General features: G+C 60.3%; 44 protein-coding genes and 2 pseudogenes (2 of these 46 cut by a window edge). 22 read left to right on the plus strand and 24 right to left on the minus strand.

Annotated elements, in window-relative coordinates:
* Both DHV10_RS07120 and DHV10_RS07125 read left to right on the plus strand, forming a co-directional pair.
* Positions 1–387, plus strand: the end of a protein-coding gene (locus tag DHV10_RS07120; RefSeq protein ID WP_109485544.1) for a carboxypeptidase regulatory-like domain-containing protein. 1,239 nt of this gene lie to the left of the window's left edge; 387 of the gene's 1,626 nt are visible here — the last part of the coding sequence; its start codon lies off the left edge, out of view; it ends in the stop codon at positions 385–387.
* Positions 388–542: 155 nt separating this feature from the next.
* On the plus strand, positions 543–1,139 hold the full coding sequence (locus tag DHV10_RS07125; RefSeq protein ID WP_109485545.1) for a hypothetical protein: 597 nt from the start codon (positions 543–545) through the stop codon (positions 1,137–1,139).
* A gap of 59 nt (positions 1,140–1,198) precedes the next feature.
* Here the strand turns inward: DHV10_RS07125 and DHV10_RS07130 are convergent, their stop codons facing one another.
* The 8 genes from DHV10_RS07130 to galE all read right to left on the minus strand — a co-directional run bounded on the left by DHV10_RS07130 (position 1,199) and on the right by galE (position 11,097).
* Positions 1,199–1,726, minus strand: a complete 528-nt coding sequence (locus DHV10_RS07130) for a dihydrofolate reductase family protein (protein ID WP_109485546.1) — start codon at positions 1,724–1,726, stop codon at positions 1,199–1,201.
* Positions 1,727–1,843: 117 nt separating this feature from the next.
* Complete coding sequence (locus DHV10_RS07135) at positions 1,844–3,523, minus strand: PilZ domain-containing protein (protein WP_109485547.1); 1,680 nt, start codon at positions 3,521–3,523, stop codon at positions 1,844–1,846.
* A 207-nt stretch (positions 3,524–3,730) separates the two neighbouring features.
* Positions 3,731–5,008 carry a glycosyltransferase family 87 protein gene (locus DHV10_RS07140; protein ID WP_162601281.1) on the minus strand — a complete coding sequence of 426 codons (1,278 nt, stop codon included), beginning with the start codon at positions 5,006–5,008 and terminating at the stop codon, positions 3,731–3,733.
* A 109-nt stretch (positions 5,009–5,117) separates the two neighbouring features.
* On the minus strand, positions 5,118–7,130 hold the full coding sequence (acs, locus tag DHV10_RS07145) for an acetate--CoA ligase (protein WP_109485549.1): 2,013 nt from the start codon (positions 7,128–7,130) through the stop codon (positions 5,118–5,120).
* A 148-nt stretch (positions 7,131–7,278) separates the two neighbouring features.
* Positions 7,279–8,769, minus strand: coding sequence for an MFS transporter (locus DHV10_RS07150; RefSeq protein WP_109485751.1), 1,491 nt, complete (start codon positions 8,767–8,769; stop codon positions 7,279–7,281).
* A gap of 138 nt (positions 8,770–8,907) precedes the next feature.
* Complete coding sequence (locus tag DHV10_RS07155) at positions 8,908–9,744, minus strand: phytanoyl-CoA dioxygenase family protein (protein ID WP_204101341.1); 837 nt, start codon at positions 9,742–9,744, stop codon at positions 8,908–8,910.
* Between the two features lie 19 nt (positions 9,745–9,763).
* Positions 9,764–9,991, minus strand: coding sequence for a hypothetical protein (locus tag DHV10_RS07160; protein ID WP_204101342.1), 228 nt, complete (start codon positions 9,989–9,991; stop codon positions 9,764–9,766).
* A 92-nt stretch (positions 9,992–10,083) separates the two neighbouring features.
* Positions 10,084–11,097 carry a UDP-glucose 4-epimerase GalE gene (gene galE / locus DHV10_RS07165; RefSeq protein WP_109485552.1) on the minus strand — a complete coding sequence of 338 codons (1,014 nt, stop codon included), beginning with the start codon at positions 11,095–11,097 and terminating at the stop codon, positions 10,084–10,086.
* A gap of 694 nt (positions 11,098–11,791) precedes the next feature.
* On the opposite strand from galE, the gene DHV10_RS07170 reads away from it, so the two are divergent.
* The 7 genes and pseudogenes from DHV10_RS07170 to DHV10_RS07200 all read left to right on the plus strand — a co-directional run bounded on the left by DHV10_RS07170 (position 11,792) and on the right by DHV10_RS07200 (position 17,765).
* Positions 11,792–12,841, plus strand: a complete 1,050-nt coding sequence (locus DHV10_RS07170; RefSeq protein ID WP_162601282.1) for an energy transducer TonB — start codon at positions 11,792–11,794, stop codon at positions 12,839–12,841.
* A gap of 104 nt (positions 12,842–12,945) precedes the next feature.
* Positions 12,946–14,853: a M48 family metalloprotease gene (locus DHV10_RS07175; protein ID WP_109485554.1), complete on the plus strand. Its 1,908-nt coding sequence runs from the start codon at positions 12,946–12,948 to the stop codon at positions 14,851–14,853.
* A gap of 142 nt (positions 14,854–14,995) precedes the next feature.
* Positions 14,996–15,565, plus strand: coding sequence for an outer membrane beta-barrel protein (locus tag DHV10_RS07180; RefSeq protein ID WP_109485555.1), 570 nt, complete (start codon positions 14,996–14,998; stop codon positions 15,563–15,565).
* A 56-nt stretch (positions 15,566–15,621) separates the two neighbouring features.
* Entirely contained in the window at positions 15,622–16,323 is a 702-nt protein-coding gene (locus tag DHV10_RS07185) for a methyltransferase family protein (RefSeq protein ID WP_109485556.1), read from the plus strand.
* A 51-nt stretch (positions 16,324–16,374) separates the two neighbouring features.
* Positions 16,375–16,953 (plus strand): TMEM175 family protein, encoded by a 579-nt coding sequence (locus DHV10_RS07190; protein WP_109485557.1) that lies wholly within the window; start codon positions 16,375–16,377, stop codon positions 16,951–16,953.
* A 136-nt stretch (positions 16,954–17,089) separates the two neighbouring features.
* A pseudogene (locus DHV10_RS28180) lies at positions 17,090–17,218 on the plus strand (winged helix-turn-helix domain-containing protein); the annotation flags it as partial.
* A 157-nt stretch (positions 17,219–17,375) separates the two neighbouring features.
* Entirely contained in the window at positions 17,376–17,765 is a 390-nt protein-coding gene (locus DHV10_RS07200; RefSeq protein WP_239461317.1) for a VOC family protein, read from the plus strand.
* Between the two features lie 150 nt (positions 17,766–17,915).
* On the opposite strand, the gene DHV10_RS07205 is transcribed toward DHV10_RS07200, so the two are convergent.
* From DHV10_RS07205 to tilS, 3 genes are all read right to left on the minus strand, one after another.
* Positions 17,916–20,189 carry a choice-of-anchor D domain-containing protein gene (locus DHV10_RS07205; protein WP_109485558.1) on the minus strand — a complete coding sequence of 758 codons (2,274 nt, stop codon included), beginning with the start codon at positions 20,187–20,189 and terminating at the stop codon, positions 17,916–17,918.
* A 573-nt stretch (positions 20,190–20,762) separates the two neighbouring features.
* Entirely contained in the window at positions 20,763–22,685 is a 1,923-nt protein-coding gene (gene ftsH, locus DHV10_RS07210; RefSeq protein ID WP_109485753.1) for an ATP-dependent zinc metalloprotease FtsH, read from the minus strand.
* A gap of 251 nt (positions 22,686–22,936) precedes the next feature.
* Entirely contained in the window at positions 22,937–24,331 is a 1,395-nt protein-coding gene (tilS, locus tag DHV10_RS07215) for a tRNA lysidine(34) synthetase TilS (RefSeq protein WP_109485559.1), read from the minus strand.
* A 274-nt stretch (positions 24,332–24,605) separates the two neighbouring features.
* On the opposite strand from tilS, the gene DHV10_RS07220 reads away from it, so the two are divergent.
* Entirely contained in the window at positions 24,606–25,076 is a 471-nt protein-coding gene (locus DHV10_RS07220; protein ID WP_109485560.1) for a GNAT family N-acetyltransferase, read from the plus strand.
* Positions 25,077–25,097: 21 nt separating this feature from the next.
* Here DHV10_RS07220 and DHV10_RS07225 read toward each other — a convergent pair whose 3' ends face one another.
* Entirely contained in the window at positions 25,098–26,717 is a 1,620-nt protein-coding gene (locus DHV10_RS07225; RefSeq protein WP_109485561.1) for a tannase/feruloyl esterase family alpha/beta hydrolase, read from the minus strand.
* Positions 26,718–26,828: 111 nt separating this feature from the next.
* Here DHV10_RS07225 and ispD point away from each other — a divergent pair, with 111 nt between their 5' ends.
* The 5 genes from ispD (at position 26,829) to gltX (ending at position 32,506) form a co-directional block, all read left to right on the plus strand.
* Positions 26,829–27,530: a 2-C-methyl-D-erythritol 4-phosphate cytidylyltransferase gene (gene ispD / locus DHV10_RS07230; RefSeq protein WP_109485562.1), complete on the plus strand. Its 702-nt coding sequence runs from the start codon at positions 26,829–26,831 to the stop codon at positions 27,528–27,530.
* A 68-nt stretch (positions 27,531–27,598) separates the two neighbouring features.
* Positions 27,599–28,216: a 2-C-methyl-D-erythritol 2,4-cyclodiphosphate synthase gene (gene ispF, locus DHV10_RS07235; RefSeq protein WP_109485563.1), complete on the plus strand. Its 618-nt coding sequence runs from the start codon at positions 27,599–27,601 to the stop codon at positions 28,214–28,216.
* Between the two features lie 155 nt (positions 28,217–28,371).
* On the plus strand, positions 28,372–30,510 hold the full coding sequence (locus DHV10_RS07240) for a PP2C family protein-serine/threonine phosphatase (RefSeq protein WP_162601283.1): 2,139 nt from the start codon (positions 28,372–28,374) through the stop codon (positions 30,508–30,510).
* Between the two features lie 143 nt (positions 30,511–30,653).
* Positions 30,654–30,977, plus strand: coding sequence for a hypothetical protein (locus DHV10_RS07245; protein ID WP_109485565.1), 324 nt, complete (start codon positions 30,654–30,656; stop codon positions 30,975–30,977).
* 62 nt (positions 30,978–31,039) lie between these two features.
* The gene (gene gltX / locus DHV10_RS07250; RefSeq protein WP_109485566.1) at positions 31,040–32,506 is read left to right on the plus strand and encodes a glutamate--tRNA ligase; all 1,467 of its coding nucleotides are present in this window, start codon (positions 31,040–31,042) and stop codon (positions 32,504–32,506) included.
* Between the two features lie 333 nt (positions 32,507–32,839).
* On the opposite strand, the gene DHV10_RS07255 is transcribed toward gltX, so the two are convergent.
* Entirely contained in the window at positions 32,840–33,214 is a 375-nt protein-coding gene (locus DHV10_RS07255) for a transposase (RefSeq protein WP_109485567.1), read from the minus strand.
* 278 nt (positions 33,215–33,492) lie between these two features.
* Here DHV10_RS07255 and DHV10_RS07260 point away from each other — a divergent pair, with 278 nt between their 5' ends.
* A complete protein-coding gene (locus DHV10_RS07260) occupies positions 33,493–35,205 on the plus strand; it encodes a glutamine--tRNA ligase/YqeY domain fusion protein (protein WP_109485754.1) in 1,713 nt (570 codons plus the stop codon).
* 142 nt (positions 35,206–35,347) lie between these two features.
* Here DHV10_RS07260 and DHV10_RS07265 read toward each other — a convergent pair whose 3' ends face one another.
* Both DHV10_RS07265 and DHV10_RS07270 read right to left on the minus strand, forming a co-directional pair.
* Positions 35,348–35,794 (minus strand): protein-disulfide reductase DsbD domain-containing protein, encoded by a 447-nt coding sequence (locus DHV10_RS07265; RefSeq protein ID WP_109485568.1) that lies wholly within the window; start codon positions 35,792–35,794, stop codon positions 35,348–35,350.
* A 353-nt stretch (positions 35,795–36,147) separates the two neighbouring features.
* A complete protein-coding gene (locus DHV10_RS07270) occupies positions 36,148–36,789 on the minus strand; it encodes a redoxin family protein (RefSeq protein ID WP_162601285.1) in 642 nt (213 codons plus the stop codon).
* A 246-nt stretch (positions 36,790–37,035) separates the two neighbouring features.
* Here DHV10_RS07270 and DHV10_RS07275 point away from each other — a divergent pair, with 246 nt between their 5' ends.
* The gene (locus DHV10_RS07275) at positions 37,036–38,031 is read left to right on the plus strand and encodes a KpsF/GutQ family sugar-phosphate isomerase (protein WP_109485570.1); all 996 of its coding nucleotides are present in this window, start codon (positions 37,036–37,038) and stop codon (positions 38,029–38,031) included.
* A 252-nt stretch (positions 38,032–38,283) separates the two neighbouring features.
* Positions 38,284–39,132, plus strand: coding sequence for an SDR family oxidoreductase (locus DHV10_RS07280; protein WP_109485571.1), 849 nt, complete (start codon positions 38,284–38,286; stop codon positions 39,130–39,132).
* 4 nt (positions 39,133–39,136) lie between these two features.
* Here the strand turns inward: DHV10_RS07280 and DHV10_RS07285 are convergent, their stop codons facing one another.
* Positions 39,137–39,886: a DUF4259 domain-containing protein gene (locus DHV10_RS07285; protein WP_109485572.1), complete on the minus strand. Its 750-nt coding sequence runs from the start codon at positions 39,884–39,886 to the stop codon at positions 39,137–39,139.
* Positions 39,887–39,895: 9 nt separating this feature from the next.
* Entirely contained in the window at positions 39,896–40,054 is a 159-nt protein-coding gene (locus DHV10_RS26975; RefSeq protein WP_162601286.1) for a hypothetical protein, read from the minus strand.
* 237 nt (positions 40,055–40,291) lie between these two features.
* Between DHV10_RS26975 and DHV10_RS07290 the strand changes: the two genes are divergently transcribed.
* The 3 genes from DHV10_RS07290 to DHV10_RS07300 all read left to right on the plus strand — a co-directional run bounded on the left by DHV10_RS07290 (position 40,292) and on the right by DHV10_RS07300 (position 45,128).
* A complete protein-coding gene (locus tag DHV10_RS07290) occupies positions 40,292–42,082 on the plus strand; it encodes a proline--tRNA ligase (RefSeq protein ID WP_109485573.1) in 1,791 nt (596 codons plus the stop codon).
* 50 nt (positions 42,083–42,132) lie between these two features.
* Positions 42,133–44,583: a transglycosylase domain-containing protein gene (locus DHV10_RS07295; RefSeq protein ID WP_109485574.1), complete on the plus strand. Its 2,451-nt coding sequence runs from the start codon at positions 42,133–42,135 to the stop codon at positions 44,581–44,583.
* 95 nt (positions 44,584–44,678) lie between these two features.
* Entirely contained in the window at positions 44,679–45,128 is a 450-nt protein-coding gene (locus DHV10_RS07300; RefSeq protein ID WP_109485575.1) for an OsmC family protein, read from the plus strand.
* Here DHV10_RS07300 and DHV10_RS07305 read toward each other — a convergent pair whose 3' ends face one another.
* The 6 genes and pseudogenes from DHV10_RS07305 to DHV10_RS07335 form a co-directional block, all read right to left on the minus strand.
* Entirely contained in the window at positions 45,129–45,989 is an 861-nt protein-coding gene (locus tag DHV10_RS07305; RefSeq protein WP_109485576.1) for a DNA-formamidopyrimidine glycosylase family protein, read from the minus strand. It abuts the gene before it with no gap.
* A 126-nt stretch (positions 45,990–46,115) separates the two neighbouring features.
* A pseudogene (locus tag DHV10_RS07315) lies at positions 46,116–51,193 on the minus strand (Lhr family helicase).
* 151 nt (positions 51,194–51,344) lie between these two features.
* Entirely contained in the window at positions 51,345–52,070 is a 726-nt protein-coding gene (locus DHV10_RS07320; protein ID WP_109485579.1) for a dTMP kinase, read from the minus strand.
* A gap of 36 nt (positions 52,071–52,106) precedes the next feature.
* A complete protein-coding gene (locus tag DHV10_RS07325; RefSeq protein WP_109485580.1) occupies positions 52,107–52,640 on the minus strand; it encodes a hypothetical protein in 534 nt (177 codons plus the stop codon).
* Positions 52,637–53,035 carry an STAS domain-containing protein gene (locus DHV10_RS07330; protein WP_109485581.1) on the minus strand — a complete coding sequence of 133 codons (399 nt, stop codon included), beginning with the start codon at positions 53,033–53,035 and terminating at the stop codon, positions 52,637–52,639. The genes DHV10_RS07325 and DHV10_RS07330 overlap by 4 nt, the downstream gene beginning before the upstream one ends.
* 73 nt (positions 53,036–53,108) lie before the next feature.
* The gene (locus DHV10_RS07335) at positions 53,109–55,067 is read right to left on the minus strand and encodes a lipopolysaccharide biosynthesis protein (RefSeq protein ID WP_239461319.1); all 1,959 of its coding nucleotides are present in this window, start codon (positions 55,065–55,067) and stop codon (positions 53,109–53,111) included.
* Positions 55,068–55,333: 266 nt separating this feature from the next.
* Between DHV10_RS07335 and DHV10_RS07340 the strand changes: the two genes are divergently transcribed.
* A complete protein-coding gene (locus tag DHV10_RS07340; RefSeq protein ID WP_162601287.1) occupies positions 55,334–56,263 on the plus strand; it encodes a glycoside hydrolase family 71/99 protein in 930 nt (309 codons plus the stop codon).
* A 506-nt stretch (positions 56,264–56,769) separates the two neighbouring features.
* On the opposite strand, the gene DHV10_RS07345 is transcribed toward DHV10_RS07340, so the two are convergent.
* Positions 56,770–57,671, minus strand: partial view of a glycosyltransferase family 2 protein gene (locus tag DHV10_RS07345; RefSeq protein ID WP_109485584.1) — the 3' portion only. It continues 124 nt past the right edge of the window; only the last 902 of its 1,026 coding nucleotides appear in the window; the start codon falls outside the window, past its right edge; its stop codon occupies positions 56,770–56,772.

Consider the following 57,671-nt stretch of genomic DNA (forward strand, 5'->3'; position numbering starts at 1 on the left):
CAGCAAGCCGGCAACACGCTGACGTTGCGCGAGGGCGGTCCCGCGCTGACCATCACCGTGAGCGCCGCCGACACCCGCATCGACGGCTTCGCAAAGAAGGACGGAAAAGGCATCGCCGGCGTCATGATGGTTCTGCTGCCCCGCGATCCGGCGCAGTGGAAGAGCCTGACCCGCCGCGACCAGTCAGACTCCGACGGAAGCTTTGCCTTCCGCGACGTTGCACCCGGAGCCTACACCGCAGTGGCCATTCAGGATGGATGGCCGCTCGATTGGGCCAGCTATCCAGTGATGCAGCGCTATCTTCGCGCGGGGACAAACGTCACAGTGTCAGGAAACTCAGGCAAGGTGATCAAATTGCCCGCGCCTGTCGCGGTCCAGCAGCGGTGAGCGGGCTTCGTGGAACCGGGGTGGAGCAATTAGTCTAGACAGGTACCGAACTGATTGCGGACCTCTATGGGCGAGAGCGGCAACCGCTGCTCTGACGGCATCGAGTGTCCCTTACCCTGCGCGATGCGCAGGGTGGATGTGAAGGAGATTTTGCATTGAAGAGCAAGTTGCTGCTTTCGATTCTGGCCGTGGCTTCGGCCCTCGTTGTACCGATGGCTGCCGTAGGCCAGATCGCGCCGGAGAAGCCGCCGAAGGATGTCACGGGCCCGGTTTACAAGTACGAGGCTTATGTCGGATACGGGTACACGAGCTTGAACCAGGTGAACCTGTCGCGTAGCGGTCTGCAGGGCGTCAGCGCCTCGGTCACCCGCTACTTCGGCGACCACTTCGGCATCAAGGCCGACGGCGGCTACTACGCGTACAACGTGACGTCGAAAAACCCGGGCAGCCCCAAGGTCGACATGGTGATGGTGGGGCCGGTGATTCGCGGCAACCTCTTCGAGAAGTGGAGCGGGTACGCAGAGGGCCTGTTCGGAGGCGAGCACACCGGAGGCGTTTCCATTCAGCCCGACATCTCGTTCGCGGGCGGCTTTGGCATTGGCGTCGATTACAACCGCAGTGCGCGCTGGTCGGTCCGGGCGTTTGGCGACGACATCGGCTCATCCTTCACGCTTCAGCCCTATCAACCCGGCTTCTCATCGCACATGCGCTGGAATGCGCGCGCGGGCATCGGACTGGTCTATCACTTCTAACTTCTTTCCAGAGATCACTCATCAGGCGGAGCCAACACGCTCCGCCTTTTGTTTTGCGCTCAGATTTGCGGCTGCGTAGCAACGCAGTAGTTGAGGCAGATGATGCCGCTCGGAAAAGTCCGCGAATCTTTGAAGATGAGAGGCGAGCGGCGGCCAGGAGGAACGAGAGGCACTCCGCCGCCGAGCAGGATGGGGATAACTGAGACCTCCACGCGATCCACCAGTCCCGAGTCGAGCAGGCTTCGGAACGTGATGCCTCCGCCGAAAAGCCAGATGGCCTTGCCGGATGTGCGCTTAAGTTCAGAGACAGTTCCAGCCAGGTCTGCTGAAACAACAGTCACGTCAGGATGCTGCGCCGGATCGAGCGTGGTGGAAGCTACGAAGACCTTCATGCCGAGGTCTTTCGGAGACCGGCCCAGCCGCAGCATCTCTTCGAAGCAGACGCGCCCCATCACTGCGGTGTCGAACTGGCGAAAAACCTCTCCAAAGTCGATCGTGGGGTCTTGAACAATCCAGTCGAATTCTCCATTTGGTCCGGCGATGTATCCATCCAGACTGGCTGCGACGCTGTAAACGAGATCGCGCATGCACTCTCCGAAGCTGCCCTGTTGCGTAGCTGAAGTGTACGCCGGGATTTCGAAACCGCGGTACCAAGGTCAATCGTTTGTAAGAAGCGGACCAGCAGCAATGAATCGCAGCGAAGTCTACTTTGAGCTCGCCAGAAACCTGTCCAGTTCCTTACGATTCGTTCCCTGCGACGGCAGGAAGTCCCGCGCGTTCAACCGCGCCAGCACCTCGGTGGTGACGAACTCATGCCCGATACCGCCCTCGTCCACGCGGACAACCCGCGCCAGCACGCTGATCGATCTCTTCTCGGCGCCTGCGGCATCCTCGCGCTCCAGTGTCATGCGCACCAGAGTATTGGGCGACCACAGCTCTTTGCTGCGAAGGTAGAGACCGCTGCTGCTGATGTTCACAATCTCGTGTGGCTTGGGCGCGCCGCCGGTGAAGTAGAACGCTACCAGCCCGGACATGGCCACCCGCTGGCCACGCCGCCGGTTGCCATTCAGCGAGACAGACTCACCCGATAGCCAGCGTTGAACACGAGCAGCAAATGGCAGCTTCTCTTTTGCGGGGATGCCAACCACGCGCGCCGGCTCAGGGGCGGCCGCCGGAGCTGGTTCCACAGGAAGCGTCGTGTTTACCCCAGCTTCAGCGGCCGCGGGCGGTGGAGCAAATGGCGCAGGCGGCGGGACGAGCTCTGGCGCAGCCGGCGTCAGAGGCGGCGGTTCAATCGGCGGAGACTCCACGATCGGCCTCGTCTCGGCCCTTGTCTTTAACGGGGCAGGGGTCGTCGTCATCTCCGCTGCTTCGGAACGCTGCTGCGCGGATTGTTCGTTCGCTGACACGCCAAAATGAGGCAACGGTTCCCGGGCAGCTTCATTCGGCTCCCGAATGTGCGACGCCGCTTCCTCCTCCTGCCGCTGCTCCCGGCGAAGCTGCTCGTCGACCAGTTCGATCACAGCCCGGAGATTGAACGGCAGTTGGGAAGGAGCTGGGGTTTGCGTTTGCCGGGCTTCCTCCTGGTTCGCCGCTTCAGAGGGCGCCGGAGATAAAGCACTCTCGGAAAAGCGTGCGGCCGGCGGAGTCTCTTGCGGAGATGGCCCAGCTTGCAAAATCGTGATGGGCTCCATTGCTACGGACGCGTCGTCGACCTCGTCACTTAGGACCGTTTGCTCGAGAGCCTGCTCGATTGGAATTTCCACCTCTCCGACTGAAGCGAACGGGTCGGGGAGCAATGGCTTGCTCTGCATCCTGTCGACGAGCTCCGGCGATCGCGCCGCCGGTGAAACAAACATCTCGCGGACCTGCGGCGTTCCCGAAGTTGGCAGATAGATCAGCGAACCATCGAAAGGATCGGGCGTCGCTTGCGGCATAGCCGACTCGAACCGGTGCGGAGGCGAGTCAATCGCCTGAAACTGGGCTGCTGCTCTCAGGAGTGCGGCGAGCTCGGCCCCGGTGCAGATGCGGATGATGTCCCCCGGTTCGCTGTTGGAGTTGGGGAGGAGCTGGTCCGACAGGAACAGAATCGTGGTGACCTCCTCGCTGATCGGCGGGAACGGCGTGCCCGGACCCACGTCGGCAATCGCCAGGATCCTCTGCTCCGAATCGAGATAGGCGACGTCAAACGCGAACAGGCGCGGTATCTCTGGCGCAACCGCAACATTGTTCAGGCGGATACAAAAGTGCGGGTCGCGACCGGGCCCGTTCATCACGAGAGCAAGCAATTGGGCAGGCGTCTGCGGCTCGGAAACGGAGATGACACGCTCGCTGAGCAGAGCGTTCCGGGTCGCGTTATAGACGCAATAGCTTGCGGGGTCCATGGCTCCTCTTGGGGTGAGCGGAGACGGAAGGACATTGTGGCGAGAATGATGCGCCCTCGCATGCGGACCCAAGGCAATAAAGCAAAAAGTTGACCAATGGTTTGATGCGGATGCGAAACGCTGCGGCTGAGATCGTCGGCAGAAACGTAACCTTTTATGTCAAGGCCGGCTTGGCGAATCTGAACAGCCGCCTGTGAGGATTACTTTTTAGTCTGTAGCTTCGATGGGCCGGTCAGAAACGAGCGTTGCGCACGCAAGCCCATGGAGTTGCCGGGCGAGAACTGCAAAAAAGAAGACGATGACGCAAGCGTAGAGCGGGGCCGCAGCAAGAGAAAGAAAAGAACCGAACAGCAGCAGCATGGTGGAAATGGTCAGAAGCCCGCGATCCCGGCTATTTTGGTCCTTCTGGTAAAGCGAATCCCAAGTCAGCAAGACGGGCAGATACAGCAACGCCAGGTCATAGGCGTACTCCTGATATCCGACGAGGACTGATGCGGCCACAAACAACGAAAACACAAGTGGGTGTGCCTCTGGTCTGTTTTTGATCTTCTTCACAGCCCAGACTGACAGGACCAAGACCGCCATCGAAAGCACTGCAACCACAACGAAGATCACTCGTTCGGAGAGGAGGTGCTGCAATGCAAGTGTTGCCAGACCGCGCACGTTCGGCATATCGGCAAGGTGGTAGTGCCCTTCCTCGTAGGTTGAAAACCGGCTCAAAAGAGAGGGATAACCTGCGACACAAGCCCAGCCGAGTTTGAGGATCGCAACACAGACCAGAAAACTGAAGGTTCCCAAGAAGCCGGTCACAAGCTTCCAGCGTTCTTTAGAAACGATGGCCAGCAGGAGAATCATGGGCAGAGCAAGGGGCGGTTTGTACATTGCGACTGCAAGGGCGCATCCCGCCAACGTGTAACGACCCCGCACCAGACTTCGATAGCAGATCGCGAATAGCAGCAGCGTGACAATTGTGTCTTGCCCCTGGAACAACGTGGAGATAGTTGGGATGAAGAAAGTAACGCTTACAAGGCCCAGCTCAATCCGCTCCTTGATGGATGCAATAAAGGGAAGCAGAACGAAGAGCGTGAGAAAGGCACAAAGCAGACTGAACGTCCACCAAACCCAGGCCGCTGTGACGAACGGGAGACGTGCGAGTGGAAGAAAGAATATAGCCTCAAAAGGAGCGTGGATATAGTAATGCCGTACGATGATCCCGGGTACTTTTAGGATGTTCTTCAGCCGTGGTTGATCATAGAGGGAAAGATCATAGAGACGCGCCCCATCACCTGAATCAATGATCGTCGCGGCATCATAGAAGCCCTGAAAATCGGAAAACCCGTTTTCGACTGCCACTCGAAGTTGGAATGCGAGCGAAGCCGGAATCGCCAGCGCAACAAGTGCGGCAAGCAAAATGGTCAGAACTCTGCGAGGAGAGAGACCTGCGCTGGCGGAAGATTCTGTCGAGTTGATGCTGTCGGTGAGCAAGACGCTTTTTGACTTTGGTTTCGAAGAGATTACCACCTCGCCACACACGATCGAAGCTCGCGATCGTCACTCCAGGACACCAAAGTGATACTGCTCAAAACACGATCAGTTATCCTTCTTCGGCCTCGCGCAGTTTGGCGATCACCGTGAAGTCTTCAAGCGTGGTCACGTCGCCCTTGATCTCGCCGTGCGTCGCCAGTTCGCGCAGCAGGCGGCGCATGATCTTGCCGCTGCGCGTCTTCGGGAGTGCTTCGGTAAAGCGGATGTCGTCGGGACGAGCGAGCGCGCCGATCTCTTTGGCCACCCACTGGCGAAGCTCGTCCTTAAGCTGATCTGACGGCTGATTGCCGGACTCAAGCGTGACAAAGGCTGCGATTGCCTGGCCTTTCAGGTCGTCCGGGCGTCCCACCACGGCCGCTTCAGCCACCTTGTTATGCGCGACCAGGGCCGACTCCACCTCCATCGTCCCAAGCCGATGCCCGCTCACATTGATCACGTCGTCAACGCGGCCCATGAGCCAGAAATAGCCATCTGCATCCTGGCGCGCTCCGTCGCCGGTGAAATAGCACCCCGGAACATCCGACCAATACGTCCTCTTGAACCGCTCAGGATCGCCCCAGACCGTTCGCGCCATCGATGGCCACGGCTTGCGTACAATCAGCAGGCCGCCGCTCCCGGCAGGAACAGCGTGGAAGTTCCCGTCCGCGTCAGGACGCGTAACAACCTCCGGCTGAATTCCGAAAAACGGTCGCGTCGCCGACCCCGGCTTGGCCGGAACCGCACCGGGCAGAGGCGAGATCATGATCGACCCGGTCTCCGTCTGCCACCAGGTATCCACAATGGGGCAGCGGTTGTGCCCGATCTTCTCGCGATACCACATCCACGCTTCAGGATTGATCGGCTCGCCTACCGTGCCCAGCAGTCGCAGCGAATCGAGCTTGTATTTATCGACATACTGATCGCCCCACTTGATGAATGCGCGGATCGCCGTGGGCGCAGTGTAGAAAATCGTGACCTTGTGGTCGTCGATGATCTTCCAGAAGCGCGAAAAATCTGGATGGTTCGGCGCGCCCTCATACATCAGCACGGTAGCGCCGTTCTGCATTGGCCCGTACACGACATACGAATGCCCGGTCACCCAGCCGATATCGGCCGTGCACCAGTAGATGTCATCGTCCCGCAGGTCGAAGACATACTTCGACGTGATGTACGTCTGCACCGCGTAGCCGCCCGTCGTGTGAACCAGACCCTTGGGTTTGCCGGTAGTGCCCGACGTGTAAAGGATGTAGAGCGGGTCTTCGGAGTCGAGTTGCTCTGCGGCGCAATGCGTCGGCGCATCGGCGATGATGTCGTGCCACCACCAGTCGCGGCCCTCGACCATGTTCACCGGCGACCCGGAACGCTTGTACACGATGACATGTTCAACCGTGGGACATGCATGCATTGCCTCGTCAACCGTGCGCTTGAGCGGAACTTCGTTGCCCCGCCGATAGCTGGTGTCCTGCGTAATAACGGCCACGCAGCCGCAGTCGTTCACGCGATCCGCAATCGCATTCGCCGCGAATCCTCCAAAAATCACAGTATGAATCGCGCCAATGCGCGCGCACGCCAGGATCGCGACCGCAAGCTCCGGCGTCATCCCCATATACACCGCCACACGATCGCCCTTCTTGATACCCAGGGCCTTCATCGCGTTCGCGAACCGCTGCACCTCGGTGTGGAGTTCTGCATAGCTCAGCCGCCGAATCTCTCCCGGCTCGCCCTCCCAGATGATGGCAGTCTTATCGCCGCGCCCGCTTTCAACGTGACGATCGAGGCAGTTGTAGCTCAGGTTCATCCTTCCGCCCACAAACCACTTGGCTGCCGGCAGGTTCCACTCCAGAACCTTGTCCCACGGCTTGAACCAGTGCAGTTCCTTTGCGATCCCGGCCCAGAAAGCCTCAGGATCTTCAATCGACTGCTTGTACAACTGCTCGTACTGCTCAAGGCTCTTGATGTGCGCTTTCGCCGAGAACTCCGGTGGCGGCGGAAAGACGCGGGCTTCGCGAAGGAGAGAATCGAGATCCTGGCTGGAAAGAGATGAAACCGATTTTGGATCAGCGGGAACGTGCGGCGAGGACATGAATGGGATCCTTCAGGGAAGTCGATGGAGTGGGAGTCTCAAGCAGGAGACATAAGTTCGCTTCAGCGCAACGGCGCCAACTGCTGACGCTGCAACTCTATCGGGGCAGGGGTGGGAGGGGCAAGAGCGGCAGTGGTCAGACGCCAGCTCAGTCCGTGGTGGCGGGAAGCGGCGCCGCGGTCAAGACAAGCTGACTGACTGCAGGCGATTCGATCTCCGACCAGATCAGCGTTCCAGAGCTTTCTTTCAGAAACAGACTGCCAACCACCAGCGAGAGCATGCAGACCGACATAGGAAACAGCAGCCCGGCATACAGGTTTCCTGTCGCAGCACACAGACCGACGCCGATCACAGGCAGCAGCCCGCCAAAGATGCCGTTGCCGAGATGGTATGGAAGGGAGACAGAGGTGTAGCGGATCTTCGCAGGGAAGGCCTCGACCAGGTACGCGGCGATTGGCCCATAGACCATGCAGGAGAACAGATTCTGCAGGCAGATCAGCAGAATCAGCAGGGGCATGTTGGGATGGCTGGCTTGCCGAGCCGCAACCAGAGACGAGCCTTCCCGGGTAAGAGGCGTAAGCCGCGTTTCGTTGGTGACTGGGTCTTTCGTCGACGTGACGCCGACAACGTTGTTGCCGGCCGCCTGCTGCATCGCGCGATAGATCGGATAAATACACACCAGGCACAGCAGCATTCCCGCGAGCATCACCTTCTTGCGCCCGATGCGGTCGGACAGCGCTCCGAAAAGGATGAACGTAGGCGTGGCCATGGCGAGACCGATCAGCGCGATCACGTTCGTCGTATGCGTGTTGATGCGCAGAATGTTCTGCATGTAGAAGAGCGCGTAGAACAGTCCCGTGTACGACACAACCGCCTGCCCCGCCGCCGCGCCGAAAAGCGATACAAGCACCTGCCTGAGATTTGCCCAGTTCCCAAACGCTTCTTTCAGCGGACGCGCGCATTGCGTTCCGCTCGCCTTCACATGCGCAAAGATCGGCGACTCCTTCATGCGAATGCGAATGACAAGGGAGATGCCCACAAAGATGAGCGAGAGCAAAAACGGCAGACGCCATCCCCAGCGCTGGAACGACGGTCCATTCATCGAGTGCTCGGTAGCCAGAATTACCGAGAGCGAAGCGATCATGCCCAGTCCGGCAGTGGTCTGCAGAAAGCTCGTGTAAAAGCCGCGCCTGCCGTCGGGAACATGTTCGGCCAGATACACCGCGGCTCCGCCATACTCCCCGCCCAGCGCGAGTCCCTGCAACAGCCGGATAAGAATCAGACCGATGGGCGCGATCCACCCCGCGGTTTGAAATGTCGGCAACATGCCAACCGCCGCAGTCGCTCCGCCCATGATCGACAGGGTGAAGATGAATGCGATGCGGCGTCCCACCAGGTCGCCGACGCACCCGAAGAAAAGCGCCCCGAAAGGCCGGACAAGAAAACCCGCGGCAAACGTCGCAAGATACGCGATGAGCGCGAACGTCTGGTTCTCAGGCGGGTAGAACTTGACCGAGAGAACCGAGGTGAGCGCGCCGAAGATGTAGAAATCGTACCACTCGATCAGCGTTCCTGTCGCAGAACCGAGCACAACGCGAACCAGAGAGCCGGAAGAGTGAGGCTTCGCCGGGGAAGACATGCGCTGATCGACCTCGCACAGAGTCCCGTCAACCAGCGGGGGCACAGCAGGGACTGAGATTCACTGTGCGGGTGCTCAGACGCGGTCGTCAAGCGAATTCGGGACGCCCGTCAGCATCCTGCAACCTGCAACATCGGATCAGTTCAAGCTCAGCGCGAGCCGGATGGCCTGCTCAACCGGAGAGTAGTTGCCGTCGGCGCGAGACAGCTGGAATGGAACTCGTGGTGCAAGGGGCGGTTGCGCCATGAACCGCGGTGTCTTCCCGCGATGCGGTTGAGCTGCATGCAGAATGAATGGGTGGCAGAGATAAACGGTCCCCGCGGCGCCGGTGGCCGACACCTCTTCCCCACCCTGAGTCGCGGATGCAGCTGCCTGCGAGATCTCCATCATCGGCATCCCCGCTTCTCCTGCGGGAGCGAGCAGGCGCGCCATGGTCTGATGCGAGCCGACGCGGATGCGTGTGGGCGCGTCGTCCTCCCCAACATCGGAGAACAGGAACAGCATCAGTAGTGCCCTGCCCTTTGAGTTGATGTTGATCCGCCACTGAAGGTAGTTGTCCGTCGGCGGATCGGGCGGGAAGCTTGCGTCCACGTGCCAGCCCGTATCTCCCGGATCATTCGGGTGCGGGAAGCGAAGTGGAAAAGTCCCGAGGCTCTCCCGCGGAACCCAGCGGCCCTCTCCCACGAGTGCGTCGAAGGCACGGTGAAGGACGGGCATGTTTGCAGCCTCTCGAAAGGGTTGCTGCGGATAATCCCATAGCCGAATAACCGGTTTCGTCCATGTGGAGCGGTCGTTTGGATCGCAGCTTGAATCGCGCCACAGAATCTCTCGTGCGGCGGCCGCTGTTTCAGGCGAGAAGGCGCCGTCGATGCGCAAGAAACCGTCCCGGATAAAGCCCTCGATTTGGTCCCGGTTGAGGAAGTGCAAGGATTCGTCGCCTTTGTCGTGAGCCGCATCCATTCGAAGTGGAGACATATCAGATCCTCACGCAGACCTAATTTTCGATTCTCACGCACTTCCCATAAATCGCATTCGGACCGATCCAGCCGTTGATCCGCCCTCGGTTGTTTCCGATCTGGAAACGGGATCCGCTGATTGCTTTTACGAGGTGCAGGTACTCGTTGCCGTGAACCTTGCAAAGAACGATGTCGTTCACCTGGATTTCAGAAACATCAATCGGAATGACCGTGCAAAGCTGGCCCGATTCGATTCTGCCTTTCATCGAATTCCCTCGGGGACGGAACGAGACAGAATCCCCCTGTCGGAGTTGCACGATGTAGTGAGTCGCCCAACCCATGAACGTTCTCCTGGCAGTTAGCCTTTATACCGCTTCTGGTGCCACGTCCAGGCAGTGCGTACGATCTCATCGAGCTGGGTGTAGCGCGGCTTCCACCCTAGCTCCTTGATCGCCTTTTCAGAACTGGCAACGAGAACGGCGGGATCGCCCGGACGCCGGGGGTGCAGTTCGGCGGGAATCGGATGGCCCGTAACGCGGCGAGCCGATTCAATCACCTCGCGCACGCTGAATCCGTGGCCGTTGCCCAGATTGAAGATGAGTCGATCCTTCGCGGCAGCGTCCGTTTCCACTGCCTTGAGGGCGAGCAGGTGCGCGTCGGCAAGGTCGGAGACGTGGATGTAATCCCGAATGCAGGTGCCGTCGGGCGTGGAGTAGTCATCGCCGTAGATCCGAATCGACTGCCGGCGTCCCAGAGCTACGTCGAGAATCAGCGGAATCAGGTGTGATTCCGGCTCGTGGTCTTCCCCGCGCGTGATGCCGTCAGGACCTTCCGGAGCGCCGGCCACGTTGAAGTAGCGCAGAGCCACCGATCGGAGCCCGTGGATCGAGTGAAACCAGTTGAGCATGGTCTCGACGATCAGCTTCGACTCGCCGTAAACGTTTGTAGGTTTCAGCCGGGCCGACTCCGTGATGGGCACGGTTTCCGGCTCCCCATACACGGCCGCGGTCGAGGAGAAAACCAGGCGCCGGGGACCCTCCGCGATGATCGCCTCCAGCATCGCCAGAGTGGATGCCGTGTTGTTACGGAAGTAGGTCTCAGGCTGCACCATCGAGACGCCTGCCTCGATGAGCGCGGCAAAGTGCAGCACAGAGTCGAACGGCTTTCCTTCCCCCTTTGCCGACTTGAAAATCTTTTCGATCAGACCGCGATCTGCGATGTCGCCTTCAATGAACTCAACCCCCGGGGGAACCATCGATCGACGGGCGTGGCACAGGTTATCAAGTACAACGGGCTGATGGCCTTGCGAGAGGAGAAGTGAGGCGACGGTGCCTCCAATGTATCCGGCACCGCCGGTAACCAAAGTTCTCACAAAAGTGGTGTCCTTCCAGGGCGTATTGGGTTACCGTGAGTCTATTACAGCAAGGCATTGCAAAGGTTTGCGCCTTCCGAGCAGCGACCGTCAGCAGACGGCGCATTCGGACCCGCGGCTTGATCGAAAATAGCCGTTTCGAAAGCCTCGGGCAAAAAAATAAACACATGCGCGGACAGACGTTTTCCCTTTTCCCGGCCTCAAACTGTTGAGGATCTCTGCGGCAGTTCATTGGATGCAGTCTGGTTACCCCGGGGGAAGGCAGGATGCGCACGAAGCAGGGTCACGAAATCAGGTCCTCGGAGCGGGTTCGGTCCCGCCAAATCGAAAGTGCTTCCTGTAGCGCTGGAGTAACCTGTTCCGCTACGATATTTGGAGACTCTTGTGCACCGGCGCTCGTTCCGTTTTGGGCAGAGCGACGTCAAATAGAGCACGCGGCCCATTGGAGCTCAACAATCCCCTGCTTCGGGAGCCGGCAAAGCAAGTTAGACTTTCCTTTTTGGATTCAGCCGGTTGCCGCGGAATATGAGGAGCATTTGCGGCGACTGAACATGAGGTACTCCCGCCCGGGCAAGAATGTGGTCAGAATGGCAGATTATCGTCATGATTCATACCGCCTTCACGTCTATCCAACGCGCATCTTAGAGGATCAAGACGCCGCCTCCATGGCAAATTCCGAGGTATCAACATGCAGATGAGTGGCTATCCTGGTCGAACAAGTTTCGGCTTGCTCCCTGAGCCGGAGGGACGCTCGACGTCGTTCCTCACGAGCGCGACCGTGAATGTGATCATCCTCGGGCTGATGATCTGGGTGGGCATGACGGCTAAGCACGCTTTGCAGCAGCGTCACTTTGAACAGACGGAGCTGATCTTCCCCACAACGCCGCCGCCTCAGCCGAAGTTCAAGACGCCTCCTCCTCCGAAACTTCCTGACCTTCCCAAGCCGAAGCTGGAAGTGCAGATGGAGCAGCCAAAAATCAACATGCCGAAGCCCGAGCCCAAGCCGGCGCTCAAGCCTCTGGAGATGGAAGCCAAGCTCAATACACCCGAGCTCAAGGCCGCCAAGCCGGCCATCGTTCTGGCACCCCAGCCGAAGGCTGCGCTCACGGCAGCAATGCCTGCCCAGAACAACACGGTTAAGGCCTCCACGGCCCCCGTTCACCTGGGAGAGACATTTGGCGTAACCCCGAATCCGAATGCCACCCGTCCCGCGACCGTAGCTGCCATCGGCAACCCATATGGCGGCATGCAGGGCCCGGCCGTTGCTCCTCACGGAGTGGTCGGATCGGCGGGCATCGGCAACGGCCTCAAGTCCGGCTCGAACGCCGGAACCGTGGGTAAAGTCGCGCAGGCAGGGATACCCGGCGGCACCGGCACGGCATCGACCGGCTATCCGACCGGCGGCAAGGTGGGTTCAGCCGGCATCAAGACCGAAGTTGCAGCGACCCCCGCCGCGCAGCAAAGGAAGGAAGTCGCTCCGACCAGTCTCGAAGTGTTGTCCAAGCCCGCTGTGCAGTACACGGCAGAGGCGCGACAGCTGAAGGTGCAGGGCGACGTGGTTCTGCGCGTCACCTTCACGGCCGCAGGGCAAGTGATCGTGAACAGCGTCGTGCGCGGGCTGGGCCACGGTCTGGATGAAGAAGCACGGCGCGTGGCTTCTCAGATCCGGTTCCGTCCGGCGACCCGCAACGGCCAGGCTGTTGACTTGACCACAAACATCACCATCACCTTCCAGCTGGCGTAAGAGTCCAACGAATTTTGCAGTCATTACGACAGACAGCTCATACGCTCACAAGAAGCAGAAAAGCTGCTGCCATTGGAAAGACAAGAAGTCCTAGGAGAAAAATGATGTACAGAAAGATCCCTTTAACCCTCCTGTCCCTGCTCATGGGCGTGTCTGCGGCAGAGGCAAAGAAAACGCCGCATTATGACCAGACTCACCCGCTGACCCCAGATCAGGCCGCGCTCGTGCAGAAGTCGATCGGGCAGGAGAAGATCCTGATCAAGGCGATCCAGCAGCGCACACCGCTCGTGGAGACCTACATTCAGGACACCAAGCCGGATGTAAAACTCTGGCAGGTACCCATCGGGGACCAGTACACATTGAGCCGGGTAGATTTCGGCAAGGGCTTCTTCGATAAAAGCTACGAGCCTCGCGACGCAAAGGACAAGAAGGGCTGGTTCAAAGGCTCTTTCGCCGCCATCAGCGGACTCACCAAGGCGCTGGGCCTCGACAAGCACTTCACCTACAATCCCACCGGCTTCATGCAGATGATGTTCCTCGATCCGACAGGATTCGATGAACAGCACTATGCATTCACCTACGTGCGCCGCGAGTTCCTCGGTTCCGTCAGAACGTGGGTCTACGACGTCCATCCCAAGGTCGCCGGAATGGGCCGCTTCTACGGTCGCGTGTGGATTGAAGATCAGGACGGCAACGTCGTCCGCTTCAACGGCACCTACACCGGACCGCGCAGCGAAGACGACTCCCGCTACTACTTCCACTTCGACAGCTGGCGTATGAACGTTCAGCCCGGAGTCTGGCTGCCGGTCGCCATCTACGTCGAAGAGACGAGCCGCGACGGCGAAAAGCAAGTCGGCCTGAAGGCGCAGACCCACTTCTGGGGCTACAGCCTGAAGCTCCCCACCCGCGACAGCGAGAGCGTAAGCATGAAGGTGGACGACGCCGAAGACAAGAGCGACGACTCGCAGGACGTGAGCCCGCTGCAGGCCTCACGCGAGTGGGTTCAGCAGGCCGAAAACAACGTCATCGATCGCCTCGAGCAGGCTGGCCTCGTTGCACCGCTGACGCCTAACGGCTTCGAGCAGACGGTGCTCGACCAGATCGTCACCAACCTGGTTGTGCCCAACAATATTGCGCTCAGCCTTCCCGTGCACTGCCGCATCATGCTGACCGACACCATCGAGACCACGACCGTCGGCAACACGATCCTTGTCAGCAAGGGCCTGATCGACACGATGCCGAAGGATGAAGCAACGCTGGCGTCCGTCATCTCGCTCGAGCTTGCGCACATCGCACTCGGACATCACATCGATACCCGGTACGCGTTCAACGATCGCCTGATGTTCCCCGACGAGGCTTCGTTCCGCCGCATCAACATGAACCACACCGACCACGACAACCAGGAAGCTGCGAGCAAGGCGCAGGAATACCTGGATGCCTCGATGTACAAGGATCAGCTGTCGAAGGCCGGCCTCTACTGGTCTCAGCTCGCCGATCGCGGCCAGGTGCTGAAGGCGCTCAACACGCCGAAGCTTGGCGATTCCCTGCTGAAGACGGACGGTACGCCGTGGATGACGGCTCTCGCCAAGGGCGCGCCCCGTCTGAACTGGGATGACCTGACGCAAAGCCCGGCTCTGCCGCTGGGCAGCTGGCTCAAGACCGATCCCTGGGACGATCGCGTCCATCAGCTGAACGCGAAGCTGTACGCGCCTCTCAATCCGCGGGACAAAATGCCTCTCGAGGTCACGCCGGTCTACTTCCGCCTGCAGCGCTACGACGAAGCCCAGTCGGCTGCAGCCAAGAACGCGGCCCCGGCCCAACCGCCAACTGGCGATCCGAACGGAGCAGCCCCAGCCGGGAACCCGGCCGCTGGTCAGCCCGCAGGCAGCACACCGCCTGCAGGTGGAGATCAGACTGCACCGCCCCAGCAGAACGAGGGCCCGCAGCCCCAGCAGCAGCAACAGCAGCCGCCCCAGCCCCAACCGGGTGGGTCCCCTAACCCCCAGAAGTAATTAGCAGCTATATGTCGAGGCGGATAACCTGAGGTTATCCGCCTCTGGCTTTATACTTAGCGACGATTTTGAGTTCCTGTTCAGAGCTTCCTGATCCAACATTCTGACCTAACTTCCTTCAGGAGTGGATGAGCGCCCTTTCATGAGAAGACTCCAGCTTTTCCTTTTCAGCTTGCTGATTGTGATGATCAGTGTGTGCGCGCATGCGCAGGTTTCACCCTCAGCCTATCGGGGAAAGATGTCGCTCACGGCCGGAGGATTTGCCTCGGCATTTCAGCCCGACTACGCAGGCGGCGGCGTACCGGGAACGAGCCCGTACCGGCTCTACGGTTTCGGCGCATACGCCGACCTGCGAGTGACGAAATGGGTCTCGGTCGAAGCCGAGATGCGCTGGCTGCGCGAGCACTCATTCGTCGGAATCACCGAGGATAGCTACCTCTTCGGGCCCAGGGTTCCCATCCACGAGTACAAACGGCTCGGCGCTGTTCCCTATGGCAAGGCTCTGGTCGGGCTGGGCAAAATGGATTTTGAATACAAGGAAGCCTACGGCCGGTTCACCGATCTCGCCCTCGGCGGCGGCGTCGATCTCAACCTCTCCAGGCACTTGAGCGTGCGCGCGTTCGACTTCGAATATCAGTTCTGGCCGAACTGGATCAACGGAACGCTGAAGCCATACGGAGCCAGCGCCGGAGTCGCATACCGGATCTTCTAATCACTTGACGCTCTTTCCCCGCGAAGTCCCGCGCCGCCTCATCGTAGAATTGCGCCATGCCGGACGAAAGCCGCGCGGCGAAGAAGGGTGATGCGATCAAGATCGCAATGCTCGTTGGGGCGTTGGTCGGTGCCCTGCTTGCCCGACCGATCATCAAGCCATGGCTCGATGATGCACATGGCACGGGCTACACATTCAAGGACTGGCCGATACTTGTTTCATTTCTTCCGTGGGTTGCGTTCTCGATGTACTGGGAGTGGCAATCGAAGAACTCCGCGCCCGCAATCAGATCCGAGTCAAAGGCATCCAGAACCGTCCACGTCGTGCTCACCAACCTGGCTCTGCTGCTCATCTTCTGGCCGAGCAAATACCTCAGTCAGCGGTTTCTGCCGGACAACCTGACCGTCAGAGTGCTTGGGCTTGCGGCTGAAGTTGCAGGCGTCGCTCTGGCCATCTGGGCACGACGAATCCTCGGCCGAAACTGGAGCGGCGAAATCACCATCAAGCAAGACCACGAGCTGATTCGAACCGGCCCCTATGGCTCCGTACGCCATCCCATTTATTCCGGCTTGCTTGGGATGTATGCGGGAACAGCGATCGTCTCAGGTCAGATGCATGCCCTGCTTGGGCTCCTGCTCGGCATCATCGCTTACCTGCGCAAGACGCGAATGGAAGAGCAGAACCTGGTGAACGCGTTCGGCAGCAAATACGAATCCTATCGCCAGGAGACTGCTGCGCTGGTACCTGGGCTGTATTGATCGCCGGGGAACGTACAATCGGTCCAGCCAAACCTTCCGGGAGTTCACCTTTTGTCGAAGAGCCGTCTTGAAGCGTTCAGCGATGGAGTGCTCGCCATCATCATCACCATCATGGTGCTGGAGCTGCACATCCCGCAGGGCAGCGGAATCGAAGCACTCAGACCGGTCCTGCCCATCCTCCTCAGCTACCTGTTGAGTTTCGTCTACATCGGCATCTATTGGAACAACCACCACCATCTGCTGCACGCGACTCGGCAGGTTCGCGAAAGCGTGCTCTGGGCGAATCTGCACCTTCTGTTCTGGTTGTCCCTGCTGCCTTTCGCAACGGGATGGATGGGCGCCAGCCGCTTTGCTCCCGACCCGACGGCGGTCTACGGAATGGTGCTGCTGATGTCCGGCGTGAGCTATTGGATCCTGGTGCAGACCATCATTGCCGGCGAGGGCGAGAACTCCCTGGTTAGAAAAGCCATCGGCAAGGACCGCAAAGGGTTCGTTTCCGTCGTGATGTATGCGATTGCCATTCCCTTCGGCTTCGTCGCCCATTGGGTGGCGCATTCTATATACATTCTTGTAGCGCTCCTGTGGCTGATTCCCGATCGCCGCATCGAGCGGCTCATCACATCGGAATAAACTTCTCGCCTGACCGCCGGCTCCTTTTTCACTTGACAGGCAAGCCGTCGCTTGCCTATCGTGAAGCTCACAACATGCAAGTAACAGCTTGCCTGTTGCAAGTGCATCTCTTGCAAGAACCCTTTGGCAACGACCAATGACCGATATCTTCGAAGCCCTTGTGGCGCCGGTGCGGCGAGCGATTCTGGACGAGTTATGCGACCGGGATGGCCAGACGCTCTTCGAGATCTGCGCGCGCCTGCTCATGCGGCATCAGATCAGCGTCACGCGGCAGGGCGTCTCGCAGCACCTCGAAATCCTCGAGAGCGCAGGCCTGATTGCTACGGAACGGGAAGGCCGCTACAAATTCCACTATCTGCGCACTGAGCCATTGAAAGCGCTCGCGACACGATGGCTTCCACAGAAAAACAGGAGAGAGAAGGATGATCAAGATCGTGCTCACGAGCATTCTCGTCGACGACCAGAAAAAAGCCCTGAAGTTCTACACGGAAAAGCTGGGATTCCAAAAGAAGACCGAGGTGCCGCTCGGGGAACACAGCTGGCTGACCGTAGTGTCCGCCGCAGATCCCGACGGAGTTGAGCTTGTGCTGGAGCCCGATGCGCATCCGGCCGCAGCGCAGTTCAAGCGGGCTCTCGTTAAAGACGGCATACCCATCACCTCGTTTGGCGTCGACGATGTTCACGCTGAATACACCAGGCTGGTGGCCGCGGGAGTGCAGTTCACGCAACCGCCTGTAGCGATGGGTCCGGTGATCACCGCCGTTCTCGATGACACGTGCGGGAACCTGGTGCAGCTGGCGCAACGCTGCTGATCAAATCTGATTCAGTCTCACCCAGCAAACAGGAATGAATTGCGGTCGTCCATCGGGCTGTTTTTCCCGATCGACGACCGCAGATAAGAATGTATGAATGATAAGAACGTCTGTTTCCGGCCCGTTACTCTGGGCCTTCCGCAGATCTATTTATGGAATCGTTGCGGTGAACGTGTTCGAGGGCTGGCTCTCTCCTCCGGCTGATCCCACGCTTGTGACGTAGTAGTTGTACGTGGTTCCGCTCTGCACATTCGTGTCGGTGTAGGTAGGCTGTGCTGTCGTAGCCACCTTTGCAAACCCGCCGCTGCTTCCGGTTTCGCGATACACCTTGTAGTTCGCGACGGGATTTGAGGAAGCCGCAGGCGGACTCCAGCTCAACTCCACACGATGTCCTCCGGTTGTGGCGTTCAGGTTGATCGTCAGTATCGGGTTCGTTGAAGAGTCGCTATTGATCGTCAACACGCCTGTCTGCGAGCCGGTGACCGACGCCTTGTAAATCAGCGTCAATGCCAGCGTCTGGCCGGGGTTCAAGGTTGCGGGCAGGTTCACCGATGAAAGGGAGAAGCCGCTTCCTTTCACCGAAACCGACTGCACAGTGACCGGCGCCTTGCCGACAGAGGTGAGCGTCACGACCTGCGTAGTGGCTTGGCTTAGCAGGACCGAGCCGAACGAGATGGTCGTCGCATTCGCACTGAGTTGAGCCAGAGCAGGACTGAGTTGCAGCGAGATCGATCTGGATACGCCGCCCTCGGTGGCTGTCAGCTTTACGGTCTGCGCAGTCGAAACAGCAGTCGCGTTCGCAGCAAACGTTGCGGACGCAGCTGTTGCAGGGATCGTGATCGAGGACGGAACCGTCACATTTGAGCTGCTGCTCGCAAGTCCGATGCTCAGGCCTCCCTTTGGCGCCGATCCGGATAACGTCACTTTGCACGTGTCAGCCAGCGATCCGGTGATCGAGGAGCTGCTGCACGACAACGCGCTGAGTGATGGAGCCGTGGTCGTGCCGTTTCCGGCCAGGCTCACGGACTGCGTTCCGGCATTGCTCGCAATCGTTAACTGTCCGCTTGCCGAGCCAGCCGCTGTGGGATTGAAGTGCGCGGTGAGCACCACGGCCTGGCCAGGCTTCAGGGTGGCGGGAAAACTACCCCCGGAGACCGAAAATCCAGCTCCTGTCGTGGAGTCGGCTTTGATTGTGACCGGCGCGTTTCCAGTTGAGGTCACAGTCAAAGACTTGGTCACCGCAGTACCGACAGCAACGTCGCCGAACTGCAATGAAGATGTGCTGAGGCTCAGTGAGCCGGTGGCCGGCGAGGTCTTCGATGGCTTTAGCTCGATCGAGATATCGCGGGTTGAGCTTCCGGCCGATGCGGAGATCACTGCGCTCTGCGCGCTCGCAACGGGCGCAATCACCGCATTGAAGGAAGCCGTGGTAGATCCGGCCGCGATGGTGGCCGAAGCGGGGACAGTCACATCCGTACTCGTGCTCGCAAGCGCAACCTGGATGATTTTCGGCGATTTCGCGGTCAAGGTTACTGTGCAGGCAGTTTTCCCGGCTCCTGTAAAGAGAGTCTGTGTGCACGAGAGCGATTTCAGTTCAGGCGCTCCCGCAGACGTCGTTACTGGCGAAAGCGAGACCTCGAATGCCTTCGTGTTATTTCCCTGGGTAGCTGTGATCGTTCCCTTCTCTTCGGCACTGACCTTCGAAATCGCCGCGGAGAACGTTGCTCTGCTGGCGCCCGATGGGATGGCGGCGGTTGCAGGAACCTTGATTGCCGAGATATTGCTCGAGAGATGAACGTGAAGTCCGCCGGGGCCCGCCGCAATGTTGCTGGAGATCGTGCAGGAGTCGGACCCTGCTCCAGAGACCTGGGCCTCCACGCATGTCAAACCGCTCAACTCCGCCGGTCCGGATGCTCCCTTGCCATGCAGCTTGACCGCAGCAGCCGCACCGGAAGACGAAGCGGCGATCACGTTAAGCTGATCGGAGATATCGGAATCGCTGCTCGGCGAGAAATGCACATTCAGGCTTAACGATGCGCCTGCCGCGAGCGTAACCGGAAGCTTCCCTTCTCCATCGACGCGAAACGCGGTGTTCGAGAGTGAAAGCTCCGAGAGCTTGACTGCGTCCGTTCCGCTGTTCACAAGGGAGATTTTCTGCGTGGCCGAATTGCCGACGCTCACGCTCCCGAAATCGACCGTGGAAGGATTCGCAGTGATGCTGGTGGCGGCGTTCGTACCGGACGAAGAAGACGGTCCGCCGCCAAGGGCGACTACTCCTCCGCATCCAGCGACTCCAAACGCGGAGATGCATAGAAGAAGGAGAACGACAAAGGTGTGTGGGCTGAAAACTCGACTTTGGAAGGAATTGAAAAATTGCTTTACGATCGCGCGGACCGGAGCAGGCCGCAACTTAACTTCGAACATCCGTACTTCTCCCTGGCAATTGCGTTCACTCGCAACAGCGATATGCCAAGGAAAAGAGCAGCAAAGAGGTCAGCTGCAGCTACAGCATGCCTGAAGCGCACGCGGACTGTAGCCCTGTGAATCAGGAGCCGCGCGCAAAGTCTTTCGGTCTTGCTTTCGGATTTAGCTGACGTGCTGTTGAGTCGGGGCGGGGTCAGACACGTGCGAGACAGCCCGCCGAGCGTAGCGCGTGGAAGTTCACCGATGAGGGTCTAGCTTCGTCACCGATTAGACAGAATGAGCCCTGAAGCTTGCCGTGTCTACTGCACGGACGATGCCACGCTCGGCGCTGCGGTTTGCGATGTGAGACTCTCTTTTGGTTGTTCACTTTGCGAGTGAATCGATTTGCTCCGAACCAAGTCAATCAGAAGCTGACGAGGTAAATGTTTCCACGTTACGTAGTATTTTCCGTGTAAATAGCGCACTCCGGTGCGTACCGCGTTTCGAACACGCTTGTCGGATTCAGCGTAACGTTACGCCAAAAGAAAACGGCCGCTCCGAAGAGCGGCCGCTGTAGTGGATATATTGAACAGCTTATGCGGGGCTTGGTGATCCTTCCGGATAACCAGACCCTGTGCGGGTGTCAGGCTTCAGCACGGTCTGTCCACCGCTGCTGCCGCCATCGCTGGGCGAAGCAAGGGACGAGCGCATCGGCGGCAGTTCCTTGCCGTCGATAAGCATCTTCACTTCGTCTGCGTCGATCGTCTCGCGCTCAAGAAGCGCCGCGGCGATGCGGTGCATGGCGTCCTTGTGCGAGCTGAGGATGCTGTTCGCTGCCTGATAGGCCTCGTCGATCAGCCGGCGAACTTCGAGGTCGATCTGCCGCGCGGTCTCTTCCGAGAAGTCGCGATGCTGAGCGATCTCGCGTCCAAGGAATATCTGCTCTTCCTTCTTGCCGAAGGTGAGCGGACCGAGGCGGCTCATGCCGTACTCGCACACCATGCGGCGGGCGAGGTCGGTGGCGTTCTCGATGTCGCTGCCTGCGCCGGTCGACATCTGGTTGAGGAAGATCTCCTCAGCCACGCGGCCGCCGTATGCAGTTGCAAGATTCGCCTCGAGGTACTCGCGGGTATAGTTGTGGCGATCGCCGGGAAGGAAAATCGTCACACCCAGCGCCATGCCGCGCGGAATGATCGTCACCTTGTGGATGGGATCGGAGTGCGGCTGCATGATCGAGACCAGCGCGTGTCCGGCTTCGTGGTACGCCGTGACGCGCTTCTCTTCGTCCGTAAGCAGCATCGACTTGCGCTCGGCGCCCATCAGCACCTTGTCCTTTGCAAGCTCGAAGTCGTACATCGTGACCTGCTTGCGATTGACGCGCGCTGCGTTCAAAGCAGCCTCGTTGACCATGTTGGCCAGGTCGGCTCCGCTGAAGCCCGGTGTACCGCGAGCGAGAACGTTGAGGTTCACATCATCGGCAACAGGAACCTTCTTCACGTGCACGCGAAGAACTTCCTCGCGGCCGCGAACGTCCGGCAGACCCACAACCACGCGCCGGTCAAAACGGCCGGGCCGCAGCAGTGCGGGATCGAGCACGTCAGGCCGGTTCGTTGCGGCAACCAGAATCACGCCGTCATTCGACTCGAAGCCGTCCATCTCGACGAGCAGCTGGTTCAGCGTCTGCTCGCGCTCATCGTGTCCGCCGCCGAGACCTGCGCCGCGGTGACGTCCCACTGCGTCGATTTCGTCGATGAAGATGATGCACGGGGCATTCTTCTTGCCCTGCTCGAACAGGTCGCGAACGCGGCTCGCGCCGACGCCGACAAACATTTCGACAAAGTCAGAACCCGAGATCGAGAAGAACGGAACGTTCGCCTCTCCCGCCACCGCGCGGGCGAGCAAAGTCTTACCAGTTCCCGGAGGTCCGACGAGCAGCACGCCCTTCGGAATCCGCCCGCCGAGCTTCTGGAACTTCTGCGGCTCGCGCAGGTACTCGATGATCTCCTTCAGTTCTTCCTTGGCCTCGTCCACGCCGGCCACATCCTTAAACGTGACCTTCTTCTGCTGCATCGAGAGCAGGCGCGCGCGGCTCTTGCCGAACGACAGGGCCTTGTTCCCGCCAGACTGCATCTGGCGCAGCATGAAGAACCAGATCGCACCCAGCAGCACAAACGGGCCAACGTTGAAGAGAATCGGCAGAAGAAGATTGCTCTGCGCGTCCTTCTTGGAGAAGCTCACGTTAGCGGCCAACATGGCCTTCTCCAGGTCCTCGTGCTGTTCCCCGACCGTCGTGTGGAACTGTTCTTTGGGATTGGCCTTCAGGTGCCCGCGAAGATCAGTCCCCTGGAACTGGGCGTCCTGAACCTCCCCGTGCACAACCTTGTTGTACAGGTCGGAATACGAGATCTCCGCGTCTTTTGCTCCCATCCCCGCGCCCTTCTGGACAACGCCCCAGAGCAGCACCAGGCAGATCAGGATAAAGACCCAGAACATGATTGTTTTAACGGTCGAATTCACCAGGATTCCTCTTTTCCCGGCGGGGAGAAGCCGCTTGAACTTCAAACACCGCCTACAACACCCTTTTAGACGCCCGGACAGCCTTTGAAGTCACAGAAAGTGCGGGCCCTTTGGACGGGATACACTTCTCGCTCCCGCCCGGATGTGCAGTGTCTTCGATTGTACTCCGAAGTGGAAACAACTTCGAAAGAGTGCACCGGACGAAAAGATAGGAATCCACCACGTCAACGCCACAAATCGGCGGAAGCGGACTAGCCGTTAGAGGTGTCCTGTGTTGCCTCAACCCCCATCGGCTCCGCGATAACCCGGATGTTCGGGTCTGGCTCCAGCTCCGCGCCGCGCATCCAGACGATGCGGCCACCCACATCAAGGACCGGCCACTTGGTGCGCTCCTCGCCACTAACCTTCATCCTCTCAAGCACTTCCTTGATCTTGCGCGGGCCAGAGGAGTAGCGCAGATGCACGCGGTCGCCCGGCTTCCACGATCGTAGAACGGCGTTCAACGGCGCGCCGTCGCGGTACGACGAACCTGGATTGAAGTCAAGATGAATGCGGTAGCCATAGGCCGGCGCTTCGAGTACGCCCGGAACTACACATTCGTACCGTGAAGGTTCAGAGGCGTCGGAGTTTTCCGCAGTCGACGGACCGCGAGTAAGCCGAAGTTCGCGGTGAGTTCGCTCCGCGCGCAATCCCTGGCCGAGCTCCAGCTTCTGCCCAGCCCTTCCGGTCTGAGCAAGACTCCGAAGGGCCTCAGTCGCCTCGAAGGCCGGGCTGGACTCAATCAGCGCGCACGCGTGCCGGATGATCCGCCGCTGCAGGGCAACGGGCTCCGCCACCAGGCGGGCAATGTCCAGGGCTACGCCTTCCGCACTCGTGGAGGCCCGCCCCCCGCCGCGAACCGGACGGCCGCGCAGAATAACTGAGGAGGCGAGACGAGGAATCTCACCTTGCCACCATGACTCCTCATCGCGAGCCAGGTCGGCCATGTGGGCGAGATGCTCCCGGAGCTGGGGATTCCAGCCTTCGAGCTGGGGCAAAAGTTCGTGGCGGATGCGATTGCGCGTGTAGGTCAGATGATGGTTGGTCGAGTCCTCGCGCCAGGTCTGATCTCGGGACTTCAGATACTCCTCGATCTCCCGGCGTGTGACTTGGAGGAGCGGTCGAACAATCGGACCTTCTGGAAAGTTGAGAACCGGATGAATCCCAGATAGACCTTCGGTCCAGGCCCCCCTCAGAAACTTGGCCAGCACCGTCTCTGCCTGATCGTCCAGAGTATGCGCCGTTGCGATCGCATCCAGCGGCACGTCACGAAGCAACTGGCGGAACCACGCATAGCGCAGCCGCCTCGCCGTTCCTTCAATGGAGTTGGACGGAGAATCGCCTGTCTCCGCTTGGGAGCTCTGCGAAATTTTTGGGACACGCCGCGCCTCGGCTGCTGTATCCACCCGGGATTCGTGGAACGCGACCCCAAGTTTTGCCGCAAGTTCGCGCGCGAAGGCCAGGTCGGCGTCCGCCTCTTCGCCGCGCAGTCCGTGGTGCAGATGCGCAGCATGCAGCACCAGCCCCAACTCCCTGCTCCGATCCGCGAGCGCACAGAGCAGCGCAACCGAGTCTGCCCCACCCGACAGACCGACTGCAACACGCATCCCCGGCCTGAAAAGCGACGTGTCGAGCGGGATGCTGGGCGAAGAAGAGCGCACGAAAGGATGATACGGCGGATAACGCCTAGAACTGAACAGAGACAGGATCAGTGGTCGCGATGGCCCCAACGTAGCAGAAGGAACGCAATTAAAACCACAGCTCCAATAGAACCAAGAAATAGGAACGGGAAGATGGCGACGACGAAATCCATCATGACAATCTTCTCATCTGCCGTTTCCGCGAGGGTGGTGACCGAACGGCAGTCCCTATACTCGACCCATGCTCACTACCCGACGGGCGACAACGGATGATGCCGATTTGATCACGCAACATCGCAAGGCGATGTTCGCCGATATGCGGGAGGCGGCCGATGATGTCCTCGACGAAATGGCCCGGAACTTCGAACCGTGGGTTCGGCAGATGATCGCAGCAGACAAATACGCCGGATGGATCACGCACGATGGTGAGCGCGCAGCTGGCTCGGCGGGTTTGTTGATCCTGGACTGGGCGCCTCACTTCCTCGACCCGCAGTCCGCACACCGCGCGTACATCCTGAATGTCTTTGTCGAACCCGAATACCGGAATCGCGGCATCGCAAAAGCCCTTACCCTCGAATGCATGGCTGAAGCAAAGCGACGCGGCATCGGAGTCATCGCACTACACGCATCGAACAAAGGCCAGCCTGTCTACGAGAAGCTCGGATTCAAGACGAGCAACGAGATGCTGTTCGTCGAAACCACCTCTCAATGAGAACTCAGGCTCGGCCCTTACTCACTTCTTCGCACTCACGCAGCTAAAGCTCTCCGCTTTATTCGGATCCCCACTCCCCTTGTACTTCGCCGCCTGCGGATAAGGACAAAGTGGCCGCGTGATCTCCGGCGAACTCCCCGACGCCGCCTTCGAGACCACAAACGACGTCGGCGCAGTTCCCTTCTCCACCCAGTTCTCAAGCGTGATGCGAATATTGTGCTGCGGATCGGTACTCGTCGCGTCCAGCGCCTCGCCGAAGTTCTCAGGCCCAGGCCCTCCACCGCAGTGCTGCATCCCCGGCACCATGTAGAGCCGCGTAAACGAGTCCGCCGCGCCGCGTCCCATCTTCGCGATCACCCCCTGGTAGTAGTTCACCGTATTCAGCGCGGGAATCGCCGGATCGTTCCAGCCGTGATACAGGATCAGCTTGCCTCCCCGCGAGCGGAAGGCGCTCAGGTCGGGATTGGTGGCATTGAGCGCTTCTGCCGTCTTCTGGTTCGCAGCCTTCATCCCAGCATCCACGGCAAAGGTCTTGTAGTCCCAGTCCTTCTGGTTGTACACCATGTTTGCGTAGTAGCCGAGCCCAAAGTAGGCCATCAGGCTCTTCGCCGGGGCCGGTCCCGTAATCCAAAGCGCCCAGCCGCCCTCTCCCTCTTCAGCTCCGGGAAGATAGCCGGGGAAAATCGTCCTTCCGCTGGCATCCTCAATTCCCGCATAGATCTTCTTCAGTGCCGCTACCTGTGCCGCTGTCAGGCACTCATTGGAATCGGCGTCGGCCTTGCATTGAATCGTTGCCGGATCAAAATGACATTCCCGCGGGTCATTCAGCACTCCGTCCGCAACCCCATCGAGCTTGTCGCAGGCCGCGATCACCGCCTTCCCGATCGTCGCAATCTTTGCCGGAGGAATAAAGCTCGCGGGTGTAGCCGTCACTGCCTTTGTGTCCACCACCCCCAGCGAGAGCAGCCCCGTCCAGTAGTTCGCCGGAGCACCCGCCAGGATCCCGTCGTAGTCCTCCGGATACCGCTGCGCCTCCATCAACGCTTCGCGGCCTCCGTCAGAGCATCCCGCAAAATACGAGCGCTTCGGAGCAGAGCCATAGAACTGCGGGATCACCAGCTTGGCCACGCGGGTCATCTCGTGAATGCCGCGGTATCCAAAGTCGGCAATCTTCTCCGGATGCCCCAATGCCCAGGCCGCATCGATTGGCGACCCGGTGTGGCCCGTGTCAGTCCCTGTCGCCGCGTACCCGTTCTTGAGCGAAGCTCCAAGTTCCAGATAGTTGATCGCTCCGGCAAAGCCGCCATTCGCCAGACCCTGCAGCTTGCCGTTCCACTTCTCCAGCGGCATCCACACCTCGATCGTGATGTCCGAGTCAGCCGACGGATGTGCCTTCGCCACTACTCTGCAGAATGCCGGCAGCGTCTTGTAGAAAGGAGTGAGATCGCCTCCAGTAAAAGGATGACGCGGGCCGACGAACTGTCCTGCTTCCTCTGCCTTGGCCGTCACAATCGTGACATTGGGCAGATTCAACTTTGCCAGGGCCTCGCACTTTTGCGGACCGGATGGGTCCGCTTGCGCCGACACAACAGCACTGGTGAGGAGAAACGCGGCCGAAGCCATAAGCGCAAAGATCTTCATCCTACGTGCACTTCCTTGGATCAGATTGCGACGCGAACATTCTATGCCCGGCGGAAGACTCGCTGCTGTGAAACAAACCGGACGCGAGCGAAGTTGTATACTCGCCAAGTTATGCAGGTGTTTGCAATCCTTCCCGCGGCGGGCCTTGGAACACGAATGGCCGGGCCGCAGCCAAAACAGTTTCTCTCGCTGGGTGGTCTTCCCATCCTCATCCACTCACTCAGGGCCTTCGCCTCCGTCGAGCGAATCAAAGCAATCTATGTGGCCGTCCGGAAAACCGAAATAGACCGCGTCCAGGCTCAGGTCTCTGAACATGGGTTCTCCGACCGGGTCCATGTTGTCGAGGGCGGCGACACTCGCCAGGAGTCTGTGGTGCACGCTCTCAATGCGCTCCCCGCCGGTCCCGACGACATCGTCCTCGTGCATGATGCGGTCCGGCCTCTCATCGACAAGGCCACCATCGAGCGTACGATCGATGCGGTCGCGCAACACGGCGCCGCAATCGTTGGGTTGCCAGCCGTCGATACCATCAAGCAGGTTGAGCGTACCGCGCACGGAGCCCTCATTACTTCTACAATTCCGCGGGAGTTTATCGTGCAGGCGCAGACACCTCAGGGCTTCAGGTACGATCTGCTGCAGAAGGCCATGAGCGACGCGGTGGAAGATGGCTTCGTAGGCACGGACGAGGCTTCCGTCGTGGAGCGCGCGGGATTACCGGTAGCCGTGGTGCACGGTTCTCAGGTTAATCTGAAGATCACACAGCCGGGCGACATCGAGTTGGCAGAGTTTTACCTGAGCCAGCGGACACATTGATCCGGCGGACCTTGATTGAAAGCCCGACGGTTCTGAGCGACTGGTCGGGAGGGGCAGGCACGTAAGAGATGGAGACACGGATCGGATTTGGCTGGGACTCCCACGCATTCAAGGCGGGCATTCCGCTGCGCATCGGCGGGATGACCCTCGATCATCCTGAAGGACTGGCCGGCCACTCTGACGGAGACGTGCTGCTGCATGCCATCACCGACGCTCTTCTCGGCGCGGTGGCGGCCGGCGACATCGGAAGCTTCTTCCCGCCCGGAGACCCAAGGTGGAAAGACGCCAACTCTGCCATCTTCCTGAAACTCGCCCTCGAAGAACTTGAGCACGCCGGTTTCCGGATCGTAAATGTGGATACCACCCTCATCCTGAACGCTCCTAAAATCGCCCCGGTGGCCGGCGAGATGCGCTCCTGCGTGGCCGACCTCCTCGGCGTCGAAATGGAGCAGGTCAGCATCAAGGCCAAAACACCCGAGGGGCTCGGGCTCGATCACGTTGCGCAATGCCACGCCGTCGTCCTAGTCGAACGTTCCGTGGAACCGGACGACCTGAAAAGCATGAGCGCCGTCATCGAGAGCCAGCGACAGCTCGAAGACGTCGTCGACGACTTGCTCGCATCCGTCCATGGCGTTCCCAAGAAGAAGGCGATAGCTCCGGTTTACGACACCGAAGACATCACCTGATTCTCTGAATGCCCTTGAATGAGGGCAAAGTAGCGCCGTCAATATTTTGCCCTGGGCAATTTATGTTGCCGCTGGGCTGTGCAGACGCGTATTCTCGCGGCATAACCACACGGCTCGATGCACAAGACCTCGGGCGGGGCGAGGCCAGTTCGCAGATGCGTTTTCTGTCGCAAAGACTCAGGACGGGGATCCTGCCGACGCTCGTCGGCATAGGGTTTTTGTTCCTGTGTCCGGTGAGCGCTCATGCGGATGATCCGGCTGGAAATCCCGCAACCCCCGAGATTCCTTCGCTGACGGGCTCCCATTGGGCCGAACAGGTACTTCTTGGCTCCTCAAGCGTGGAGCTGAACGGCCCCTGGAAGTTCCACAAGGGTGATGACATGCGGTGGGCGCAGCCCGGATTCAATGATTCCGGCTGGGCCTCTGTCGACCTGACGCCTCCGCCCGGTTCCTCTGATCCGTTTCTGGGGACCAGCGGCTTCATGCCGGGTTGGACCGCCCTCGGCAACCGCGGCTACTGGGGATATGCGTGGTACCGCCTGCAGGCCAACGTTCAATACGATCCAGGCCTGTCCGCCGGCGGCCTTGAAATCAAAATGCCCAACGACGTGGACGACGCATACCAGGTCTTCGTCAACGGTCAGCAGATCGGCGAGTTCGGCAAATTCCACAAGTCGGGCGTCACTACTTACATCTCTCTTCCCCGCGCCTTTGCGCTTCCCAAAGACATCAGCGGCGGGCCCATCACCATTGCCATCCGCGTGTGGATGGATGCCTCAACCCAGCTGACCAATCCCGACTCCGGCGGCCTGCACGGCCCCCCGATCCTCGGTCAGGCAGGACCGATCGACCGCATGCTCCGGCTCGACTGGGACGCCGTCACTCATTCGCAATTGAGCCGATTCCTCGAGGTCGCCGTTCTTCTCCTCGCGATCACGGTTTGCGCAGTTCTCTTCTGGCTCGATCGAAAGGAGAATTCCTACGTCTGGCTCGGAGCGACCTGCATCGCCATCGCTCTCCAGCTCACGGTTTCGCTCGCCGGAAACTACACAACGCTGCTGCCGGGATGGCTCAATTTCCTGCTGATTGACGTCGTCTTTTCGCCGGCAGTCATCGCACTCTGGATTCTCTTCTGGGCTTATTGGTTCCGCATGGGGCGCATGGCCCGGATGCACTACATGGTGTGGGGCTTCACCGGCGGTCTCATGCTGACCGTCGCGATGATGCGCGCGCCTCTGTTCGGCAGTGTCGTCCCGATGCGGTGGCTGATCGTGCTTGCCCCGCTCGCGGTCGTGCTCAAGCTCCTGCTCGGCAGCCTGCTGCTCTGGGTCGCCTGGGAAGGCATGCGGAAAGACCACACCGGCGCATGGCTGGCCCTGCCGGCACTTGGCCTTGTCGCCGTCTCGCTCTATCAGCAGGAACTGCTGGTGCTGCATCTGCCGATGATGTTCTTCCCCTTCGGCATGGCCGTGAACATCAGCCAGATAGCCGTCGTGGTTTCGCTCAACATCATTACCGTGCTGCTCATGCGCCGGTTCGTGCACTCGCTGCGGCTCCGTCAGCAGTGGGAAGCCGAAATCGATCAGGCTCGGCAGATCCAGCAGCTCTTGATCCCCGAAGCAATCCCCACCGTGCCGGGCTACGTGCTTGAGACCGAATACCGGCCCGCGCAGGAGGTAGGTGGCGACTTCTTCCAGATCCTTCCCGACGGCAAAGGCGGCGTGCTCATTCTGCTCGGAGATGTGACGGGCAAAGGCCTCCAGGCCGGCATGCAGGTAGCCTTGATCGTCGGCGTGATCCGCACCCTCGTCGAAACCAGCTTTGAGCCGCACGTGGTTCTTGAAGGTCTCAATCGCAGGCTTTGCGGCCGTGGACAGTCCTACGCCACCTGCGTAGCAATGCACATCGATGCTGACGGCAAGACAACCATTGCCAACGCCGGACACATCGTTCCCTACCTCAACGGCAAAGAACTGACGATGACCGGCAATCTGCCCTTGGGCCTGAATCCATCGGTGACCTTCGACCAGGTCACGATGCACTTGAAGCACAAGGATCGCCTGCTCGTCATCACCGACGGCGTCATCGAAGCCAAGAATGCCAAGAACGAGCTCTTCGGCTTCAACCGCGCACGCTCCATCAGCCACCTACCCGCAGCCTTCATCGTCAAAGCCGCGGAGATCTTCGGACAGGAAGACGACATCACCGTCGTCTCCATCGCGCGTATGGCGCAGGAGAAAGAAGGCGAGGTCACAACCACCACCTCCTCTTCCCTGAAATCCGAAGTCGCGTAGCGCCTGCCCTCGCACAACACACCTCACAAGTCTCCCGCCCAACCCCGTGCCGCGTCCTCTGTTCCCGTCAGATTCTGATTGCGAAAATCCTCCCGCCCACGTAGCTTGGCTCAAAGTCTTAAACCTGTCATAGGAGTGCAGCTATGCATGTGCTTGCGATCATCCTGCAAGAAAATCAGCAGCTGAATCCGGAGATGATTCAGAAGCTCGTCATGTTCATCATCCCGATGATGCTTGTCGGCTATCTCATTGCAATTTTGCTCTTTGCGGTGCCTAGTTGGTTCATTCTGAAAAAAGCAGGGTTCTCTCCTTGGCTTTCACTTCTCTGCATCGTGCCGACGCTCGGCACTGTGGTGCTTCTCTTCATCCTCGCCTTCGCCGAGTGGAAGGTGGTTCCTAATCCTCAGGCCGCTGTGATGCCGCCGCCCTACCCGCCTCCGCCGCCTCCGTACCCTCCGCAGGCGTGAGACTCCTCACGCAATTCGCAAGGGAGCGAATGCTAGCATCGTGATTGGAAGATAAACTCACGATGTCTGATTCTGCTCCCTTGAAAAATGGCGCTTTACGGGTCCGCTTTGCTCCTTCGCCGACCGGTTTTTTGCACGTCGGCAGTGCCCGCACGTTCATCTTCAACTGGCTCTTCGCTCGACACAATCACGGCACCATGGTGCTGCGGCTCGACGACACCGATGTCGAGCGCAACACCGACGCAAGCGTGCAGTCCATCTTCGAAGGCCTCCGCTGGCTCGGCCTGAACTGGGACGAAGAGTACAAGCAGTCAGAACGTCTCGCGCTCCACCAGAAGGCAGCGCAATCAATCTTCGACAAGGGCCTGGCCTACCGCGACTTCACTCCCGCCCACGCCGGCGACGACACGCAAGACTCCACAAAGGGTGCCTGGCTCTTCAACCCCGGCATGCGCGAACTCTCGCGCGAAGAATCCGATCGCCGCGCGGCCGCCGGCGAGAAGTTCGCGCTGCGCTATCGCGTTCCCCGCGGTCACGATCGCGTCCTTCAATTTGCCGACGGCGTCTACGGAACACAGACCAAGGCCGCCGACGAAGTCGAAGACTTCGCCCTGCTCCGCTCTGACGGCATGCCCACCTATCACCTCGCCTCATGCGTCGACGACGCCGACCTGCGCATCAGCCACATCATCCGCGGGCAAGACCACCTCACCAACACCTTCAAGCACCTCCTGATCTTCGAGGGGCTTGGAGCCGAAGCGCCGCACTTCGCGCATCTTCCCCTGCTGGTCGCGCCAGACGGCACCAAGCTTTCCAAGCGCAAACACGGCCCGGTCGTAAGCGTAACCACTTATCGCGATGCCGGCTTCCTGCCCCAGGCATTTGTGAACTTTCTCTGCCTCCTTGGCTGGTCCCCGAAAAACGATCGCGAATTTCTCACGCTCCCGGAACTGACCGAACTCTTCTCGCTCGAAGGCGTCAATCGCGCCAACGCCGTCGTGAACTTCAAAGACGAAGACCCCTTCGACCCCAAGGCCGTCTGGCTCAACTCCGAACACATCCGGGCGCTTCCCGTCGACCAGCTGAGCGCATTGCTGCTTCCCTTCTTTGAACGAGCCGGCTTCAACGCGTCGTCCGAAAAAGTAAAGGCCGTCACGCCGCTCATCCGCGAGCGAATCAAGCTCCTGTCCGAAGCCGTCAGCGCAGCCGACTTCTTCTTCGTCGACGAACTCCCGCCCTACGATCCCGCCGAGCTGATCCCGCAGAAAGGCGACGCCGCACTCGCTCGCCGCGTCCTCGAGAAAGCGCTCCAGGTTCTGCGCGGCACCGAATTCACTCACGACCCGCTCGACGCTGCCCTCCGCGCAGCAGCCGCCGAGTTAGGCGTCAAAGCCGGGCCGATGTTTCAACCCATCCGCGTAGCCGTCTGCGGCCGCAAGAACGCGCCTCCACTCTTCGAAACCATGACCGTCCTCGGCCGCGACGTCTGCCTCAAACGAATCGAAGAAGCCCTGACGAAACTTGGCTAAGTGTCAACCAACACCAAACTGTGCCGAAGCAAGAAGCGTCGGGGCGCGACTTCGACCTGCACAAACGATTCGCCGAAGCAGAAAGCGTCAGGGCACAAGTTTGATCTCAATCGACGATTCGCCGAAGCAAGAAGCGTCAGGGCACAAGTTTGATCTCAATCGACGATTCGCCGAAGCAAGAAGCGTCAGGGCACGACTTGAGTCGTGCCGTCCTTCGCCCCTTGAACGCCGGGCTTTAGCCCCTGCTTCCGCCTCTTCAAAAATTCGCTTCCGAACGGATACTCCCCCGCGCTCTGGACCAGCCCCGCCCTGATCGGATTGCGATCGATATACTCACGATGCCGACGAAAGCTCTCCTCGTGCAAAAATCTGCACGTCCGAATAACTCCTCTGCCAGACTTCGCCGCAGAACCCAAGCTCCTTCTTTGCGCGGAACGAGAATCCCCCTTTGATCAATTGCATCGCTCTTTCAACACTCATTTCGGGAGGCACTGTCATCAGAACGTGAACATGATCCGGCATGATGACGAAGTCGTGGATGAGGATCTTCCTCGTCCGCATCTGTTGCCGTAGGACCTCAATCAAGAGCTCCGCCATACAGGTGGTACGAAAGAGCGCTCTACTCTGCGCGGTTCGGGTAGTCACAAAGAATGTCCTTGCCGCGAATGATGCGGCGCGGGCATCTGAGGATCGGCTCGGCTTTGCCATTGCAGGGGCTGAAGCCCTCGACCTTTCTCTCTTTATCCGGCACGACTAAAGTCGTGCCCTGACGCTTCTTGCAGCCCCTGCCGCCAGGAACCTGCTGTGCTTCCCGAGATAGAATGCACAAGTTCACTCCGTGATTGCGAAGCTACTTGAGCTGGGTTCTGCTTTTGACATCCTATGCAACCACAGATCTCAGCGACGTGATCATCGATACAGCTGCTCATCGAGCAGATCGCCAGCCCGACACACGGGTGCCCGCCCTTTCATGGAACAATAAAGGAATGGCGGCCACGACAGACACCGGTACCGAAACACCTGAAATCCGCACCTCCAACTTTCTCAGCGAGCGCATCGCCGAAGACCTGCGCACAAAAAAATATGGCGACGCCGCCATCCAGACGCGCTTTCCTCCCGAGCCCAACGGCTACCTCCACATCGGCCACGCCAAGGCAATCTGCCTCGATTTCGGCCTCGCCGACGAGGTCGGCGGCAGAACCAACCTCCGCTTCGACGACACCAACCCCGAAAAGGAAGAGCAGGAGTACGTCGACTCCATTCAGAAAGACATTCACTGGCTCGGCTTCGACTGGGAGCGCCTCTGCTTCGCATCCGACTACTTCGGCCAGCTCTATGAGTGGGCCATCAAGCTCATCAGCGACGGCAAAGCCTACGTCGACGACCTCACCGCCGACCAGATCCGCCAGTATCGTGGAACCCTCACCGAGCCCGGCAAAGACAGCCCCTATCGCAACCGCTCCGTCGACGAAAACCTCGATCTCTTTGCCCGCATGAAGAAGGGCGAGTTCCCTGACGGCAGCCGCGTGCTTCGCGCCAAAATCGACATGGCCTCGCCCAACCTCAACATGCGCGACCCCGTGATGTACCGCATCCTTCACGCCACGCACCATCGCACCGGCGACGAGTGGTGCATCTACCCGATGTACGACTACGCGCACGGCCAGTCCGACTCCATCGAGAACGTCACGCATTCCATGTGCAGTCTCGAGTTTGCCGATCATCAGCCGCTCTACAAGTGGTTCATCGAGAACCTCGGCATCTTCCCCTCGCAGCAGATTGAATTCGACCGCCTCAGCATTACCTACACCCTGCTCAGCAAGCGCAAGCTGCTCCAACTCGTGCAGGAAAAGCGCGTCAGCGGGTGGGACGATCCCCGCATGCCAACGCTCTCCGGCCTGCGCCGGCGCGGATTCACACCCGAAGCAATCCGTACCTTCGTCGCTGCTGCAGGAGTCTCCCGCACCAACGGCAGCACCGACATCGAAATGCTCGAGCACTTCCAGCGCGACGACCTGAACAAGCGTGCGCAGCGCGGCATGGCTGTGCTGCGGCCCTTGAAAGTAATCATCGACAACTACCCCGAAGGCGAGGGCGAAACCGTCGAAGTTGCAAACAACCCTGAGAACCCCGACGCCGGCACGCGCCAGGTGCCCTTCTCGCGCGAGATATACATCGAGCACGACGACTTTCGCGAAGTGCCTCCGCCCAAGTACTACCGCCTCTCTCCCGGCAAGGAGGTACGCCTCCGCAACGCCTACTTCATCACCGCGCAGAGCGTCGTCAAAGACGCCGCCGGCAACGTCGTTGAAGTGCACTGCACCTATGATCCCGCGAGCCGCGGCGGCAACTCTCCCGATGGCCGCAAGGTGAAGTCGACCATCCACTGGGTCTCCACAAAGCACGCCGTCTCAGCCGAGGTTCGCCTTTACGAGAAGCTCTTCACCAAGCCAGACCCCAACGACTACCCCGAAGGCGGCAGCTTCCTCGACAACTTGAATCCGGCCTCGCTCGAAGTAATCGCCGACGCCAAGCTGGAACCATCGCTGGCCAAAGCAGAAGTTGGACAGCCTCTGCAGTTTGAACGCGTCGGCTACTTCACCCTCGACCCGGACACACAAGACGGCAAGCTCGTCTTCAACCGCACATTGTCGCTAAAGGATTCCTGGGCGAAGATTGAGAAGAAAGCTGGTATCTAATCGCCGATCCTCTCAAAACGAGTGGGTGCCCCAGAGCCTGCACTGAGCGAAGTCGAAGTGTCTCGCTTCCGAGACCCGGGAAGCTACCGGCTGAGAGCTGAAAGCTGAGAGCTAGGAGCTAAGAGCTAAGAGCTAAAGGACTCTACTTCCCAATCACATCAATCGGAACCGTAATCGTCTTCGGCGGCAAACACTGCGTCTGATCGCACGCCTGGTAGCGCAGCTTCGCTTCAACCAGGTGATTGCCCGGCGTGCTCACGATCTTCGCCTGAATCGCAAACTCGCCTGTGTAGACAGAGAGCTTCTGGTCCGGATCGGCAGGAAGAGTGAAGTCAGTCCCCGCCGGATACGTTGCGTTCGCGAGCTTCACCCCCGCGCCCTCCGGCACCGAGAAGACCGTAGGAATCAGATACTCCGCACGCGGCGTGTGCGAGTTGATATGCAGGTTCTGCTGGATGCGGAAATGTAAGGTCACCGGGCTGGCCTTGCCCGCAGGAACCTCGACCTGTTCGGGAGACAGATACTCAACAGCCTGCGTCTTCACCACAGACTGATGCGGAGAATTGGAGAGAGGATCCTGCTGGCTCATTCCAATCTCGGCTGTTGCTACGAACACCGCCCCCGCAAGAAGCGCCAGGGCACGACTAGATCGCAACCGATGATCGCCGAAGCAACAAACGTCAGGGCACGACTTCAACCGCAACCGACGATCGCCGAAGCAAGAAGCGTCACACCACTCCTTCAACCCCGAACAAAGATCGCCGAAGCAAGAAGCGTCACACCACTCCTTCAACCCCGAACAAAGATCGCCGAAGCAAGAAGCGTCAGGGCACGACTTCAGTCGTGCCGTTACTTCGCCTCTTTTGAACTCCGGGGCTTTAGCCCCTGCTTTAAACTTACCGCGCCCCGCAACAAGCCAGCGGTTGAGAATCGTCGACGCAATCACTGTCCTTCTCCCATCGCCTTGCGTACATGCGCTTCCATGTCGTCTTTCGAACTGATCCCAAGCTGCATCGCCACAACCTTGCCGTCCTTGTCGACGTACACCGACGTCGGCATGGCATCAAGGCCGCCGTACTCCGTCGCCAGACTGTCGCCATTGATCAGCACGGGGTACTGCATATGCTCTTCTTTCACGAACTTTGCAATCGCCGCCTTGTCGTGCGCCCATCCCTCTTTGTCCTCGGGCTTCAGGTCGTCGCCTTCCGTGGAGATGCCGATAATCTGCAGGCCCTTCGGTCCGTACTCATTCTGCAAATCGACGAGCCACGGAGTTTCAATCTTGCACGGGCCGCACCACGTTGCCCAGAAGTTGATGAGCAGCGGCTTGCCCTTGTAGCTGGCAAGCGAAACCTTGTTCCCGCTGAGATCTTCGAGCGTGAAGCCGGGCGCCGGCTTGCCCGTCAGCGAACCTCCTCCAGCCGGAACATCCCCCGCTGCGGCAGGGATAAGTTCCGCGTGCGAAGCCGACGCCAGAGCGCGCTCCGCCGCCTGCTTGCGATACATCCAGTTAGCCCACCCCGCCCATGCGAACACAGCCAGAATGAGCAGCGTGATTCCAATTACGATCGTATTCCGCTTCAAGGGAAAGACCTGGACCTCTCTGCCTCTATTGTACGAGCGCAGCCGTGCGGCGCTTGTCATTGAACTGTAAGCGAAGGCTCGCAGCCTGCAATCTCACGCAATCGCTCTCAGGCCCTGACTTCTGATCCCTCGTCTCAGGGCTCTGATCTCTGGTCTCTGACAACTGACCACTGATCACCGATGACTGATGACTGAAGACTGGCCGCTGGCCACTGGCCACTGGCCCGGTGTTACCATCAGAAACCAATGAATCCAAACAACCAGCAGGACTGCCTCACCCCGGCGGAACTGGTTCGCACCGAGGCTGCCGCCCTTGAGGCGCTGGCGAAGCGTCTCGACGGGCCCATGCTGGCGGACTTCGACCGCGCCGTCGATCTGGTCGTTCGCTGCGGAGAAAGCAATGGCCGCGTGGTCGTCACCGGCATGGGCAAAAGCGGGGTCATCGCGCAGAAGATTTCAGCGACGCTCAGTTCCACTGGAACACCCGCCCTCTTCCTCCACCCCGCAGAAGCGGTGCACGGCGATCTCGGCGTGCTGATGCCCGGCGACGTCGTCGTTGCCCTCTCCGCCAGCGGCGAGACAGAAGAGATTCTCCGGCTGCTCGCCACACTCAAGCGCAAAGGCGATGCGCTCGTAAGTTTCTGCTGCAACCTCCAGTCCACCCTCGCGCAGGCCAGCGATGTTGCGCTCGATTGCAGCGTGGAGCGCGAAGCATGCGGTCTCAATCTCGCGCCCACTGCGAGCACAACGTCGATGCTCGCTCTGGGAGACGCGCTTGCAGTTGCCGTGAGCCTGCGCAAGGGATTCAAGGCCGAAGATTTCGCCGAACTTCATCCCGGCGGCAAACTCGGCAAGCAACTCGCCAAAGTCCGCGACCTGATGCATGTCGGCGAGCATCTCCCGTCCGTCGCACCAGCAACCCGAATGTCCGACGTGATCTTCGAGATGTCCTCAAAGAAACTCGGCATGACGACCGTGCAGGAAAACGGCAAGCTGCTCGGCGTAATCAGCGACGGCGACCTCCGCCGGTTGCTCGAGCGCGAAGGCGGCGCTGCCCTCAGCAAAACCGCTGGCGAAGCCATGAACGCCAACCCGCGAACCATCGCCGCAGGAGAACTCGCAGCCCGCGCCCTCGCCATCCTCGAAGAGCGCAAAATCACCTCCCTCGTCGTCACCGATGCAACCGGCAGGGTAGAAGGCGTCGTCCACCTCCATGACCTCTGGGGCGTCGAACTGATCTAGAACTGGTAGTCAGAAATGTTTTGAAAGGGCACGGATTTATCCGTGCCGCTAAACTGCTCAAAACGAGCTCCGGGCTTCAGCCCCTGAGGGAAGGCTGATCTAAAGTCGCAACCAACGATCGCCGAAGCAACAAGCGTCAGGGCACGACTTCAGTCGTGCCGTTACGAGCCCTTTTTCATCCCGGGGCTTTAGCCCCTGAAGGGAACCCTGTTCCGCGCTTTAAGCTGTTGATGCGACAGCGTACTCCCGAACATGAACAAAACCGCCCTCATCACCGGCGCATCCAGCGGCTTCGGCCTGCTCACCTCCATCACCCTCGCTCAACGTGGCTGGCACGTCCTCGCCACCATGCGCGACCCGAACCGCCGAGAGAACCTCGAATCCGCCGCCCGCGACGCCGCCCTTCAGGACCGCATCGAAATCCACCAGCTCGATGTAACCGACGCCGATCAAATCGCCCAAACCACAGCCCTTATCGCGTCCCGCGCCCAGCCTCTCCATGCCCTCATCAACAACGCCGGCTTCGCAGTCCCAGGCTTCGCCGAAGAAGTCTCCGACGCCGAACTGCGCGATCAGTTCAACACCAACTTCTTCGGCGCAACAGCGCTAACGCGCGCAATCCTCCCGCAGATGCGCCGCCAGCGCTTCGGCCATGTCGTCATGGTCAGCTCCATCTCCGGCCGCACCGGCTTCCCCGGCGTCAGCAGCTACGTAGCCTCCAAATTCGCTCTCGAAGGCTGGACGGAAACCCTGCGCTACGAAATGGCGCCCCTCGGAATCAAAGTCTCCATCGTTGAGCCCGGCTCATTCGCCACCGACATCTGGACCCGCAATGCCAAACTCAGCGCCGCGATGTCAGATCCCGACTCGCCGAACGCCGCGCGCCTTGCCCGCTGGCAGGCCCGCGTCCAAGCCAGCGCCAAGGCCCGCGCTAACCCGCAGCAGGTCGCCGACCTGATCGCTCGCATCCTCGAAACCCCAGCGCCGAAATTGCGCTACGTCATCGGCACAGACGCCCGCACGGCGCTCCTGATGCGCAACATCCTCCCTCAACGCCTCTTCGAGCGACTCCTGATTAAGCTGAGCGGCCTCAGCGACTAGCCTCTCACTCGATCCGAAACCACTCCCGCAGAAACTCGTCCATACGCTTGAAGAACACGACCGTACTCGGGATCTTCTGCTTCTCCGCCGCAACGTGCCCCTCCACTGCGACGATCCGCTTCGCCCCTCTCGGCTTGATCCCCACAATCATGATCTGCCGTATCTGGTGCTTGTGGTCCGGCCTGCTTGGCATCACCCCGAGCGTCCGCAGCGCCTCTTTCTCCGGGACCTCGACCCCCACCCAGTCCAGCAGATGACAAACCGGATACGTACCTCCCTTGTCCGTACGATTCCCAATCACATTGAAGAGCACCAATCTCCCATCCAGAAGCCGATACCCGAGGACATCCCCTTCCTTCCACGGGCTCTCGCACAAAACGCGTCGCGCCACCTTCCGGCTCTCCGGCTGCGGCGACACAAGCTGCTCCCTCAGCTTCTCCAGCGCAGCCTTCCGCTTCGCGTAGTCCTTCGTTCCCGCGCTCCAGCGCTCGAGATCGGTCCCCGACTCAATCACTCTCAGCGCCTGCGCCTTGGTCTCGTCCTCGAGCCTGCCCTTCTTCCATTGCGCGGCTGCAAGGGCCATCCACACCACGCCCGCTTCATGCCGATCGGCCATCAACCCGGCGCCAAGCTCCTTCAAGATGCGCGCCGTCGCCTCCGGTCCGGACATCCCCTCCCCGAGGTAATCGCGATAGCTGTCGCGGACGTCGCACGCCGTGTCGTCTTGAAAAATACCCGTTCCCCAAGCACCCATAGACTCCGATTACACTCCGGCACCCGCGCCCGACACCACAGCTTTGTTGCGAGCGCCCTCAAAGCTGCAGCGTGTCACCCCGCCCACGCCACGTGTCGGCCCTGACACCATCGCCCCACCCCCCAACACGCCAGCTCCTTTGTTTTCAATCCGCACTGCTTTGGCCATTCCCCTGCTCCACTCACCGGCAGAGGCGAGGAGGGCCGAACTCAAATGGTACGTAGCGTAGAAACCTGGATTGCCTTGGGCAGTACGGCTCCCCTCGCTTCACCACAGCCCGCAACGAGCGAACATTTAGAATGGAATCAATCTGTTTTGATCGTCTTGCGTCCGCAGAAACCCCAGCCGGAATCGAATCTCTCAACCCGGAGCCAAGCGGACGGGAAAGCATGTAAGCCCTACTCTATGCATCGTTGGTCCAAGCTCTTCGTTCCTACCCTTCGTGAGGCCCCGTCAGACGCCGAGGTGGCCAGCCACAAGTTCCTGCTGCGTGCCGGCTACATCCGCCAGCTTGGTGCCGGCCTCTACAACTACCTCTTCCTTGGCCAGCGGTCGCTCAACAAAATCACCGCCATCGTCCGCGAAGAGATGGACAAGATCGGCCAGGAATTCTACCTTCCCGGCATCCTGCCCAAAGACCCCTGGGAAGAAAGCGGCCGCTGGACCGGCATGGGCGACAACATGTTCCGCCTCAAGGACCGCAAGGGCGCCGAGCTCTGCCTCGGCATGACCCACGAAGAGATCATGACCACCATCGCCCGCGGCGAACTCCGCAGCTACAAGCAGCTGCCGCAGATCTGGTACCAGATTCAGACCAAGTTCCGCGACGAGCCCCGGCCCAAGGGCGGCCTGCTGCGCGTACGCCAGTTCATCATGAAAGACAGCTACAGCTTCGACCTGAACAAGGAAGGGCTCGACAAGAGCTTCGACCTGCACGACGCCGTCTATCGCAAGATCTTCAAGCGCTGCGGCCTCAAGTTCGTCTCCGTCGAAGCCGACTCCGGCTCCATGGGCGGCTCGCAGTCGCAGGAGTTCATGGTCTACACCGACGCCGGCGAAGACCTCATAGCAAGCTGCCCCGTCTGCGGATACGCCGCCAATCTCGAGAAAGCCACCTCGAAGCTCGATCCCGTCACAGAGATGGAGCCCACCGGCGACGGCAAGCCTGAAGAAGTCCACACCCCCGGCTGTGCCGCCATCCCGGATGTCGCCGCGTTCTTCAAAATCTCACCTGCCTCCGATATCAAGTGCGTCGCCTACATGGTCCTCAGGCGCGGCGCCGCAGGCGCAAAGGACACCTGGCACGGGGTAGCCACCTTCCTGCGCGGCGATCACCAGGTGAATGAAACCAAGCTCCTCGGTGCTGTTGGCGGAGCCGAGCTTCGCACCATGCAGACCGAAGAACTGCAGCAGTTCTTTAACGGCCCAGCCGGTTATCTCGGCCCTGTCGGGCTGAGGCACGGCGACAAGCCGCTCGGCGATCAACTCACGGTCGTCATCGACAAATCTCTTGAAGGCCGCAAGAACCTGGTCTGCGGAGCCAACAAGCTCGACTATCACCTCCGCAGCGTTGCCCCCGGCCGCGACTTCACCTGGACCATCAGCGCCGACATTCGCAGCGTCAACGAGGGCGAGTCCTGCCCCGTCGACAATTGCAGCGGCAAGCTCGTCGTCGGCAAGGCCGTCGAGATCGGCCACATCTTTAAGCTCGGCTACAAATACTCCGAGTCTATGGGCGCGCGCGTGCTCGATCCCAACGGCAAGGAAGTTACGCCCATCATGGGCAGCTATGGCATCGGCATTGAGCGCATCCTCACTGCGTCAGTCGAGCAATCGAACGACGCCAACGGATTCTGGCTGCCGGCCTCCATCGCGCCCTTCACCGTCGTCGTCACCGTCACCAACGTTGCTGATGCCGCTCTGAAAGACGCAGGCGAAAAGCTCGCAGCCGAACTCGAAGCCGCGGGCCTCGACGTCCTGCTCGATGACAGAGACGAACGCGCGGGCGTCAAATTCAAAGACGCCGACCTCGTGGGCATTCCCTATCGCATCAACGTGGGCAAGAAGGTAGCGAGCGGCCAAGTAGAACTGGTCACGCGCGCCAAAGCCGGCAGTGTCGACATCGCCATCGCCGATGTCGTCGCCCAGCTCAAAGAGCGCATCCAGGAAGAGAAGCTGCTCGCCGAAAGCGAGTAATGGTCCAACCAACCCAGCGGATCCGGCATTAGGGAGTGGAGTAGGCATCGATGGCAATCAAGGTCAGGCTCGAGAAACCAAAACTGAAGATATCCTGGCCGAAGTCATTGCTTTCGTCCTGGCTGGTGCGCGGATTCATTGGGCTCGTCTTGCTCGCGGGCATCATCGCCTTTGGCGTCTTCTTCCACTACTACAACAAGTACGCCCGCATTGTTGACGACCGCCTCAAGCAGCCCCTGTTCGCGGAAACAGCCAAAATCTTTGCTGCGCCGCGCGAGGTCAGGCCGGGCCAGAAGCTCAGCGCCAAGGTCATTGCCTCAGAGCTGCGCGACGCCGGTTACACCATCGAGGGCCTTAGCCATTCTTCCCCAATGGGAACCTACGCCGAAGATGGCAACGACATCACGGTGCGCCCCGGGCCGCAATCGTTTCACGCGCCCGACCCCGCCACCATCCACTTCAGCAAAGGAGAGGTCGAAAAGGTTACTGACGACAAGGGACAATCCCTGGCGAGCTACGAACTGGAGCCGCTGCTGATCACCGGCCTCAGCGAAGATGCGAACCGCACCAAGCGCCGTCTCGTAACCTACGATGAAATCCCGCCGAACCTTGTGCAGGCCGTCCTCGCCATTGAAGATCGAAGATTCTTCGAGCATGGCGGCGTCAACTACATGAGCATGGCCGGCTGGGCCTGGCACGACATCATTGGGGACCGCAAGCATCGCGGCGGTGCATCCACGCTCACCATGCAGCTGGCCAAGCTGCTCTTCGTCGCCGACACCGGCACCATCAAGTACAAGGTCACGCAGATCCTCGTAGCCTTCCACCTCGAGCACCGCTTCACCAAGAAACAGATCTTCGAGGCGTACTCAAACCAGATCAACCTCGGCCAGCGCGGCAGCTTCTCCATCCAGGGCTTCGGCGAAGCCGCACAGGTCTACTTCGGAAAAGACGTTCGGCAGCTCGACCTGGCCGAGTGTGCGATGCTCGCCGGAATCATCCAACGCCCCAATTACTTCAACCCCTTCCGCCACCCCGAGCGCACCATCGAGCGGCGCAACCTCGTGCTCGATTCCATGGTGGAGACGGGCGCGATCAGCAAGTCTCAGGCCGAGAAGGCAAAAGCAGATCCTCTGCACCTCGTTCCCGGCAGCGTCGATGCCAGCGAAGCCCCATACTTCGTGGACATCGTTCGCGATCAGCTCCTCCAGAAGCTAGGCGATCGCGACTTCAACCGCGAGGGCCTCCGCATCTACACTTCCCTCGATCCCGATCTGCAGCGACTCGCGACCACATCCGTCGACGAGACACAGCACATCGTCGACGCCGCGGTAGACAGAAAGCACGCCCGCGATCGCAAAGCCGGCAAGTCGTACACGTACCCTCAGGTCGCGCTCGTTGCGCTCGATCCACACACAGGTCAGGTCCTGGCTCTGGTGGGCGGCCGAAACTATGGCGCCAGCCAGGTCAACCACGCGATAGCGCATCGCCCTACAGGCTCCATCTTCAAGCCGTTTGTCTACGCTGCTGCCTTTCAGACCGCAACTCAGGGCACGGTGTTGCCGGGGCAAACGGCTCTCTTCTCGCCGTTGACGATCCTGAACGACTCGCAGCAGACCTATAACGAGGGTTCGGATGACGAGTACACCCCGCGCAACTTCGAGGGTGCGTTCTACGGCGATATCACTGCGCGGTTCGCGCTCCTGCGATCCGACAACAATGCCACCATCAGCCTGGCAAGCATGATTGGTTTCGACCAGGTCGCCGCGCTGGCTCGCGACTCCGGCATCAAGAGCGCAAAAGGCACGCCCTCCATGGCGATCGGTTCGTACGATGCCACGCCGCTCGACATGGCCGGAGCCTACACCGTTTTCTCCAACAACGGTGTCCACATCGATCCGTGGACTCTGGCCAGTGTGCGCGCGCCCAACGGCGACGTCATCGACGACTACCCGCCGAGTTCGCGCCAGGTGCTCGACCCCCGCGCAGCATTCCTCACCACGTTCATGATGCAGGCCGTCCTGCAGGGCAATGGCAAGCAAGGCTGCAGAGTCAACGGGAAGGTCTTCTGCGGAACCGGCGCAGGCGTTCGCAACATGGGCTTCGTGTCCCCGGCCGCCGGAAAAACCGGCACCAGTCACGACGCATGGTTCGCCGGGTTCACCACGAACCTGCTCTGCGTGGTCTGGGTCGGGAACGACGACTACACCGACATCAAGATTGAAGGCGCAGACGCGGCCGCACCCATCTGGGCAGATTTCATGAAGCGCGCCGTCAAGCTTCCGCAATACTCAGACACGCACGAGTTCACTGCACCCGATGGAGTTGAGGTCGTCAGGATCGATAGAGCCAGCAACCTGTTGAGTGACGAAGCCTGCCCCGACAGCTACGAGGCCGCATTCCTGATGGGCACCGCGCCGACAGACACCTGCGATCATCCGAGCGACCATCGCAACATCCTCCAGAAGATCTTTGGCGTCGGCGCGAAGCCGGGCCAATAAGCCGATCCTGTAGCCCCCCGATATTGGTGAGCCCCGGCACAGGCTGAGCGGACCTCTGATCGGTACACTTCCGTCGTTCTTGACGGGAGCGAACGATGCAGACAGAGTTGATCGTGCATGCGGCACACGAAGGCGGCATGCGCGTACGGGCGAGTGCCGGCGGCTTCGACGTTCTGATGGACTACCCGGCAGCTTCCAGTGAACCGCTCGCCGGACCCACACCCTTGACCATGCTGCTCGCAAGCCTCGCAGCCTGCAGCGTCAACTCGCTGATGGTTGTCTTGAAGAAGATGCAACAGCCTGTGTCCGGATTGAGTGTGGAGGCTCGCGCCATCCGGAGCACCGGGCATCCGACGGTCCTCACCAACATCTTCCTCGAATTCACAGTCAAGGGTGACGCCGTCGATCCCGCGGCTGTGGGACGCGCCCTGCAACTCTCCGAGGAGCGCCTCTGCCCTGTCTGGAACATGCTCAAGGCAAGCACCGAGATCTGCGCAGAATTTCACGTTGAGCACGACCAGCCTTCGCAGATGCCGACAGCCTGATCAGTACCCATCCACTGCCTTGCCGCACGGCATCGGCTGGCACGACGGGCACCAGAACGTAACCCGCGCATCCGGCCCCTGCAGCCGATGCAGTATCGCCGTTCCACACCGGCGGCACGGCTCACCCGACCGGCCATAGACCCACAAACTATCCTGCGGGCTCGCGCTGTGCGTCGTTCTCCGTTGCTGCCCCCGGTAAGTGACAATCACATTCCCGGAGTCTTCCAGCACGTTCGCGCCGACCAGCCGCTGCGACGTCTTGATCAGCGCCTCGATCTGCTCATCGGAAAGCGCCGAAACAAGGCAAAACGGATTCACGCGCTCGACGAAGCATACCTCCGACTTGAACACGTTCCCCACACCCGCCATCACGTACTGATGCAGCAATACGTCCGCGATCTCTTCCCCGCCGCAGCCGCGAATGCGCACCGCCGTCGCCGCCGGATCGAAATCGGGGTTCAGCACATCCGAACCCGGCGGCGGAATCCGCTTCTCCCGCGCCAGCGCTTGCGCCGTGTACATCTTCGCCACCGGAACCGTGAACGCCACCGCCTGGTACTCGCGATTCTCGAGCACAATGCGCATGTCCCGCGCCGGCTTCTGCCACCTCACGCCGCGCGGATAAAGATGCCACGATCCGTTCATCAGCATGTGCGTCGCCAGCGTAGCTCCGCCGGAAAAATGAATCAGCAGCCACTTGCCGCGCGACTCGACGCTCTCCACCGTCTGCCCCGTAATCGGCGTGTCATCGTGAAACCGCGTCAGCAGCGGGTAGTTCGATCGAAACCCCGTAATCGGCCTTCCGATCAGCGCGCGCCCCATCGACCGCGCCGTTCGATAAATTGTGTCCCCTTCGGGCATCGTTTATGGAAACTCCTCAACATTGATACACAAATGCAAAGGCTCCGGTTCATCACGCCGGAGCCTTTATGCAATCCAGTGTCTGTCTGGACACCGCCTGCGAAGCTGATCCTGACTTAACACACACTACTGCAGCTCTTCCCCCGCGGGATCGGCGTGCTCCGCTCCGTGATGAATCGGCGTTAGTATCCTCCGCAGATGCAGCCCCAGAGGCCCCGGATGAAATCCGGCATCCATCAAAAACCGTGCCATCGGATGCGCCGCAATCGGCTGCCCGTTGATCGTCGTAATCAGCACTCCCTGATGGCTGCTTGCGCGCATGCGATCCTGCCCTCGCGCCGCCAGAAAATGCGCAAGCCCCGCCGCAGCCTGCGATCGTTCCGGCTCATCACTCGGAAGAAAACAAGCAGGTTCGGATTGTTCCGCCGCAGCCACGCCACAAGCTGCCCATTCCGCAGAATCACCTCGGCGTACGCAGCGCGCGTCAGCACGCGCGGCGCAGACTCCGCATCTTCGTCCATCACCGGCAAATCCGGCCACCGAAGCACAGAGCCATACGGATTCGCCGGATCCGACGCCGCCAGCTGCACGAACTCCGGCTTTTCCTGCGGCGGTTCCGTACGAAGCTGTCGCAACAGATCGACCGCCGACGGCAGCGCGAACTGCGTCGCCCCAAGCCCCGCAACAAAATACCCGCGCCGAATCCGCCCGCTTTCTTCAAGCGCCTTCAGCACGTCATAAACCGCGCTGAATCCACCCGGCACATTCTCCGCAGCAACCGACTCCCGCGTCAGCACCCCATAGCGATTCAGCAACTGCAGCGCCAGCGCATGGCTCGCCTCGGTCCGCGTCGGCTCGTTTGAGCTTTGAAGTGGCTCGGCTTCAGCCGTGCCGGTAGCCGACGGAAATGATGAGGGCTTTAGCCCCTGAGGGCCCTGAGGCAATGATCGCAACGGCAGCAGCGACCACCTTCCCTGCGCATTCGGCGGCGTCGTCCGCCTCGACCGGAACACCATGCCCGTATGCGACCGCCGCTGCGGCCGCGAAGAATCCGGCCTTGTGATGTAAGCCCGCAGTGCGTGCAGCGAATCATTCGTCACCAGCCCGCGCCACACCAAACTCCACAGAGCATCGATCGACTCGCCCGGATATCCCCCTCCCACCGCCTGATGCAGCGGCTCGAAGAAACTCGCGCCCGTCGACTCCAGCACCGCCACAATCTTCTCCTCGCGTTCCGACAGCGGCTCCGTCAACGGTCTCTGTTGCGCCAGCAGCGGAAGCTTATCCGCCAGGAACAGCGCAATCCGCCCATCGCGCTCGCCAATCGGATCGATCCCCGCCCACGTCACTTCACCTGCGGCAATCAACGCGTCCAACCCCGCCGCCTCGTATCCCGCAACACGCGCCGGCAGAACCGCCGTCTCCAGCAGCGATGCCGGCACCGGCGCTCCCTGCAGATTCTCAATCGCATCCAGCAGCACATCCAGGTGCGCATGCGACCCTCGCCGCGGATTCAGCAGCCCCTGCCAGTGCGTAAACAGCCGCGCCAGCGTGTGCTGCTCCACCGGCTCAACCTCGCGCCGCAGCTTTGCCAGCGACTTCCGCCGGATCTGCCGCAGAATCTCCGTGTCGCACCACTCGCGGTGCAGCCCGCCCGGCCGAAATCCACCCTCCAGCACGCGCCCCTCCACAGCCAGCTGCCGCAGCGCATTCTCGACCACCGCCGGATCCAGCGCAAACCGCTCCGCCACTTCTCTCAGCGTGAACGGCCCATGCGTCCTTCCATATCGCCGCACCAGCTCCACCACCGGCTGCGCCACCGGACTGATCAGCGACGCCGGGAGCCCCGGCGGCAGCGGAATCCCCAGCGCATCCCGATACCGCGCCGCATCCTCCACCGCGATCAATCTCCGCTCGCCCGCAATGCGCAACTCCAGCAGCCGCCGCGCGCGAAGCAATCGATCCACCGACTCCAGCAGAGCCGGCGTCACCACACGCCGCCCCAATTCCTCCCGCGTCAAATCCCCCAGCCGCAGCAGCAGATCATGCACACCATCCGCCGAGTGGGCCCTGTACGACTCAACTAAACACTGCGCAGTCTCCTCCACCTCTGCAATCGCATCCGCATCCAGCAACTCGCGCAGATCCGCCTCGCCCAACAACTCCCGCAACTGATCCTGATCGATCGTCAGCGCCTGCGCCCGACGCTCCGCCAGCGGAGCATCGCCGTCATACACAAAATTCGCCACATAGCTGAACAGCAGCGACGAAGCAAACGGCGACGGCTTATGCGTCTCCACCACATGAATCCGAAGCTGCCGCTGCTCGATTGCCCGCAGCGTTTCGATCAACGCCGGCATGTCGAACACATCCCGCAGGCACTCGCGATACGCCTCCAGCAGCAGCGGAAACGACGGATACCGCGAAGCCACGCTCAGCAAGTCATACGACCGCTTCCGTAGCTGCCACAGCGGCGACCGCTGGTCCGCCCGCCGTCGCGGCAGCAGCAGCGCCCGTCCCGCTGCCTCCCGGAACCGCCCTGCAAACAGCGCCGTCGAACCGAGCTGCCGCAGAACCATCTGCATCGCCTCAGCCGACTCCACCAGAATCCAGTCCGGATCGGGCGCCTCATCCGTGTCCGGAAACCGCAGAACGAATCCGTCATCGCCCCACAGCGTCTCCACCTCAGGCCCGCCCGCGGCACGAATCCGCGCTCCTATTGCCATCGCCCACGGAATATGGATCCGGCTCCCAAACGGTGTCAGCACGCAAACTCGCCAGTCCCCCAGCTCATCCCGCGTCCGCTCGATCACAATCGTCCGGTCGTCCGGCACCTGCCCCGTCGCCGCCTCCTGGTCAGCGAGAAACTGCAGCAGGTTCTCCGCCGCTCCAGGATCAAGATCGTGCTCCGCCACAAGCTTCGTCAGAGCCGCCGGTTTCGGCAGGACCCGAAGCTCCCGGATCAGCGCTCCGATCCGCCGCCCAAATTCCAGCGGCCGCCCCGGACCATCACCCTTCCAGAACGGCATCTTCCCCGGCTCGCCCGGCGCCGGCACCACCAGCACTCGGTCGTGCGTGATGTCTTCAATCCGCCACGTCGAAGCCCCCAGAATGAACGTCTCGTTCGGGTGCGACTCGAACACCATCTCCTCGTCGAGTTCTCCCACGCGCACCGACTTCCCTTCCGTATGCGCCAGAAAAACCCCGTACAGCCCGCGATCCGGAATCGTCCCCGCATTCAAAATCGCCAGCCGACCCGCCCCCTCCCGCGCCGTCACCACATTCCGAATCCGATCCCACGTGATCCGCGGCCGAAGCTCCGCAAACTCATCCGACGGATACCGCCCGCTCAGCAGATCCAGAACCCCGTCAAACGCCGACCGCGTCAGCGCCCCAAACGGAGCCGCCCGGCGCACCAGGTCGTACAGCGCATCCGCATGCACCTCCGGCTTCGGCTCCTGCTCCGCCGCCTCGTACGCCGAAATCGGCCTGACATCGCTCCCGTCGCCGGACGTCTGGTAATACCGGCGCTGTCCTCCCGCACTCCGACCGTAAGTCCGTTTCAGCACCTTTGTCTTCTTCGGCGCTCGATACCCCGGCGGATGCGCCACAATCGCCACAATCTGCTGGCACAGCACATCCAGCGGATTCCGCGGAAACCGCGTCGACTCGATGTGTCCCTCATGCATCGCCCGCGTCACCGCCGCGCACGCCACCAGGTCGGCCCGGTACTTGGGAAACAGAACACCCTCGCTCACCGCATCTACCGAGTGCCCCGCCCGCCCGATCCGCTGCATCCCGCTCGCCACCGACGGCGGAGCCTCGATCTGAATCACCAGATCGACCGCCCCCATATCGATTCCAAGCTCCAGCGTCGACGTCGCGCACAGCGCCTTGATCTGCCCCGCCTTCAGCTGCTCCTCAATCACCGACCGCTGGTACGCCGCGAGCGACCCATGATGCGCCCGCGCAATCTCTTCCCCTGCCAGCTCATTCAGCGCCCCAGCCAGCCTCTCCGCAACCTGCCGGCTGTTGACGAACAAAATCGTCGAATGCCTCTCCCGAATAATCTCCAGCAACCGAGGATGGATCGCATTCCAGATCGACACCCGGCGCGGCGTCTGCGATGCCGCCCCAACCGGGATCTCCTCCATCGTCTGCAGCCGGGCCATATCCTCAACCGGAACTTCAATACGCAGCTTCAACTGCTTGCGTGCAGAGGCATTAACAATCGTCACCGGCCGGTACTTCAGCGGCGCATCCTGGTCACCGCTCGCCCCTTCCGGCGCTACCGGGTCAAGCGCCAGTTCCCCATTCGCCGCAACTTCTGCGTCGGCATCAACATCACTCTCCCTGCGCACAGCACCTTCAACCAAACTCGAATCTGTAGTTAAAGTAACGCCTTCAAGAGTTGCGGCTTTCTGCTTGACCAGTAATGGAGTCACGCTCGCGACCTCCACCCCGCCCAGGAACCGCGCAACCTCCTCCAGTGGCCGCTGCGTTGCCGACAGCCCGATCCGTTGCAATCGCCTTCCGGCAAGCGCTTCGAGCCGCTCCAGCGTGAGCGCCAGGTGCGCCCCACGCTTGGTCGGCACCAGCGCATGGATCTCGTCGATGATCACCGCGTCCACAGTGCGCAGCGCGTCAGCCGACTGCGAAGTGAGCAGCAGGTAAAGCGACTCGGGCGTCGTGATCAGAATCTCTGCCGGATCTCGCCTGAACCGGGCCCGCTCCTGCTGCGGCGTATCCCCCGTCCTCACGCTGATCAACGGATCATGGAAGGCCACACCCTTCCGCCGCGCCATATTCGCAATCCCCGCCAGTGGAGATCGCAGGTTGCGCTCCACGTCCACAGCCAGCGCCTTCAGCGGCGACACATAGACAATCCGGCATCCCTTGCTCTGCCGTTCTGCACTCGGGGCCGCTTCCGTCCCCTTCTTCCCGGATTTGCGAGCCTTCGTCTCCGCCGCCGGCAGATCGTGCAGCATCAGCCGGTCGAGACACCACAGGAACGCCGTGAGTGTCTTCCCCGTCCCCGTCGGCGCCAGAATCAGCGCGCTCTCGCCCCGCGCGATCACCGGCCACCCCTGCCGCTGCGGCGCAGTGGGTTCATCAAACACCGCCTTGAACCACTCCGCTGTCACGGGGTGGAAGCAGGCAAACGGGTCAGTCTCGCAGTCCGGCTTTGTAGAAGTAGTCGACATCCTATGCTTTGACGCTCCTAGAGCATAACGCGCCCATCAGGGAAAGAAAAGGCGAAGAACCGGCACCACCGCGCTCCGCACCGCACGCGAGGTCAATACCCGATTCCAAGCTCGGTTGATTCGAGCGGGCCTTTTCATCTGCGGGCAAATCTCAGGAGATGACTGGATCGGTACCGGACTGGCTGGTGAACTTCAGATTTTGCGAAGCACCGCTGACCGGCGTCGCATTCAGCAGGGCTGCAACGCGGCCAACAACCTGCCTTTTTGCCTCATCGATCGCCATTGGTTCGACGACTGTAAGTCCGCCTACGAGGCGATTGAGGTCAAAGTAGGCCTGCCGGTTGATGCGGATAAAGTCGACCGGATACTCGGGCTTCCTGGCGCGAGCTGCATCCGGATCCGCATCGAGGAGGAAGCTGATATCTGGACGAGGAACGAGCGCCATGATGAAACGGACGTAAGCTCGCACGACCGGGTTCGGCAGATTCATGTTGGCGAGTTCGTCGTAGGTGTAGCGGTCGAAGATGACGAATTCAACATCGCCTCGCATCGCACGGTGGAACACCTTGCGCGTGGACAGCGCGTCAGCCAAGTACAGGAACATGCGTATGCATGTCATGGGAAATCCACGCACGTTTTTGTCGCGGCGATTGATGGGCCGCTCCGGGCTTCCGATTCCCTTCTCTCCCTTGAAGACTCGGTGCCCTGTTCCCTCACGGACATTTGTGAGGCGCGCGATGTCATCCCAGAAGCGAAACACACGGTAGCGAATCCCATTCTCTCTGAGAAACGCACACAGGTTGTCGATCTGCGTCGTCTTGCCCGCGCCATCGACACCAGAAAAGCTGACGGTCCTGACCTTCAACGAGTTCTGCATAGTATGGTCTGTTCTTTCTTTTCAGCTACGTGAGGCTCACGGCTGGCTATGACTGGCCTTCGACATGCCGGCCACTGCACCGATAGCACCGGCTCCTGCCAGCACCACAGCAAGACTGATGACGATGGCGCGAACACGACGCTGCTTTGCGGGAGCAATCGCAGCGCCCGCGGGACGTGACCCTGGAACCCCGGTCGGTTTCTCGTATGGCGCTGCTGCAGTACCAACGGGCTGTTGTCCCTGAGGTGTTACCGGCGGCTGAGCGGGAGCACTTTGGGACGGCTGCTGCGCCGGCTGTTGCTGCTGACCTGGCTGTTGCGGCGGCGCGGGAGATTGAGGGAGGGGCGCTGAGGGGAGTTCCTCGGGCGGCTGAGAACTGCTGATCTCGGTGGTTGCCGGCGCATTCGCCTGCGCATTCTGTGCAGGTTCCCGTGCCGCTGCTGCAGCCGTCTGAATAAGCAACATGGCGGCTAGAGCGATCACACTCGTGCTCCGTAGCCCAGCAAAGATTTTCGAACTGCTGTTCTGCCGCAAGCTGCTGTCGTTCACCATCACGTTCCTCACTTTCATGCCGCGTTCATGCGCGATTTCTGTTCGCCCTGAAGCGGGTTGTCGAACTGGATAAAGTCAAACTGCGGGCGATGGAAGCTCTCGACGGCATCGCCGATGTGTTCGTATTGCTGGAACAGCGTATCCACTTCGGCCGCCTCGAGCGACGCCTGCGCTTGAGGTGCAACCGCGGCCAAACGGACGTCGCCATTGCGCTTCATCGCTTCCTCGAGGCAGCAGAGAAGCAGATGGATTGCGGAGGGGTCAAGTTCACGCAGCGCAGAGCAGTCGAGCACTACCGCTGGACGATCGACGCTGATTGCGCTTTCAAGGTCCCTGTAGACCTGATCACGATGCGCTCCAGAGATGCGCTCGGGCAACTTTCTTACCGCAACAGATCTGACTTTTGTTTTCATCCCCGATTCCTTTTAGTACTGATTTAGAGAGCAAATTAGAAGCGTTGGCAACATGTTGATCCCTAGTTGGCGATCAGAGCATCCGGGCGAGTTCCGCTGCCGGATTTCGAGATGAGTGGGTGAGCACGTTCCTCGCGTACCGGAAGAGGGTGAGGAGGTTCGTGCGGTACCAGCAGCACTCGGTCATGCGAGGAGACAGTCCGCAAATGAAGCGCAATCTGGAGACGGCTTGCGGCGAGTGCATCAACGCACCCATCAGGCGATGATTGCCATCGATGACCGTGAATGGTTCAGCCTCGCTGGTGCCAATGAGAATTACAGCATTCAGCCCGTGGTCTTCTGCGTCGAATCGGCGACTGATGGCGTGTATCTTCTTCACAAAAGCGGAGTCAAGCTGATCCTCGCGCTTGCGCATACCATCAGCGATTTGCACGCAGGAGAAACGTCCGCTCGCGATCTTTCGCCATTGCGCACGGGGAAACATGCGCACATTGGACAGGTCATCCTTTGTGATTTCCACCTCGTACCATTCCGTATCGGGCGGGATTTCGCGCCAAAGGTAGGAGTGGCGGATGTAGAAAAGGGCTCTCCGCTTTGCATTCTCTTCGGGGTCGCCGAAGTTGGGATTGGTTACGATCCCGCTCAGCGTCTTGTGGTAGTCGCGGAAGGCGGGAACATGAAAATCGCTTTTCAGAAACTCTGCGATCGCGGCGTCCTCAGAAATTCGGCGGATAAGCCGCGCTGGACGACCTGAGCCGGGTTCGAGAATGTCCTTCGGATCTGTAAGCGAATTGATGAGGAACGGCACAGCAACGAAGACGAACAGCGCCACCATCAAGAAGAGCTGAACGAGAACCACTTCGCGCAGTGAGGAGTGGAACATGCAGAATGCTCCCAGCAGTACGAAGCTGAAAGCAAGCTGCACCCAACTGGTGTTCGCGATCTTGTACGACATCTCGAAGGTGATGATGACGCCTGCCAAGGAGTAAATGACCGTGGCCAGGGCATAGAGCGCCAGGAGGTAGGGCAAGTTGTACTTGCCGGCGATGGAGAAATCCGGTCCGAAGAGGTGCGTCCACAACTCGGCGGGGGCGATGCAGAGCGCGACCGAGATTGCTGCTCCTACTCCGACCACCAGAGCCAGAGCCGTGGCGATGACACGCAGATCTCTTCGCTCTTCATTGCTGGTGCCGGCGACCAGAGGAAAGGTGGAGTTTACGACCGCCTGGGAGAAGGAGAAGATGACGCGGCCGACCATGGCCACGGCGGCATAGTACCCGGCTTCGCGAGCAAGGAAGAAGTGATTCACCAGCACGATGCCGCCGTTGTTGATGATCATCTGTCCGGCGAAGAATACAGCGGCCTGGAAGGTCTCGTGGCTCGCATGCGAGTACCGGATCGGTAGCTCTGCCTTGCCTGTCAGCTTCACGGGAATCGTGAAGTACGCGATTGCGATTGCAGCGGAGTTCGCCGCGATCACTCCAAAAAGGCCCCAGCCGATATAGATCAGCGCGAGCGAGCCGATGAGGCGAACTGCCTGCTCGGTGACGAGGTTTGCGGCGAGGTTGCGGAAGCCGCAGGTGCCCTGGATATAGCCGCGCCGCGCTCCGAGCGGAACGTAGAAGGCTGCGCCGATTGCGATGATGCTGACGAGGCTGGCTGCCGGAAGATTGAGGTAGTCGGAGATTCCCTTCTGAAAGAGGACAAGGCCCAGGGCTACGACAATACCGCAGAACCATGATGCGCGATGGAACAGGCGGTAGACTGCCGACTTCGCGTCAGAGTCCGGCTGCTGAGCGACAATCTTTGTGGCAATAAGCTGGAAAGCCAGTGTGACAGCGGACAACAGGACAAGGATCGTGTAGATCACCGTGGCATGGCCGAAACCTTTCGGTCCCAGATAACGGGCCACAGCGATGTTGTAGGCAAGATTGATAGCAGTATTCAGACCTGAGCCTGAAAGGAGGACAATACTGCCTGAGATGATCCGTGCCTGCAAAGTCTTTCTACTTGGCACTACGGAAGTGGCCACCGAAACTCCAGAATTCTATGGGTATGGAGCCGTCTCGGTCTCCATTGATGGTGGGATAAACTCTTGAGACGGCCTCTATTAATCGGATGCTACAAACACGGTGTTGGCTGCTCGCTGATGACTTGAAGTGCACACCCAGGGAGCGCGACAACCGAGCGGCGCCGAAAAGCTTCTAAATTCAATATCTGATGCTGAACCGTTTAAGTGCACTTCTCCTTCTTCTCACCTTTCCGCACGGGTGTCTGAGCTCGGCCGCGGACGCGCCTGTGCGCCTGAAGTACCGGGCAACGGGCAATTCGCCGCAAGTTCTTGCCGTTTACGAGGCGTGGTTCGGCCACCCGAGGCACATCTCTGTCGGCTATTCGTCGCAGGATCCGGACGTGATCGATCGACAGATCAAGTCGGCGAAAGCCATGGGAATCACGGGCTTCGTCGTCGATTGGTACGGCGACCGAGAGCCGTTCATCAATCGGGCGTACTCCGAGATGCAGAAGGCGGCGGCGGACAATCACTTCCAAGTGGCGATGATGTATGACGAGACGAACCACGAGGACGATGCGACCGATGTGGCAATCGCGGACTTCACGATGTTTCACGACACGTACCTGACGACAAAGTCGGAGGGGTACTCGTCGTACCTGATGTACCAGGGACATCCGGTGATCTTCATCTTTCCCAAGGGCGGCCACACGAATTGGGACAAGGTGCGAGCTGTTGTAAACACGTGGGATCCATCTCCGATCCTGATCCAGGAGAACTTGCCGGGGCAGTACGCGAATGCTTTCGACGGCTTCTACGCGTGGGTGAATCCCGGCGACAAGGGCTGGGCTCCGGACGGCAGCGACTGGGGCGAGCAGTATCTGAGCCACTTCTACGAGACGATGAAGACGAAGTATCCGGACAAGATCATCGTGGGTGGCGCGTGGTCGACGTTCGACGACAGCAAGGCGTCGTGGGGCTTGAACCGGCACATTGCGGCGCGCTGCGGGCAGACGTATCAGGATACGTTCAACTACTGGCGGAAGGAGTTTCCGCCGGACCAAGTGCCGCCCTTCATTCTGCTGGACACGTGGAATGACTATGAGGAAGGCACGGCAATGGAACGCGGCATCGACACCTGCGGCAAAGGGAATGGGGTGAAGCCTGTATCAACAGCAGGTGGCAAGGCGGGGAGCACATCGAGCGCGGGGCGATGATGCACGGCGCGGCCGGGGCGCAGTTCGAGTTTTGTTGAGCTACGGACCTGCGCCGGGGTCGATGGAGAGATTCGCGTGGAGGGGGACCCCACCCCCACCCGCGAAATAAAACAATACAGGGTTTCTCTTAAATTCCTGTGAGCTGCAGGGTTAGGGGTAGATCCCGTGTTTACAGATCCGGATCAAAATACCGATCAATTCCCTACTCTCTTTCTGACTGCGCAAGTGCGATTCCACGTCGCTGCTGTATCAGCACCAACGTTGATCGGTGCGGCAAATGCATCGCGTGCGCGGCTTCGTGTGAAGGCGACTGAGAAGCTGTCTGACATTACTTCATTGTCACGCAATGCGCCTTAATAGACTGCAATTTGCTGGTGAGCAGCGAAGTGGTTGCGAAACAACAGCTTGGCTCTGCGCGCCGGCTGAGGCTCGCTTGACAAAGCATCGCAGAGCAAAAAGAAACCCCGCCGCGGTGCGACGGGGTTCTTTGAAGTCTGTGTTCGGGTTCAGGCTGCGTCCTGCTCCTGATAGTTGACGGCCTGAATTGCGGCCAGTCCACCGGCTACACCATAGCTGCCCACCGGAACTTCGATCGTGCCGGTTTCGGTTTCGATCATCACCTGCGGGCGGTGCACATGGCTGATGAGAGAGAGCGGCCGATTGCGCACCTCATCGTAGATTCTGCCGATGTATTCGCCGAGGATGCCGAGCGAGAGCATGACCAAGCCGCCGACGAAGAAGACTGCGCTGGCCAAGCCGAAGGCTGCTGTAGCGACGGTGCTGCTGGGGATGAACATGCAGAGCGCCATGAGGAAGGCGAAGCAAGTCGTGAACCCGAACAGTCCGAAGCTCAACCTCAGCGGTTTATAGCTGAAGCTGGTGATGGCATCCATCGCGTACTTGATGCGGCTGATGAACGAGAGCTTGCCTTCGCCACCGAGCCGGTCCTGGCGATCGTAGTAGACGATCGCGTTCTTGTAGCCCACCCAGGCGCGGAGCCCGGGAAGATAGCGGTTTTTCTCGCGCATGGCGAGGACGGAATCGAGCGCCTTCCGGTCCATCAAGCTGAAGATTCCAGCGTTGAGGGGAATCGGATAGTCGGAGAGGGAACCAAGCACGCGGTAGAACAAGGGGAACAGGAATGCAAGGAGCTTCCGGCTCTCCTGGCGAGTGCGGCGGACACCAACGACCACCTCTGCGCCTTTGCGCCATGCGTCGATCATGCGCGGGAGAACTTCTGGAGGATCCTGGAAGTCGCCATCCATGAGGATAATGGCGCGTCCGCGCGCGGTCTGAAGCCCGGCGTTGATCGCCCCCATGTGTCCCCAATTGCGGGATAGCTCGACAACCACTACGTGCGAATCTACAGCTTGCAGGCCCCTAAGGAGCTCGAGTGACGAATCAGTTG

This window comes from Occallatibacter savannae, assembly GCF_003131205.1.
GTDB classification, from domain to species: domain Bacteria; phylum Acidobacteriota; class Terriglobia; order Terriglobales; family Acidobacteriaceae; genus Telmatobacter; species Telmatobacter savannae.

Coding starts and splice junctions, on each gene's coding strand:
- DHV10_RS07130 (WP_109485546.1), bottom strand. CDS start 1,726: ATGCGCGATCTCGTTTACAGCGTCGCAGCCAGTCTGGATGGATACATC.
- DHV10_RS07135 (WP_109485547.1), bottom strand. CDS start 3,523: ATGGACCCCGCAAGCTATTGCGTCTATAACGCGACCCGGAACGCTCTG.
- acs (WP_109485549.1), bottom strand. CDS start 7,130: ATGTCCTCGCCGCACGTTCCCGCTGATCCAAAATCGGTTTCATCTCTT.
- DHV10_RS07150 (WP_109485751.1), bottom strand. CDS start 8,769: ATGTCTTCCCCGGCGAAGCCTCACTCTTCCGGCTCTCTGGTTCGCGTT.
- DHV10_RS07155 (WP_204101341.1), bottom strand. CDS start 9,744: ATGTCTCCACTTCGAATGGATGCGGCTCACGACAAAGGCGACGAATCC.
- DHV10_RS07160 (WP_204101342.1), bottom strand. CDS start 9,991: ATGAAAGGCAGAATCGAATCGGGCCAGCTTTGCACGGTCATTCCGATT.
- DHV10_RS07170 (WP_162601282.1), top strand. CDS start 11,792: ATGAGTGGCTATCCTGGTCGAACAAGTTTCGGCTTGCTCCCTGAGCCG.
- DHV10_RS07175 (WP_109485554.1), top strand. CDS start 12,946: ATGTACAGAAAGATCCCTTTAACCCTCCTGTCCCTGCTCATGGGCGTG.
- DHV10_RS07180 (WP_109485555.1), top strand. CDS start 14,996: ATGAGAAGACTCCAGCTTTTCCTTTTCAGCTTGCTGATTGTGATGATC.
- DHV10_RS07185 (WP_109485556.1), top strand. CDS start 15,622: ATGCCGGACGAAAGCCGCGCGGCGAAGAAGGGTGATGCGATCAAGATC.
- DHV10_RS07200 (WP_239461317.1), top strand. CDS start 17,376: ATGATCAAGATCGTGCTCACGAGCATTCTCGTCGACGACCAGAAAAAA.
- DHV10_RS07205 (WP_109485558.1), bottom strand. CDS start 20,189: ATGTTCGAAGTTAAGTTGCGGCCTGCTCCGGTCCGCGCGATCGTAAAG.
- tilS (WP_109485559.1), bottom strand. CDS start 24,331: ATGCGTGTTGCAGTCGGTCTGTCGGGTGGGGCAGACTCGGTTGCGCTG.
- DHV10_RS07220 (WP_109485560.1), top strand. CDS start 24,606: ATGCTCACTACCCGACGGGCGACAACGGATGATGCCGATTTGATCACG.
- DHV10_RS07225 (WP_109485561.1), bottom strand. CDS start 26,717: ATGAAGATCTTTGCGCTTATGGCTTCGGCCGCGTTTCTCCTCACCAGT.
- ispD (WP_109485562.1), top strand. CDS start 26,829: ATGCAGGTGTTTGCAATCCTTCCCGCGGCGGGCCTTGGAACACGAATG.
- ispF (WP_109485563.1), top strand. CDS start 27,599: ATGGAGACACGGATCGGATTTGGCTGGGACTCCCACGCATTCAAGGCG.
- DHV10_RS07240 (WP_162601283.1), top strand. CDS start 28,372: ATGCGTTTTCTGTCGCAAAGACTCAGGACGGGGATCCTGCCGACGCTC.
- DHV10_RS07245 (WP_109485565.1), top strand. CDS start 30,654: ATGCATGTGCTTGCGATCATCCTGCAAGAAAATCAGCAGCTGAATCCG.
- gltX (WP_109485566.1), top strand. CDS start 31,040: ATGTCTGATTCTGCTCCCTTGAAAAATGGCGCTTTACGGGTCCGCTTT.
- DHV10_RS07255 (WP_109485567.1), bottom strand. CDS start 33,214: ATGGCAAAGCCGAGCCGATCCTCAGATGCCCGCGCCGCATCATTCGCG.
- DHV10_RS07260 (WP_109485754.1), top strand. CDS start 33,493: ATGGCGGCCACGACAGACACCGGTACCGAAACACCTGAAATCCGCACC.
- DHV10_RS07265 (WP_109485568.1), bottom strand. CDS start 35,794: ATGAGCCAGCAGGATCCTCTCTCCAATTCTCCGCATCAGTCTGTGGTG.
- DHV10_RS07275 (WP_109485570.1), top strand. CDS start 37,036: ATGAATCCAAACAACCAGCAGGACTGCCTCACCCCGGCGGAACTGGTT.
- DHV10_RS07280 (WP_109485571.1), top strand. CDS start 38,284: ATGAACAAAACCGCCCTCATCACCGGCGCATCCAGCGGCTTCGGCCTG.
- DHV10_RS07285 (WP_109485572.1), bottom strand. CDS start 39,886: ATGGGTGCTTGGGGAACGGGTATTTTTCAAGACGACACGGCGTGCGAC.
- DHV10_RS26975 (WP_162601286.1), bottom strand. CDS start 40,054: ATGGCCAAAGCAGTGCGGATTGAAAACAAAGGAGCTGGCGTGTTGGGG.
- DHV10_RS07290 (WP_109485573.1), top strand. CDS start 40,292: ATGCATCGTTGGTCCAAGCTCTTCGTTCCTACCCTTCGTGAGGCCCCG.
- DHV10_RS07295 (WP_109485574.1), top strand. CDS start 42,133: ATGGCAATCAAGGTCAGGCTCGAGAAACCAAAACTGAAGATATCCTGG.
- DHV10_RS07300 (WP_109485575.1), top strand. CDS start 44,679: ATGCAGACAGAGTTGATCGTGCATGCGGCACACGAAGGCGGCATGCGC.
- DHV10_RS07305 (WP_109485576.1), bottom strand. CDS start 45,989: ATGCCCGAAGGGGACACAATTTATCGAACGGCGCGGTCGATGGGGCGC.
- DHV10_RS07320 (WP_109485579.1), bottom strand. CDS start 52,070: ATGCAGAACTCGTTGAAGGTCAGGACCGTCAGCTTTTCTGGTGTCGAT.
- DHV10_RS07325 (WP_109485580.1), bottom strand. CDS start 52,640: ATGAAAGTGAGGAACGTGATGGTGAACGACAGCAGCTTGCGGCAGAAC.
- DHV10_RS07330 (WP_109485581.1), bottom strand. CDS start 53,035: ATGAAAACAAAAGTCAGATCTGTTGCGGTAAGAAAGTTGCCCGAGCGC.